The sequence below is a fragment of the Actinomadura rugatobispora genome (genome assembly GCF_042656285.1).
GTDB lineage: Bacteria > Actinomycetota > Actinomycetes > Streptosporangiales > Streptosporangiaceae > Spirillospora > Spirillospora rugatobispora.
The window spans coordinates 56738-112317 of the sequence record NZ_JBHSON010000007.1 but is presented as its reverse complement, the minus strand read 5'-3'; the positions used below and the strand labels follow the sequence as shown (position 1 = coordinate 112317).

Here is a 55580-nt window from a genome sequence, read left to right as displayed (position 1 = left end):
CTCCCCGCGCCGCTGTTCCCCGTGTCAAGAGCCAGCAGGCGGACAGTGCCGGTTGGCCGTTGCGGGAACTGCCCCCTCCGGGCCGCTCACCCCGCGGAAGACACTGCGTGCACGTCGAACCGTTCGCTCATGGACTGTCGATTGTCACGCCGACACTGATCCGGCGTGCAAGGGCGTCGGGATCAGGAGCGTCGCCGTCTACGCGGACCCGGACCGCGACGCCCTGCACGTGCGGCCGGCCGACGAGGTTCGCTCGCTCGGCGGCGCCACCCCGGCGGACTCCTACCTCGATATCGCCAAGATCATCTGGGTCACCGAGAAGCCCGGCGCCGACTCGGTCCACCCCGGCTACGGATTCCTCGCCGAGAACGCCGAGTTCGCCCGGGCAGGCATCCACGCCGGGCTGACCCGGGTCGGTCCCCCGCCGGCCGCCATCCAGGCGAACGCGCCGCTGGCCCCGGCACCAGGGACCGGTCAAGGACGCCGACGAGGTCGTCGAGTTCGCGAAGGCGAACGGCCTGCCGTTCGTCATCAAGGCGGTCTTCGGCGGCGGTGGCCGCGGTCTCAAGGTCGCCCGCACGTTCGGGGAGATCCCTGACGCCTACGAGTCCGCGAGGCCTTCACGGCGTTCGGCCGTGGCGAGTGCCTGGTCGAGAAGTCCCTCGCCGGCCGCGCCACGGCGAGACCCGGTGGCCGGCCGACCACTACGGCAACGTGGTCGTGGTCTCCACGCGCGACTGCTCGCTGCGACTTCATGCCCGCTCCGAGCACCCTGTCGGCGTGGAGCCCGCCAAGCGGCCCCTCCGTCCGGGTCGACGGCATGCCGACCGCGATCCCGTTCCACCGCGCGGTCGTGTCCGACCCGGCGTACGTCGGTGCATCCAACCCGTCCGGCGACGGCTCGCTCGAGCCTGCACCCAGTGGATCGAGACAGAGTTCGACAACCGGATCGAGCCCTACGCCGGCGAGCACGCTGAGGCCGGCTCCGCTGATTTGGGCCAGGCGAGCGGCAGTCCGTCGTCGTCGAGCGCGGCGACCGAGCGTGGTCGTCGAGGTCGCGCCCGAGCGGCTCGAGGTCGTGCTCCCCGGCAGGCTCGCCGCAGCCCCGCCAGCGGCGCGAAGAGGCTGAGGCGTGCGGGCCGCAAGAAGGCCGGCGCCGCCGCCGGCGGCGATGCAGGCACCATCGTCAAGATCGTCGAGGAGGGCCAGGACGTCGCCGAGGACGACGCTGTGGTCGTCATCGAGGCCATGAAGACGGAGCAGCCGCTCAAGGTCCACGAGACCGGCACCGTCACCGACCTCCAGGCCGAGGTCGGCCGGACCGTCGCCAACCGCGCGGACATCTGCGAACTCGAGGAGGCGACGCGATGAGCAAATGGCTCGTGACCGCAGGACGACTCGACATCCGAAGCTCGTCCGCCTGGGAGCCACAGGGAACACGACACGCTCGCCGAGCGGCGACCCTCGTCCTGCCTGGGGCTGCACCTTTGACGGGCACCTACCGTTCGGCGGCACCTCGGCGCAACAATGTCGCGTCACTCTCGAAGGGCCGTCAGCCCAGCTCATCGTCACCACCTCGCCGTCCTGAGCGAGAAGCGTCACGAATCAGGCCTCCGCCAGGCGTGCGATGAGGGGGCAGGCGGCAGCGAGAAGCTCGGTCTCCTCGCTGCTCAGGCGCGAGTCGATGGCCTCGGACAACCATGCGGCCCGGTGCCTCAGGACGCTCTCCACCAACTCCCGACCGCTGTCTGTGATGGTGAGCAGCATCCGGCGGCGATCCCTCACGTCGGGAACGGCCTCGACCAGCCCGGCGACGCGTAGCGCGGCCACGGTCTCCGCCATCGACTGCTGCCTCACGTGCTCCAGTGCGGCCAGCTCGGTGGTCGTCACCGGACCGACGTCGGCCAGACGTCCGAGCGCGGACAGCTGCGACATCGACTGACCAGAAGTCAACGAGGTTTGCTCGGCGCGAAGTCGCGCTCGCAGCCGGATGGTCGCCAGCAGCAGCTCCGCCGCCAGTCCCGACCCGGCGTGTTCGGCGAGTCCGCTCATGCGGCCGACCACCCCCCGTCCGCCGAGACCACCGCGCCGTTGACGAACGAGGCCTCGTCGCTCCCGAGCCACGAGATCAGCGCTGCGATCTCGTCCGGCTCGCCCTTGGGTGGCATGGTGGCCTTCGCCAGACTCGCCCGCTCGAACGCCCATCCGGTGCGGTCCGAGCTCTTGTGCATCTCCGAACGCACCGTGCCCGGCAGCGCGGCGTTGGAGCGGATCCCCTGCGGCCCGTAGTAGTAGGCGATGCTTTTCACGAGACCTAGGACACCATGTTTGGTCGTCGCATAGGCGACTCCGGCCGGCCCCGCACCGAGCGACGCCCGTGAGCCGACAGAGACGATGGCGCCTCCACCCTGCTCGATCATTCCCGGGAGGACCGCACGGCACATGCGCATCAGCCCGGTGAGGTTGACCTCCAGGACCCGGTGCCAGGTGTGGTCGGCAAGGTCGCCGAGCGCGGTGTAGCCATCCATCACTCCGGCCACGTTCGCGAGCAGGTCGATCCTTGGTCCGGCTGTGGCCACGAGCCGATTGACGTCCTCCTGTACGGCGATGTCCGCCTTGACCAGCTCGATGTCGAGTTCGAGCCCGGCGAATCGCTCCTCCGCACGCGCCCGCGCTTCGTCGCTGATGTTGCACCCGACCACGCGGGCGCCCTCCCGCGCGAGACGCTCGGCGGTGGCGCGGCCGATGCCGTTGGCTGCGCCGGTGACGAGTGCGACCTTGCCCGCATGCCTCTGGGTATCCACGGATGCCTCCTTCGGGTGGTGACCCCGAGGCGTCCCCGGAGTGAAGTGATGGCAGCGGGGCGAGGCAGACCACCCTATGCACAGGTTACCTGTGCATAGGGTGTTCCGATACCTCGACTGGGTGCGTGTCGTCAGCTCGTGGGGACGAACTTCTTCTGGGAGAGGTCCCACGGGTCGTCGTTCGACAGCACGAGCACGCCATTCTCGACCACGCCGAAGTACACGAGCGGCTGGACCATGCCCGGCGGCACCCTCTTGGGCGACTTGGCGGTCGGCGTCCACGGCGGGAGAATGCCCTGCAGGCCGACGTCCTTAGCAGACTTCAGCGCATCGGTGAACGACCTCCGATTCACGTCTCCGTCGACGCCCTTCGCGATCTCCGCGACCGCGTAGACCGCGAGCCAGCAGTGCATGGCGAGCGCGGACCGGTCGGCGGCGTTCTTGTCGCCGGCCTCCTCGGCGGCCTTCATGTCGGCGACGAACTTCTTGACACCAGGGATCTTGTCGGCGGCGCTCACGGGCGGAACGGCGAGGCCCAGCCGCGCGCCCTCGATGAAGTCACCGAGCTTGGCGATGTTGGCCGGCGGCACCTGGTTGTCGTTGGTGATAAGCGTCGGCTGGAAGTCGATCTGTCGCAAAGCCTGCAGCAGCGAGTACGCACCCTGCGCGGTCACCATCGGCAGGAGCCCCTCGTGGCCGATCTCCTTTACCTTCTGCGCGTAGCTCGACAAGTCCGACGTCGTCGGCGGCACATAAATGACGTCCGCAACAGTAATCCCGGCCGCTTCCATCTGCCGCTTCGTGGCCTCTTGGACCTCATGCGAAACCGGAACGTCAAAGGTCACTATCGTGGCACTCTTCACGCCCGCCTGACTCGCAAGGTCTGCCGCACTCATGAATGCACCCATCGAGAACGAGTCGAAGGTGTAGCACGTCGGGCAGGCGATCTCGGCCGGAGTGAGCGCGAACGGCGCGATGTTCGGAAGCGTCTTGAACTGCGGGAGGACGCTTTGCATGTTGGTGCTGAACAGGCCCACCGTGGCGATCTGGTCCCCCGACTCGGCCTTGCGAGCGCAAGCAGCAGCGGCGTTCGGATCCGTCTTCTCGTTGCAGAAGTCGAGCTCGAGTTTCTTGCCGTTCACGCCTCCTGCCGTGTTGATCGCGGCAACGGCGGCCCGAGTTCCCGAGACGGCGTCGTCGTAGCTGTTGCTGCTCGTGTCGACCGGCGTGATCAGGCCGATCTGAATGGCATCGGAACTACCGCGCGTGCTGGAGGCATCACCACAGGCCGTCACCCCGAACAGACTGGTGAGCAACAGGGTGGCGACGGCAGCAGCCTTAGGGCGTGCGTGCATGAGGTGGCTTCCTTCTGTGATGGGGTGGTGTGATGGTGCTGATGGCTACATCCGCGATTCAGAGGGTCGGACTCGGCTCTGGATCCGTCTGTTCGTCCGCGGCGACGTCTGCTTCGGACCGGCCCAAGTAGGCGGCCAGGACCGCAGGTTCCTCAGCGACCTCCGAAGGCGTGCCTTCGAAGATCGGTTCGCCGAAGTCCAGGACGAGAATGCGGTCGCAGGTCTCCATCAGCATGCGGACGTCGTGCTCGACCAGAAGCACGGACATCCCCCAGCGATCAGCCAGCCCGCGAACAAGCCGACCGAGCTCGGCGCTCTCTGTCTCGTCCAGGCCGGCGCCGGGCTCGTCCAGCAGCAAGATCGACGGGCTCGACGCCACGGCACGAGCGATCGCCACCAGGCGCCGAGTTCCATACGGGATCTCACTCGGCATCCGGTCGAGAACCTCTGCGAGGCCGAACTCACGGACCGCTGCCGCGGCGGCCGCGGAGAACGGTGGCTTGCGAGGCCAGATCATGTCCGTCAGGTAGTGCCGGCCGTTCTGCTCCTCGGCCGCGGCCAGCAGATTCTCCCGAACGGTGATGTCGTCAATGAGCTCGAGCGACTGGAACGAGCGGGACATTCCCAAGCGCGACCGGCGCCACGCGGCCCGGCGCGTCACCTCCGCTCCACCGATGTGGATCGTTCCCGTCACGGGTCGCACGAAGCCGGTCACGGCATCGATGAAGGTGGTCTTGCCCGCACCGTTCGGACCCATGAGACCGATGACGCTTCCGGGCTCGATCTGAAGGTCGACGCCGTCGAGCGCGACAACGCCGCCGTACCGGACACCGAGTCCCCGCACACTGAGCGTCTCGGGTTCGACCGGATCGACGTGTCCCAGCCGCTCGTCCCGCTCGCGGTCGGCCGCCGCCGCATCCGAAGCGCCGGCCTTCGGTCCCCTTGCCCAGAGCTTCGCGATCCGCTTCCCACCATGGGCGATCACGCTTGCCTGCCCATCGGGGTGGGTGATGAGGATCAGCAGGAGGGCGACACCACCGACGAGCGGGATGTAGGACTCGATGGCAACGACGTGCTCCGAGATCACACGTCCGATACCGCCGGGGTGGAGGCCCGACCCAAGCGCCGGACCGAACACCCAACCGAGTCCACCGGCAACGGTGAGTCCGACGGCGTTGATCGAGTCCATCGGCTGGAAGCCCGTGCCGAGAACGACGTTCGGGTACTGGTAGGCCCACAGCACGCCTCCGAAGCCGGCGATGCCGGAGCTGATGGCGAAGCCAACGATCTTCGCCCGGACGACGTCGATCCCGAGCGCCGACGCGGCGCGCTCGTTGGTCCGCACAGCGATCAGTCGGCGTCCCGAGGCTCCTCTACGCATGTTGGCGACGAGGACCATGACGACGATCAGGCAGATCAGCGTGAAAACCGTGTAGTCGGTCGGCGACAGGATTGGATCGATGTTGTGCCCGAAAACGGTCGGCGGGTCGAGCCTCACCCCGGCGGTGCCACCGGTGAGCTGGTTGTTGTTGAAGATGAGCGACTGGACGGCCAGACCCATGCCGAGCGTGATCACCGCCAAGTTCACCCCACGCGTCCGGAGCGCCGGCAGTGCGAGGATGACGCCGCACACTGCGGCACCGATCGTGCCGACGACCAGCGCCACGCTGAACGGCAGGTGCCACGCACCACCGGCGATGCGCGCCCCGAAGAGGCCTCCGAAGCCCGCCAGGGCGTACTGCGCCAGTGAAAGCTGCCCGGTGAATCCGGTCAGGACGACGACCGAGACCATGATGATCGACACCATGGCCATCACGCCGATAGTGATGTTCCAGTCGTCACTGAACACGAACATGACGAGGACCAGCGTCACGACGGCCGCCGGGATGGCGAGGCCTAGCCGAATTCGGCCCGACCCCAGTGACGGCAGCCGGTCTGCGACGGCCCCTCGCATCGGAATACCGCGGCCGCGGATGATCATCATGATCAGGATCAGGAAGAAGGGCACGGCGTCTTCGGAGCCTGTCGGTACGTACTGCTCCAGCGGTCCTGCGATGAGGCTCCGGACGATGCCTATGGAGAGACCGCCGACGAGGACCAGCCAGTAGTTCGAGAAGTCACCGACGAGCGCGGCGGCGAGGGCTGCGATGACGATGAAGGTCAGGACAGTGATGTTCAGACCGGAGTAGGGAGTGACCAGGATGCCCGCGACCGCGGCCAAGCCTCCGCCCGCCGCCCAGCTCGTGGTGGACAGACGATCTGGCGACCAGCCGAGCGCCGAGATCGAGCGCTGGTTCTCGGCACCGGCTCTAGCCGCGATCCCGGACAGAGCGCGCTGGCCGTAGAGGTAGAGCGCAGCGGTGACCAGGACCGCGATCGCCGTGAGCCACAGGCGATCGGCGGGCAGCACGAGGTCATTGCCGAGGTGAATCGATCCTGAAGGAAGGACCGGCTGCGCCGAGACCAGAGCGGTCCCCCAGCGCAGGGATGCGATCGCCTGGAGAACGATGAGGATGCCCAGGGTCGCGATCACCTGCGTCAGGGCTGCCGACCGCCGCAGCGGCCTCATCACCAACGGATGGATGAGGCCTGCGAGGAGTGTGACCGCCAGCACGGCGACGATGAACGACGGGACTTCGCTCCAGCCAAGAGTGGTGCGGAACTCGACGTGGTACAGGTAGGCGCCGGCCATGGCCAGGCCTCCATGCGCGAAGTTCACGACTCCGGAGGCTCGGTAGATCGACACGATGCCTTGGGCGAGCAGGACGTAGGCGCTGCCCATGCCCAGGCCAAGGAGCACGTACTGGATCCAGGTCATCGTGAGACCTCCACGGACTCGTCGTCGTGGTGGTCCGACCGTCCGCCGCCCTGCAGGTACGAGGCCTCGATCTCGTGGAACCGCTCGCGGAGCTCGGCCGCGGGTGCGGCCATCTCGACCGTGCCCCGTCGGAGCACGATGGCGGTGTCGGCGAGCTTCAGAACCTTGTCGACATGCTGCTCGACGAGGAGGACGCCCAGGCCGTCATCTGCTGCGCGACGCACCGCGGTCAGCAGGCGGTCGACAGCGAGGGGAGCCAGACCGAGCGAGAGTTCGTCGACGAAAAGAAGACGTGGTGACCGACTGAGGGCCCGAGCGAGCGTCAGCATCTGCTGTTCCCCTCCGGAAAGCAGTCCGGCGGTCATGCGTAGCTTCGACTTCAGCTCTGGGAACAGGTCCAAGGCGTAGTCGATGTCACAGCGACCGACTCGAAGGTTCTCCATCGTGGTGAGGCGCATGAAGACCGAGCGCTCCTCGGTGACGAGCCCGAGCCCGCGGCTCGCGCGCTGGTGCAGCCGCTGGGGGCGGCTGTCGCCGAAGAACGAGATCTCGCCGGCCAGCGGCGACAGCTCGCCCGCCAGGGTCAGCAGCGTCGTCGTCTTCCCGGCACCGTTAGGGCCCACGAGGGCGACGACTTCACCGGACACGACGGTCAGGTCGAGGTCACGGACGACCGCGCCGGCGCCGTAGCCCGCTCGCAGTCCGCGCACCTCGAGCAACGTTTCACCGGCCGGTGTCCGCTCTTGTCGCTTCAACACGTCGTCTCCCGTTCCCTGGGACGCTCAGGTCTCAACATGCGGCCAATTGACAGTCACAGATTTACGTTCATGTGTCAAGCATCACACCAAGCCTTCGTCGACCAGACGGCCTCTCTCGGCCAATGCGCCTCGATTTAGCCTCTGACATGCATAGATGCGATCTACGACATGCACCACCTCACGTCGGTCACGCTGGCGCACTACCTCGTCACGTACACCACTTCTCGTGCCGAGTAGGGTCTGTCGACCATGTTCCGGTGGCACTGGAGGATCTTCTCCGCCGCTTACTGGGGCCACTGACACACTTTTCGTGACTCTGTGTATCCCTCGCCGGTTTGCCGAGGGGCTACCGGGCGCACAAACCGTCGTCGTCGCGCTGCGCCACTCCCCGAGACATCATGTAGCCAGGCGTAGGGGCCTGGACGTCGGTGCGCCGAGGCCACGTCGTCAGAAGTCCGTCATCCCGCCTCCGACGGAGACAGCCGTGCCGCTCAGTCACGCACCTGCCGCCGAGGACGACACCACCGCCATCGCAGCGACCTCTTCGGGCAGCGAGAAGCGGCCGATGTTCGACTTCTCCATGCCGCCGGCCGACGCCATCCGGCTCTGTGGCGTCGATCCCCCACGCATCCGCTCGAGCGCGTGGGGGCCGACCATCACACCCGGACGAACGGCAACGGTGGACACCCCCGTGCCCTGCGAGTCGAATGCCAGGTTCCGGGCGAATCCGATTGACCCCCAGACTTGGTGCTGTTGTGGACCACCAGGCCGGGCACTGTGGTCTTGCCACCCTCTGACGCGATGTTCACGATTCGGCCCGACCCACGCGGGATCATCACCTCCAGAGCCGCACGGCTCGCTACATGGTGCCCAGGTAGTTGAGATTGACCAGCCGCGCAATCGTCTCCGGAAGCCGGTCCATGAATCGGCCGTGTGAACGCATGGCTCCACCGGCATCGTCGACCAGGACGTCGCGCGGGCCGAGCTCGCGGTCCACGGTGCGCATCGCCCGATGAATGTCTTCCCACTCTGTGACGTCGGCCCGCAGTGGCCGCGTGGGCACACCCCACCGTTCGGTAGCGCGCCGCCACCTCCTCAGCCTGGGCGAACTCGATGTCCAGGACGGCAACGGCCGCTCCGGCAGATGCGTATCGATCGACCAGTGCCCGGCCGAGCGCACCTCCACCTCCTCCTGTGACCGCGACGACACGGCCCGTCAGGTCAACGAGTTCGCCGACCGATCGCTCGCGGTCTTCGAAGGGCAAGCGGTCGAGTGCGACGAGCGCGATGATCTCTGGCGCGATGCCATCCGGCTCCGACTGATGGGTCGCTCGGTCGTGTCCACTCACGGACGCTGCTCCCAGGTCTTGGCCGCGCGGTCGTGGGCGGCTGAGGGCTCCCGTCCGCTCCCCGGACAGGGTCGGCTCAGTTCGCGAAATCTGCCGACGAGTATCGACTGTCACAAAATCCCGCGATAGTGTCACCACTTGGGACGCACCTTCTCCGAAGAACGCTCGGGGTCCTGACCGGGCGGTTCGGCGTGCTTCCGAAGCTCGACCCCCGCTGAAAGGAACGACTCGTCATGTCCTCAACACCCGTTAAGGAGCAGAGTCCTCGCGTCTGGAGCGCTGCTCTGACTTCCCTTGAGCTCGGCGGCCTGACGGTCACATTCCTGCCGGACGGCGTGCACCACGTGGAGGCACCGACCCACTATCCCGATGCCCCCGAAGGAGTCTGGGACAGGCATCCTGAGGTCATCGACGACGACGGTCTGCTGGTCATGAGCGTCGGTGCGTTCCTCATCCGTACCCGCGAGCACAACGTGCTGGTGGATCTGGGCTTCGGACCCAACAAGGTCGACGTCACAGCACTGACCAACGGCCAGTTCCGCGGGGACCTGATCGGAGGCGCTCTGCTCGAGAGCCTGTCCACCGTCGGTTTGGAGCCCGCGGACGTCCACGGCATCGTGTTCAGCCACCTGCACCTGGACCACGTCGGCTGGGTCATCGATCCCGAACGACCCGACGAGCCGACTTTCCCGAACGCTCGCTACTTCATGGCTACCGCCGAGCTCGACTACTGGTCGACCGAGACCGACCCGGCCGAGCGAGTCAAGGGCGCCACGGACGAGCAGATCGCGATGATGCGCCGCTCAGTCGAGCTCGTGGACTCGCAGACCGAGATCTTCCCGGGCGTCGTCGTCGTGCCGACCCCGGGTCACACCTGGGGCCACGTTTCGGTGCTCGCCAACGGGACGGACGGCAAGGCCCTGGTCATCGGTGATGCGTTCCACTGTCCCGTCGAGCTCCAGCACGACGGCATGAGCTTCGTCTTCGACCAGGACTCCGCGAAGGCCCACGAGAGCCGGGCGAAGATCAACGAGATTCTCCAAGAGGAGAACGTCTACTTCGCCGGCGGACACTTCCCTGACCGCGTCTTCGGGAAGCTCACCGCGGGCGACGACTCGCATGTGCACGGCCTGGAATACCTTGAGCACTGAGCCGCACACACGCACGAGGGCCCGGCAATCTGCCGGGCCCTCGTGTCGCGACAGGCGAGGTCTGGGACGAGCGGCTACCCGGCGGTTTCCCGTTCACGATGTGCCGGCCGGTCGGGCTCGCGCGCCCCGGACCCCTCGCCGACCGGCCAAGCCTCGACCCAGTACTCGCTGCCGAGGTAGACATAGAAGTCGTCCGCGTGCTCCTCATGTGTCTCCTGGTGCCGCCAGGTGCCGTCCGCAAGGTGCCAACCGTCGCGCTCGGCCTCGCGGCGCCAGTCGAAGAAGTATCCCGTGATGTTCTGGCCGGTGCTCATGGGTGCTTCGCCTCCCCTCCATCATTGCGCGCGGCCCAGCGCGCTCATTGTTGAATGGCGCTGACTTCAAGGAACTCCTCAATGCCGAACCGGCCGAGCTCGCGCCCGATGCCGGACCGACCGAAGCCACCGAACGGAGCTCGCGGGTTGAACCGCGCGCCATTGATGTCGATCTGCCCGGTGCGAATGCGCTTGGCGATGGCCACCGCCCGCTCTTCGTCGGCGGACCATACTCCACCGGCGAGACCGTAGTCGGAGTCGTTGGCGATCGCGACCGCGTCGTCGATGCCGTCGTGTCCAACGATCACCAAGACCGGGCCGAAGATCTCCTCCTGCGCCAGACGCGAGCCGCGTGGCACGTCGGAGTAGGCGACGGGTGCGACGTAGTAGCCGCCCTCGTGGCCGAGGTCGTCCACGCTGCCTCGGGCGATCTCACGCAAGCCCTCCGCACGAGCGACCTCGAGATAGTCCTCGACGGTTCGCTTCTGGGCAGCGGATGCCAGCGGGCCCAGCCGCGCGCCCTCAGCGAGAGGGTGCGTCACCGGCATCTTGGCCATCTCAGCGGCCACGAGTTCGTCGACCTCGACCAGCCGGGATCGCGGAACGATCATGCGGGTCCACGCCGTGCAGGTCTGTCCCGAGTTCGTGAACGCGTGGCGAACCGACGCCTTCACCGCCGTGGTGAGATCGGCGTCCTCGGCGATGATGCTGGCGGACTTGCCGCCAAGCTCGAGGGCGACCTTCGTGATGTTGGCCGCCGCGACCGCGGCGACGCGAGCGCCGGCCCGCGTCGATCCCGTGAAGGAGACGATGCCCACGTCCCGGTGCCCCGCGATCGCCTCGCCCACCCCCGGACCTTCACCCGTGACGACATTGAGCAGGCCGGCCGGCACGCCGGCCGCATCCGCCGCCTCGGCAAGGATGAACGCGCTCAGCGGAGCGACGTTGGCGGGCTTGAGCACCGTCCCGCAGCCCGCCGCGATGGCGGCACCGAGCTTCGCGGCGATCTGGTGCAGCGGGTAGTTCCACGGGGTGATCGCACCGACCACGCCGACCGGCGTCCGATGGACCAGAGAGTTGCCGATCGTCTGCTCCAGTTCCAGCTCTCGCACGTCGGCGGCATAGCCGCGCAGCACGCTGAGAGGCAGCCCGACCTGGAGCAGCCGCGACATCCGCAGCGGCGTGCCGACCTCGAGCGCCACGGTGCAAGCGATCTCGTCGGCCCGCGCCTCGATCTCATCGGCGAGTCGCTCCAGCAGCGCCGCCCGCTCGGCCACCGAGGAGGACGACCACCTTTCCGTGGCCAGCCTCGCGGCCTGAACCGCGCGATCGACGTCGGCCATCGATGCCTGAGCGACCTTGGCGAGCACCTCGCCGGACCCCGAGTTCGTCACCGCCACCAGATCCTGCTCGCCCGTCGGCTCGACCCACTTGCCGTCGAGATAGATGTGAGCGCGGTCGTCGACGGTGATCTCGCGAGCGTCTTCCGTCGTGGCGGTCATCGAAGTCTCCAAGAATCGTCGGCTCACAGCTCGAGGGTGAGCTTGTCGGAGAGCGCCCGCGACACGCAGATCATCATCACGTCGCCCTCGGCTCGCTCTTCGTCGGTCAGGTAGGAGTCACGGTGCTCAGGTCGTCCGGCCAGCACCCGCGTCTCGCACGTCCCGCAGATGCCTTCACGACAGGACGACATCGCGAAGACGCCGGCCTTCTCGACCGCTTCGAGCAGCGTCTCGTCAGGCGCGACGACGATCGTGACCTCGCTGTCGACGAGCTCGAGCTCGACCGCCCGGTTCTCGCCATCGTCCACCTGACCGGCGACGAACCGCTCGAGACGGAGAGTCCAGTCCGCGCCCGCCGCCCGCTGCTCGAGTGCGGCCAGCAGCCCGTCGGGCCCGCAGGCGAAGACCGCCGTCCCGAGACCGGCTTCTTTGAGCACGACGTCCAAGTCGAGCAGACCGCGTTCGTTCTGCGGCCAGAGCTCGACGGCGCCCGGATGGCGACGCTCGAGCTCCTCGCCGTAGGCCATCGACGCGGGACTGCGGCCGCCATAAGTCAGCCGCCAGCTCGCTCCGCGTCGGTCAGCCTCGGCGATCATCGGGATCAACGGGGTGATGCCGATCCCCCCCGCCACGAACTCGTAATGATCGGCATCGACGAGGGGGAAGCGGTTGCGCGGTCCTCGCACGATCACCTCGGCGCCCGGTCGCAGGTTCTCGTGGACGGCCCGCGAGCCGCCGCGGCTCGTCTCGGGCTGCAGCACCGCGATCCGCCAGCGACCACCGTCGCCCGTGTCGCCGCACAACGAGTAGTGACGAAGCAGGTCCGGGGCGAGCTGGAGCTCCACGTGCGCCCCTGGCTCCCACGCCGGCAGGGCGGTGCCGGGTCGCGGACCCAGCTCCAGTTCGACCACGCGGTCCGCGACCTCGCGACGACCGAAGACCACGAGGGACAGCTCGACCTCAGGCGAGCGCTCAGCCATCGCCGTCCTCTAGCAGGATCTGCACGCTCTTGGTGTAGGTCATCTCTTCGTAGCCCTCGATCCCGCTGACCCGGCCGTAACCACTCTCGGCGATCCCGCCCATCGCGTACGCCGGGTCGCCGCGCCGGTATTGGTTGACCCACACAGTGCCGGCGGACAGCTTGTTACTCACCCGATGCGCACGGTCCAGGTTCTTCGTCCACACGGCCAGCGACAGCCCGTACGCGGTGTCGTTGGCGAGCTCGACAGCATCCCGCTCGGACTTGAATCGCGAGATCGCCAAGACCGGACCGAAGACCTCCTCCTGGAAGACGCGCATGGAGCGGGACACCTCGGTGAAGATCGCCGGCCGGATCAGCTGGGGGTGGTCGAGCTGCTCCCCGCCGTAGACCAGACGGGCGCCGTCCTCGCGACCCGCCGCGACGTAAGACCTGATCCGCTCGAGCTGACCGACGGTGGCGGTCGGACCCATGTCGGTGGCCTCGTCGGACGGGTCGCCGATCACCAGGCCGTCGACGTACTCGAGGACCCGCTCGAGGACTCGGTCGTGGATGGAGTCCTCGATGATGGCCCGGCCACCGCACATGCAGCTCTGGCCGGCCGCAGCGGTGAAGCCCTGAGCCACGGCGAGGGCCGCCTTCTCGACATCGGCATCGGCGAACACCACATTGGCCGACTTGCCGCCGAGCTCCATGACGACTGGAACCAGCCGGTCCGCCGCGTGCCGGGCAACGATCCTGCCTCCCGCCGGGCTACCGGTGAACGCCAGCTTCGCCACGTCGGGGTGGGAGCACAACCGGGCGCCGACGACGGCGCCCATGCCCGTGACGACGTTGAAGGTTCCCGGCGGGAAGCCGGCCTCGTGGGCGAGCTCAGCGAGTGCGAGGGTCGAGACCGGGGCGACCTCGGAGGGTTTGACCACGATCGTGTTGCCGGCCGCCAGCGCGGAAGAGGCCGACTGGGCCATGATCACGCCCGGCGTGTTCCACGGCGACTGAATGCCGACCACGCCGTACGGCATTCGTCGGGTCATCGCCAGGACCCGCGGGTCGCGACCCGCGGGGACGGTGTCGACATAGGTCTCAGCGACGCTGGCGGCGTAGCGGAAGTACCCGCTGATCGAGCCGTACATCCCGCGCTCCTCGCGGATGACCTTGCCGTTGTCACGCGACTCCAGCCTGGCCAGGCGCTCGACATCCCGGTCGAGCAGGTCGGCGAAGCGGCGCAGGGTCGCGGCGCGGGGATACGCACTCGCAGCCCAGTCCGACTCGACGACTGCCGAGCGAGCGGCCGCTACCGCTCGGTCGACGTCGGTCTCGTCACCCTCGGGGATGCGCGCGAACGCCTCCTGGGACCATGGGTCGACCGACTCAAAGGTCCTGCCGGACCGTGCCGGCACCCACTCACCGTCGATGTACATCAAGTAGACGTCCATGGCCGCCTTTCGGGCTGTGAGCCGGTTCAGGCTCGGCATGTTCGGGGTCAGAGAGCTTCGAGCAGCAACGCGTTGGCCATGCCGCCCGCCTCGCACATCGTGACGAGGGCGCTCTTCGTCGAACCCCCGATGGCGTGCACGGCCGTGGTGGCCAACCGCGCGCCGGAGGCGCCCGTCGGATGCCCTAGTGCGATCGCACCACCGCGCGGGTTGAGTCGATCCGGGTCGGCGTCGAGGCTGCCCGCCCAGGCAAGCGGCACGGGGGCGAAGGCTTCATTGACCTCGACGTGATCGATGTCGTCGAGCTCGCGCCCCAACCGGTCGAGCAGCTTCGTCGTCGCCGGGATCGGCGCCGTGAGCATCTGGATCGGGTCCTCGGCGGTCACGACGCCACCGACGATCCGCGCCATCGGCGTCAGGCCGTTCTTCTCCGCATACCGCTCGCTGACAACGAGCAGAGCCGAAGCCCCATCTGCCAGCGGCGACGAGTTACCCGCCGTGATCGACCAGCCGATCTCGGGGAATCGCTGCTTGTCGACCTCATTCTCGAAGGCGGGCCGAAGGCCGGACAGCGCCTCGACCGTCGAACCCTCGCGAATCGTCTCGTCCTGGTCCAAGACCACCGCTCCGGATGCGCTGCGGATCGGGACGATCTCGGCGTCGAAAGCGCCGGCCGCGCGGGCCTGCGCCGCACGCCGGTGCGAGGTGACCGAGTACTCGTCGAGCAGCTCTCGGCCCAGCCCCCAGCGGGCCGCGACGAGCTCGGCGGCGATGCCCTGGGACACGAGCCCAGGCGGGTAGCGCCGCGCGGCGCCGCCGAACGCATCGGCGCCCTGCCGGTTGGAACCCATCGGCACCCGGCTCATCGACTCCACACCCGCCGCGACGACCACGTCCTGGCTGCCACCGGCGATGGCCTGGTAAGCGAACTGCAGCGACTGCAGGCTCGAACCGCAGCGGCGGTCGATGGTCACCGACGGCACGTGCTCGGGCAGGCCGGCCGCCAACCAGGCCCAGCGTCCTGGCGTCGCCGACTGCTCGGCCACTTGCGATACGCAGCCGGTGACCACGTCCTCGACCTCTGCCGGGTCGACCCCGGTCTGCTCGACAAGTGCGGCGAGCACCTGGCTCAGCAGGTCGATCGGATGAATGCCGACCAGCGCGCCCGTCGGCTTTCCCTTGCCGATGGGCGACCGGAGCGCCCCGACCACCACTGCGGCGTTCACCATGATTGCCCCTTCGGCGACGCAGACTTCCTTAGTCACATTGATACATTATCTGCGTCATGGTGTCATGATATGCGACCGACTTCACACACGGAACCCGCGAGGACATGAGATGAGCGCTTCGACTCCCCCGCCCGCCGCGACCGCGCCGGACGCACCCGGCCTGGCTCTCCGCGTCGGCTTCATCGGGCTTGGCAACATGGGGGCAGGGATGGCCCGCAACGTACGCGCCGCGGGCGTCGAGACCGTCGTGTACGACACTCGCGCCGAGGCCGTGGCGGAACTGACTGATCTCGGGGCGACCGCCGCTGCGCATTCCGGCGAGGCGTGCCTTGGCGTCGAGGTGTTGTGCGTGGCCGTCTTCGACGAGACGCAGGTGCGGGCGGCCTTGCTCGGCGACGCCACCGGCCCGGGAGCGCTCACGACCGCCGCACCCGGCACCGTGATCGCCATCCACAGCACGGTCTCCGCTGCCTTCGTGCGAGAGCTCGCGGACATCGCGATGCGCCAGGACGTGCACGTCATCGACGTGGCCATGACCGGGGGCGGCGACGTGGCCGCTCGGGCCGGGACCCTCACCTTCATGGTCGGCGGGCCCACTCGAGCGGTCCAGCGCTGCCGCCCGGTGCTCGACCTCATGGCGAGCAACGTGTTCCACGTCGGCGAGACCGGCGCCGGCGTCAGCGCCAAGATCGTCAACAACTTCCTCGCCACCAGCAACGTCGCGCTGGTGCGGGAGGCCCTGGCCATCGCCCGGGGTTGCGGCTTCGACGAGTCGCTGCTCGAGGTCATCGGCGCCGGTGGAGTGGGCTCGAGCTGGGTCAGCAACAACTGGGACCGGATTCGCGCCCAGGAGGAGACCTACACGACCGGCCGCGAGGGCATGGCACGGATGTGGGCGAAAGACCTTGCACTGGCCGCCGGTCTCGCCGGTCAGCACGACGTGCCGACCCCCATCGCCGACTTCCTCATCGAGCACATCGTTCCCGAGGTCGGTGCTCAGGGCCTCACCGGCTGACCCGACGCCGCGGCGAGGGCTACTGCTCCTTGCCACGCGACCGGCGCGTGCCGGCCTTCGGCGCCTCGACCGCCTGCTCGGCTTCGGGCAGCATCAGCCCCGGCAACGCGAACGTGCGAAGCATGAACTTCACGTGCTCGTCGTCATGGCGACTGATGACCGGGTTGGGCCCGAGCATCGAGAACACCAGATGCGTGACCCACTCGGTCGCGTCGGCGACCGTGATGTCCTTGCGCAACTCTCCGCGCTGCTGCGCGCGGCGGATCAGTGGCGCAAGGAAGCGTTCAACGAGGCGAGTGAACTCCGTGCCGCCGAACAACGCCTCCATCGTCTGGCCGGACTCCTCGACTGCGAAGAGACGGGACAAGGTCGGACTCTCGTTGACTCGCCGGGACATCAACAGCGCGACCTCGATGACGCCCTCGCCGAACGACGCCCTCTCGTAGATGAGCCGGCCCTCGCGGCTCAACTCCTCGAATTCGCGGGAGATGACCGCGACGAATATGTCCTCCTTCGACGCGAAGTAGCGGTAGACCGTCCGACGGGACAGTCGAACCTCACGGGCGATCTCGTCGATCGTCGTCTTGCCGACTCCGTAGCGGTAGAAGCACGCGGCGGCCCCATCGACCAGCCGGGCCCGGGTGGCATCACCCGGAGCCAGGTTCTCGGCGCGGCGTGCCATGTTCGAACTCCCTACAATTGTTCTTCTTGTGACTCTTACCCGCCGGGTCGGACGTCGGCGCGAGACTATCGCATCATCGCGCCACGAGCCCGACTCGGCGCCGTCGTCCGCGCTGGAATTGCCGGTCCCGTGCCGGCGCCGTCGGTCACGACGCCGGCGTGTAGGTGGTCGGCGACTCCGGGAACGGCAGGTCCGCAGGGACCGGCGCCGCCTTCGGGGGCTGCGGCGCGTTGTCCTCGCGGAAGCGGCGGGCCCAGGCGCGGAAGGCGCCGATGGTCTTGCGCTCGTCACCCACGAGCGGAGCGTTCTCGATGTAGATCTGGTTGTCCCAGATGATCCGGTCGTTGCCTCCGGCGTTGAGGGCCTGCTTGCGCTGCTCGTCGATCACGGCCTTCGCGCGCCCCTTGGGCTCGTCGGTGTCGTCGAGCCGACCGACCCAGATCGAGAGGGAGTAGACCGACGTCTCGTGGTCGATCGGCGTGATGGCACTGATCTGAGCAGTGGGGTGAAGTCCGTGGAGTCGGCTGTAGACGACGCCCAGGCCCCACTGGTAGTTCTCAATGCGCACCTTGACGTCCCCCTCGCGGGTCGGGACGTGTCCGGTGAAGTCGGTGAAGAACATGTCGCCGTCGGCACCTCCGCCGTTGAGCAACGGCACGTCCGCCCACTTGTGGACCGTCCGGAGGTGGCTGATGTCCGCAACGTTCTCGAAGGCGAACTGCGGCGGAAAGGTCACGTTCGCCCGCTGAGCGCCGTGCGGATACAGCGGGTAGAAGGCCGGGTCCTCCGACTCTGCCACTCGAGGCGGCAGGTATGTCGGTTCCTCGTCGCCCTTTCGCGAGAACCACATGTAAACAATGCCGTCCTGCTCCTGGGTTCGGTGCGTGCCCAGGCTCTTCTTGATGCACCGGTCGAGGTACGGGATCTTTGTGTTGGCGCCATCGATGCCGCTCCACTCCCAGTTGTGGAAGGGGCACATGATGCTCTCGCCGCGCACCTCGCCGCCGTGTCCGAGGTGAGCTCCCATGTGCTGGCAGTGCGCGTCGAGCAGGTGGACATCACCGCTCTCACCTCGGAAGGCGACCAGGTCGCGCCCGAAGTACCGGAGCGGCATCACCCCGCCGGCTTGGAGCTCCCCGCTCCAGAACGCGTGGTACCAGCCGGTGCCGTACTGGCGGATCATCTCAACCTCGGCCATGGGAACTCCCTTGTCGTGGCACCACGCCGGGCGCCGCTCTCCAGCTCACCCGCTCACATCGCGATCTCGCGAGCCGGACTCACACTCCGACCATGTCACATTGTACCTGAATGTGTGCTGTAATGACATCGAGTCAAACGACCTACCTCACCAGGTCCTCAGACACCCACCGGACGGCACAAACGGAAGGCCCGGCTTTGAGTTCTCCCGCAACGGATGTCACTGACCTGACCGGCAAGGCCGCCATCATCACGGGCAGCGGGACCGGCATCGGCCGAGAGATCGCACTGCTGCTCGCGCGGCGCGGCGCAGACGTGGTCCTGGCGGCACGCAACGAGGAGCGGCTGATCGCGACCGCCGAGCAGATCGCAGCGACAACCGGCCGCAAGGCACAGGTGGTACCGACCGACGTCAGGGACGACGACCAGATGCGCGCCCTCGTCGACGCCGCCGTCGCGTCCCACGGTCGCCTGGACGTGCTCGTCAACAATGCCGGTGGCTCCTACTTGAAGCCGATGGTGGACCTGGACATCGCCGAGTGGGACCGGATCATCTCATTGAACCTGACCAGCGTCTTCTCGGCGACGAAGGCGGCCATCCCCCACTTGGAGGCTGATGGAGGCGGTTCCATCGTGAACATCTCCTCCTCATCCGCGTCGACCGGCACGCTCGGCGGTGCGGCCTACAGCGCCGCGAAGAGCGGCGTGGAGATGCTGACCAAGGTCGCCGCGGCCGAGCTCGGACCACGAGGCATTCGCGTCAACTGCGTGGCGCCCGGATTGACTCGCTCCGAGGGCGCTGAGCGCTCCTGGAGCCGGGGCAATCTTGATGTGTCCGGGAGCGAGGAACGCATGCCGCTGCGTCGAGTGGCCGAGCCGCTCGAGATCGCCAAGCTGGTGCTGTTCCTCGTCTCCGACCATGCCTCGTACCTCACCGGCGAGGTGCTCCACGCCGATGGCGGTCCCAAGATGGACGGAATCCCCGAGATCTGATCCTCGTCGCGGCGGCTTCGGCGGACACACGGGGCGGCGACGCCGGCGAGCCGAACCGGCAACACCGTCAGCGTGTCATTGTGACAGGAGGTCGGGACAGCGTGTCACGCTCTCGTCGCGCAACGACCCCGGGCGAGATGGCGCAGCGCCGTGACCGGCGTACCGCCGACGCTCGGCCCCGCGAGTGGCAGTTCCTGACACCCCTCGCGCTCGGCTCGATGCTCAACCCGGTGAACTCCTCCATGATCGCGACAGCGCTCGTCCCGATCGGCGGCGATCTGGGCATCTCGCCGGGACGAACCGCCGTACTCGTGTCGGTCCTCTATCTTGTGTGCGCGGTGGCGCAACCGACGCTCGGACGCATCGGTGAGGTGTTCGGAGCGCGCCGCGTCTTCCTCATCGGCTCGGCACTGGTGGCCGTTTTCGGCGTCGTCGGCGCACTGGGCACCAGCCTTGGGATGCTGGTGCTCGCGCGCGTGTTCATCGGCGTCGGCACCTCGGCGGCCTTCCCGAACGCGATGCTCATCATCCGTGCCCGTCAGCAACGCGAGGAAGGCTGGGATCCTCGCCCCAGCCTGGGCGTGATGACGGTCGCAGCACAAGTGACGACCGCTGCCGGTCTGCCGATCGGCGGGCTGCTGGTCGAGTTGGCCGGATGGCGCGCCGTCTTCCTGTTCAACGTGCCCGTCGTCGCGCTTTGTCTGACCATGACCATGCTCTGGATTCCCCGCGACGAGCGCGCCCCACTCAGGCCGGGGGCAGCGCTGACGCGCATCGACCCCATTGGCGTCGTGCTCTTCACAGCGACCATCGGCGGCCTCCTCGCCGCCATGCAGACACTGGGCCGCGTCACTTGGACAGCTCTCACCGTCTCCGTCATCGGTCTTGTCGTGCTGCTGTGCTGGGAACGACGCGCGTCGTCACCGTTCATCGACGTACGATCGCTGGCCCGGAACGGCGCGTTGACCCGCACCTACCTGCGGACCGGGCTCACCTACGGCACGACGTACACGATGATGTACGCCTACACCCAGTGGATGCAGGAAGGCCGTGGCCTCGACGCTTGGGTCGCGGGGTTGGTGATGGTTCCGATGACCGGCGTCGCCGCCGCCCTCAGCTGGCTGCTGTCGCGCCGCGGCTTGATCCGCCCCTCGCTGCGTGTCGCCGCCGTGGCCGTGACCGTCACCGCCGCCGGCTTGATCCTGCTCCGGGACGACACGCCAATCCCGTTCCTCCTACTCGCGGCGTTCGGCTTCGGCATCGTCCTGGGCGGCATGAGCACGGGTAACCAGAACGCGCTCTACGCTCAGGCGCCGGCCTGCGACCTCGGCACGTCGTCCGGCCTGTACCGAACAGCGACGTACCTTGGCGCCATCGGCTCGAGCGCCCTCACTGCCGTCGCGTACGCCGACGGCGTCGACGACGGCGGCTTCCGCATCATCTCGATCGCTCTGGTGATCGTTGGACTCGCGGTGTCCGTGCTCACCTTCGCCGATCGCACACTGGCGCGCACGACCCACGACCCTCCCCAGGATGCCGGAGTGCGCAGCTGAGGTCGTGTCGCAGTCAGTGCGTGCTCTCGCCCGCCAGCGCTCGCCGTAGCAGGACACGGGCGAGATGACGCCGGTAGTCCGCCGTCGCCGTGGCGTCCGAGAGTGGATCAGAGCCCGCGTCAGCCAAAGCCGCCACTTCGTCGTAGGGCCGCCCCAGGCGTAGCGCCGACTCCGCTTGCGCCGCACGAAGCGTGGTCCAGCCCATTCCAGCCAGTCCGATCCCGGGCACCTCCCCACCGACGTAGGCGACACCCACGACCGCCCAGAGCATCGCGCGCGGGCGGAACTTCTGGAACGCCCACGGGAGTCGATCATGAGCGGGCACATCGACAGCCGTCACGAGCAGCGGTCGCGCCGCGGCCCTGCGTGCGTTCAGGAAAGTCTCCACGTCGTCGACGTGCTCGCCATCCTGGTCGCGGTAGTGGACCAGGGCTCGCAGCGCCACCAGCGCAGCGGGGAGGTCGGCCGCCGGATCGGCATTGCACAGCGACCCTCCCAGGGTGCCGAGATGACGCACCTGCGGATCGGCCACGGCCGATGCCGCCTGCGCCAGCAAGGGGACGACCCGGCGGATGTGCGGATCCAGCTCGAGTTCCGCATGCCGCGTCATCGCCCCGATCCGCACCCGCTCGCCGGCTACGTCGAAGCCACGCAGCTCCCGTACGCCGGACAGGTCGACCAGACGCTCAGGTCCGGTCTGCGTTGCTTTCATCGCCACCAGGAGGCTCTGTCCGCCGGCCAACGGAATGGCAGGTCGGCTCGGATCGAGCAAGGCAGCCAGCGCCGCATGCAGATCGGTTGGCAGATCAAGCGCGAAGTCGTGGTCGATCACGACGGTCTCTTCTGAGCATCGGCGGTCGCGAGCAGCGCAGCCACGATGTTGTGGTACCCGGTACAGCGGCACAGATTGCCCTTCAAGGCCCGCCGCGCACTCTCCTCGTCGCAGACGCGACCCTCCTCGAGCGCGCTCACGGCGGCCATCACCATGCCCGGCGTGCAGAAGCCGCACTGCAGGGCATGACAGTTCCTGAAGCTCTCCTGCACCGGGTGAAGGTCGGTCTCGCCGGCGAGCGCCTCGATCGTGGTGACGGTACGGTCCCGCGCCTGAGCGACAAGGACCGTGCACGACTTCACAGAGCGCCCGTCGAGCAGCACGGTGCAGGCGCCGCACGTCGTCGTCTCGCAGCCGGTGCGGGTGCCGCGCAACCCGAGATGATCGCGCAGTGCCTCGAGGAGCAACGTGCGCGGCTCTACCTCGAGCTCGGCCTGCGCGCCATTCACCGTCAAGAAGATGCGCAAGCGCTCGGACATGCTCAGTGTCCCTTCCAGTGGGGCGTGCGCTTCTCCTTGAACGCCAGGGCGCCTTCGCGGGCGTTCTCGGAGGAGCGCACCGGCTCAATGACGCCGACCGCAAGGGCAGGATCGTTGTCGAGTTCGTCGAGCGCCTCGGCGATCGCCACCGAGGCCGCGGCGTTGATCGCGTTGCGGACCTCGGGTCGGTTGACCACGATCGACGGCACTCCGCCGATCCGCTCGGTCAGGACTTCACCGCTCATCGAGCGGGCATCCGGATCGCCCCGTCGAGGCGGATCGTCTCGCCGTTCAACATCGGGTTGTCGATGATGTGCATCGCCAACCCGGCGTACTCCTCCGGCCGGCCGAGCCGGGCAGGGTGGGGTACCGCGGCGGCCAGGTTGGCCCGGATCTCGTCGGAGAATCGGGACAGGATCGGGGTGTCGAAGGTGCCGGGGGCGATTGTGCATACCCGAACCAGCCGCGATGCCAGGTCACGCGCGGCCACCAGCGTCATGCCGACCACGCCGGCCTTGGCCGAGGCGTACGGCGTCTGGCCGGTCTGCCCCTCCCACGCGGCAACCGAGGCGGTCATGATGCAAACGCCGCGCTCACCCTCGACGGGCTCGTTGCCGACCATCGCGGCCGCGGCCAGCCGCAGGGCGTTGAAACTGCCGACCAGGTTGGTTTCGATCAGCGATCGGTAGGTGTCGAGGGCGCCCGGCACACCGTGTCGGTCAACCACCCGGACGGTGCCCCCGCGACCGGCGCAGTGCACCAGCGCACGCAGCGGCGCCACCGTTGCAGCGGCCTCGACCGCGGCTGACATGGCCTCGGCGTCGGCGACGTCCGCGGGGGCGAAGGTGCACAGGTCGCCGAGACCGTCGGCGATCTCGGCGCCCTGGGAGGAAGGCAGGTCGACGACGACGGTGTGGACCCCGCGCTCGACAAGCGAGCGGACCGTCGCCAGGCCGAGGCCCGACGCACCACCGGTCACCAGCGCGGACGCGTTCTCAAGCCTCATCCGGCAGCCACCGGCCACGTGATCGTCTTGTGCTGTAGGTACTCCTCGAGGCCCCACCGCCCCCACTCCCGGCCAAGGCCGCTGTGCTTGTAGCCGCCGAAAGGACCGTGGGGGGTGACCCGGCCACCGCCGCCATTGACGGCGACCGACCCGGTCCGGATGCGCTGCGCAACGGAGTAGGCGCGGCTGACGTCGCGCGACCAGACTCCCCCGGCCAACCCGTAGCGGCTGTCGTTGGCGATCTTGATCGCCTCCTCGTCGTCATCGAAGGGGATCACCACCATGACCGGGCCGAAGAACTCGTCCTGAGCGACGCTCATTGAGTTCTCGACGTCGACCATCACAGTCGGCTCAAGGAAGTAGCCCGTGTCCAGGCCCTCCGGCCGCTTGCCGCCGACAGCGATCCGGGCGCCCTCTTCCACGCCACGCGCGATCATCGACTCGACACGTTCGCGTTGGCCGGCGCTGATGATCGGCCCGACCGTCACGGTGGGGTCGGTGGCCGGGTCGCCGATCTTGACCCCGCTCGCAAGGGCCGTGACCCGCTCGACCAGCTCGTCGTGGAGGGATCGGTGCACCAGGGTGCGGGTGAGCATGCCGCACCCCTGACCGCAGTTCGCAGTGAAGTTGCGGAGAACGTCGGTGGCGACCCGGTCGAGGTCGGCGTCCTCGAGCACGATGTTGGCGGACTTGCCACCGAGCTCGAGAACCACCTTCTTCAGGGTCGGGGCGGCCTGCGCCATGATGCGGCGTCCAGTCGCGTCGGAGCCCGTGAAGCTCACCAAGTCGACGGCCTCGTGCGTAGTGATCACCTCGCCGACCTCGGGCGACCCGGTGACGAGGTTGAGCACTCCTGCCGGCAGGCCGGCCTCGTCCGCGATCTCGGCCAGCACGAACGCGGAAAGTGGCGCCAGCGGCGAAGGCATCAGCACCGTGGTACACCCTGCGACCATTGCCGGGCCGAGCTTGAACAGGCTCAGCATCCACGGCGCGTTGAACGGGCTGATCGCGCTGACCACACCGAACGGCTCACGGTGCACCACGCCCTGGCCGACCAGGGAGCCGACGATGTTGGGCAGCATCGGCTCGACGAACTCGAACCCCGGGACGACCCGCTCCATCAAGTCGATCCAGCGCTCGATCGGGACGTCGACGAACGAGGTCGTCGCCGCGCGGGTGCGGCCGACCTCGACGGAGTCGATACCGGCCAGCTCGTCCCGTCGCTTCACCATGATGCCGCTCATCTTGAGCAGCACCTCAGCGCGCTCACGGTAGGTGAGCCGCGGCCACGGTCCTTCCTCGAAGGCCACCCGGGCCGCGAGCACCGCGTCCTCCGCGTCCTTCGCGGTGGCGACAGGCACACGGCCGATGACACGTTCGGTCGCGGGGCCGATGACATCGGCCTGGGTCGGCTCATGCGGTGGCCTCCAGGCCCCGTCGATGTAGAGCCGGTCCCACTCGTACTGCTTCATGAACTTCCTTCGGGCTTACTCAGAGGCCGTTCGGGCCGTCGCTCGGGTCGCGTGGGTCGTCGGTCAGGGTGTGCGGTGCGGCTCGCTGAGCCAACCGTCGACCTCGATACCGATGGAGTTGAGCATCCATCCCGTCATCGAGTAGAAGCCGATGAGCATGAGGAGCTCGATGAGCTGCTGCTCGTCGTACTCCTCGGCGATCCTCCGCCAGGTCTCCGCCGAGACCCTCTGGTCGTCGTAGACGTCGTCGACGGCCTGGAGCTTGGCGGCGGTCGTGGTGTCCCACGCGTCGTCGCCCGGACCTGCGATCACCGCGCTGATCTCCGCGTCGGTGACGCCGGACAGCTTCGCCGAGCGGGTGTGATGGGCCCATTCGTACGGGCTGCCCACCCGGTGCGCGACCCGGAGCGTGATCAGCTCGCGGTCGTGCGGCGGAAGCACACCGGTACGGAACCGAGTGCCGAGTTGCGACCACGGCTCGAAGAAGTGCGGGTGCTTGACCAGCGTGCAGGGGAGGTTGCGATCCGGCGTCGCGGCCGAGAAGGACGTTCCCGCGGGCAGCAGCGTATTGAGCCGCTCACGAACCTCGCCGACCCGATCCGCCGCCGGCACCGGCTCGATGAACGGCTGGGACTTGGGTGCGGTCACCGGATCGCCTCCTTCTCGATGAGGTCGCGCAGGTCGGCCGGGACGCGGGCGTCGACGTCCTCGGCCTCGGGGTCCCCCTCGACTCGCACGATGTCGGCGGTTCGCGGGCCGAGGTGACGAGCAAGCCACCGGGCTCCGATCTCCATCACATCGGCCAGTCGTGCCCCGTGGACGTCAGTGTGGCCGGCGCCCTTGAGGATCACGAGACGTTTGGGGGGTCCTGCGGCGCCGTAGAGCTGTTCTGCCTGACTCGTGGGCGTCGTACGGTCGAGCTCGGCGGCGATCAGCAGAAGCGGCCGAGGGGCCAGCCGGTCGACGTAGTCGACCGGTTTGTAGGCCATCGTCGAGTCGGCCGTCTCCGACAAGGGGTAGCGCAGCGCCGCGAGCTCGGGGTGCTTCTCGGCGTGCTTCGCCGCTCGCACGTGCGAAGCGGGCTCGAAGTTCATGATCTCCTCGGGCGCGACTGCTTCGCCCCCGCCGAGGACGCGAGCACGGCGGTCGGCGTCGACGCGCGCGAGGAAGTCCTGCCACTCCCACGGTGTGCGGGTGTCGCGCAGGAGAGCCTCGCCGTCGGCGAAGGGTGTGGTGGCAGCGACGCACCGAACCCTCTGGTCGAGGGCGCCGGCCATCACAGCATGTGCTCCGCCGTAGCTGGCGTCACCCCACAGGGCGACACGGTCGGCGTCGACCTCCGCCCGGGTGGTCACGTAGGTGATCGCGTTGCGGACATCCTCGAGCTGCTCCTGCGCGATGTGGCGCCAGCGCGGGCCTTCACTTTCCCCGAATCCTCGGTACTCGAAGGTGAGGACGACGTAACCCATCTCGGCGAAGCCGCGTGCGTACTTCGGGGCGAACATCCCGAACACCGGTCTGTAGCCGAGACACAGGATGATCGCCGGCGCCCCGGCGGCTGGGCGCCGGGCCTGGTCGGGCAGGTAGATGACGCCATGGAGCGACAGTCCAGGGCCGCTGATGAAGCTGATCGTCTCGGACGTCACCGCCATCTGGGCACTCCTCATCTCGGACTATTTCCAATCTGGCCTCATCAGGACCAGGCAGGGGCCTGACGACGGACTCCTCATGACCGAGGTCACGCTGCACTATGTCACACCGATAGAGCATCTGTGACGTAAGCACATCACGAGGACATTCCGTCACACAAGTGCTCCGGGAAAAATGTACAGGCAACCTGTACAGAGATCCGCATCACACGCTACGATGACACACATATCGGCGCAGTGTGCAACGCCATGTCCGCCCTCTTCTGTCACGTCTCCAGGAAGGCCCGCGCCCGTGACCACCGACACCGACACCGACACCGTCAGCGACTACCCGATGGCTCGCACGTGCCCGTTCGACCCGCCGCCCGAGGTGCTCAGCATCCAAGAGCGCGAGCGGATCACTCGGGTCCGGCTCTGGGACGGCTCCCAGCCGTGGCTGGTGACCGGTTACCGGGAAGTTCGGGACATCCTGTCCGACCCCCGGGTCAGCGCAGACACGGACCGGGCCGGGTACCCCTGGAACAGCGCCGGGCAGAAGGGCCGCCGCGGCGTCATGAAGACCTTCATCAACATGGACAACCCCGAGCACGATCGACTGCGCCGGATGCTCACGCGGGAGTTCATGGTGAAGCGAATGCGCGCTCTACGCCCGGAGATCGAGAAGATCGTCAACGGCCTGATCGACGACATCCTCGCCGGCCCCAACCCGGCCGACCTCGTCGAAGCCCTCGCGCTGCCCGTCCCGTCTCTGGTGATCTGCGAGATGATGGGCGTCTCGTACGAGGAGCGGCACCTCTTCCACGAGCTGAGCCGGACGATGATCTCGCGGCTGTCCACTGCCGAAGAGGCCGTCGCGGCGATGCAGGGCATGATGGAGCTGCTCGCGCGGGTCGTGGACGAGAAGGACAAAGCTCCCGCAGACGACCTGGTGAGTCGGCTGGTGACCGAGCAGATGCGCACCGGCCGGCTGAGCCGCGACGAGGTCGTCAACATGTGCCAGCTGCTGTTGGTCGCCGGTCACGAGACCACGGCCAACATGATCGCGCTCGGCACGCTCACCTTCCTCCGGAACCCTCAGGCCCTGAAGGAACTGCGGACCACCGACGACGCGAAGGTGCACGCGAACTCGGTCGAGGAGATGCTGCGCTACCTGACGATCCTCCACGTCGGGCGACGGCGCGTGGCCACCGAGGACTTCGAGTTCCACGGCCACCAGATCAAGTCCGGCGACGGCATCGTCGCCGCCCACGACGCGGCCGACCGAGACGCCGGAACCTTCGAGAACCCCGACGTCCTCGACATCCACCGTCCCTCGGCGCGCCATCATCTCGCCTTCGGATACGGCCCGCACCAGTGCCTGGGCCAGCCGCTGGCCCGGGTCGAGCTGGAGGTCGTCTACTCGACGCTCTACCGCCGGATCCCGACGCTCGAGCTCGCGGTACCGATGGACCACATCGTGTTCAAGACCGACAACGTCGTGTACGGCATCGACGCACTGCCCGTGAAGTGGTGAGAGGACGACCATGAAGGTGACCATCGACGAGGAGAAGTGCGTCGGCGCGGGCCAGTGCGTGTTCAGCGCGCCCGACGTCTTCGACCAGCGCGACGAGGACGGCATCGTGGTGCTCCTCGACGCCGACCCGCCCGAGCGGCTGCACGACGAGACCCGCGAGGCCGCCCACGTGTGCCCGGCCCTGGCCATCATGATCGATGAGTGAACGGCACCCCCGGCCCGCCCGGGTCGTCGTGGTCGGCGCTTCGGCGGCGGGCCTCACCGTGGCCGAGGCACTGCGCCGCGAGGGCTTCGCCGGCGAACTGGTGATGGTGGGCGACGAAACCGAGCCGCCGTACGACCGTCCCCCGCTGTCCAAGCAGGTCCTCAAGGGCGACTGGCCGCTGCGGAAGACCCACCTCCGGAACGAGGAGACCCTCCAGGCACTCGAGGCCGAATGGGTGCTCGGCGCACCCGCCGACTCCGTGGACCTCGGCCGCCGCGTGGTGACCGTTGGCGATCGCGAGATCCCGTACGACGCGTTGGTGATCGCGACCGGGGTGCGCCCGCGAACGCTCCCCAGCGCCCGACAGGTCGGCGTGCACACACTGCGAACCCTTGAGGACGCGACCCGCCTGCGGCGAGACCTGCGCACCACCGCTCGGCTGGCCGTGATCGGCTCAGGGTTCCTGGGCATCGAGGCCGCGGCCGTGGCACGACAGATGGACCTGGACGTCACGGTGATCGACGTGCTGACCGCACCTCTGGTGCGCCAACTCGGACCCGAGATCGCCGCCCATGTGCTCGACCTGCACCTCGGACACGGCGTGGAGTTCCGGCTCGGGACCTCCGTGCCGGCCATCGAGACCGGTTCGGACGGGCGGTCGCACATCCACCTCGACCAAGGTGACCCGGTCGTGGCCGACGCGGTGCTGGTGGGCATCGGCTCGCTGCCCAACACGGAGTGGCTGGCGGACTCCGGGCTGACCATCGAGAACGGCGTGGTATGCGACCAGCACAACCAGGCCCATCCGCACGTATGGGCGGCCGGCGACGTCGCCCGCTGGTACCACCCCGGCATCGGCCGGCACCTGCGCATCGAGCACCGCATGAACGCCACCGAGCAGGGCATGAACGTCGCCAAGGCGATCATGGGAAACCCGGTGCCGTTCGCGCCGGTCCCCTATTTCTGGACCGACCAGTACGACGTGAAGATCCAGGCCTACGGCCACCTGGGTGGCGACTGCGAGGTCGAAGTCGTCGCCGGGTCGTACACAGGAGGCAGGTTCGCCGCGGTCTACCGCGTCGAAGGCGAGATCGTCGGCGCACTGAGCTGGAACATGCCGCGTGAGGTTCGAGCCCTGCGCCGGCAGCTCGTGGAGCGGATGAAGGCAGCCACCGGCTGAGACATGCCCTGCTCCCAGTCCAGGCTTCCCCACGTGCACGAGAACGAACGAAGGAGGCTCCGATGGGTGAGCTCAGTGGCAAGGTCGCGGCGATCACGGGAGCCGGAGCGGGCCTCGGCAGGCGCTACGCGCTCGACTTCGCCCGCGAGGGTGCCGCGGTGGTCGTCAACGACCTCAACGTCACTGTCGAGGGTGACGCGCTGGGATCGGACAACGCCGCCGACGTCGTGGCCGAGATCGTCGCGGCCGGCGGGCACGCGGTGGTCAACCACGCGGACGTGTCCGACCCCGAGGGCGCCGCCAGCATCACGAGAACGGCGGTCGAGTCATTCGGGACCATCGACATCCTCGTCAACAACGCCGGAGTGGTCATCGACGCCCCTGTCCCGCGGATGAGCGACGCGGCGTTCCGCAAGGTCATCGACGTGCACCTCACGGGCACGTTCCTCGTTTCCCGCGAGGCATTCGCGCACATGGCCGACCACGGCGGCGGTGCCATCGTCAACACCACCTCGCGCAGCGGTGTCCGGGGCAAGTCGACGCAGGCGAACTACAGCGCGGCCAAGGGCGGCATCGTCGCCATGACCAGCACGCTGGCCATCGAGGGCGACGCCTTCGGGATCCGCGCGAACACCATCTCCCCGCGCTTCGCGAGCCGCGCCTGGGGCGACGGCCGGGTGACCTCCAGCGGCGTCCTGACTCCCGAGATGCGGCAGTTCTACACCAGCGATGCCGCAGCCCGGGTCGTTCTCTACCTGGCCAGCGACCGCTCGGCCGCGCTCTCGGGCCGTGTTCTCTTCGCGAGCGCCGACGCGATCCAGGAGATGCGCTGGACCGGGGCGGAGACCTGGGTGCCCGGCGGCAACGACTGGGACCTCGACGACCTGGAGAAGGCGATCGCCGACGGCCACGTGCTCTTCACCGAGGATTCCAACCTCGGCCGCCCGATCTGAGGACGGCGATGACCACCAGCACCACCACCTCGGTTCCGGGCACCGGCGGGGACCGATCGCGTCCTGCGGTCGGCGATCCCCGCACCCGCCACGAGGACGATGGACTGCTCCGCGGGGCCACGGCGTTCACCGGCGACCTCGAGGTTCCAGGCATGCGATATGTCAGTCTCGTCCGTTCCCGCACCGCACACGGCCGGATCCGGGCCGTCGACACGGCCGCGGCCCGCGCCCTGCCGGGGGTGGTCGCCGTGCTCACGGCGACGGACCTGAACCTGCCCAAGCTCGCCGCGTCCCCCGCCACCCTCCCCATGGATCCGCGACTGCACCGCCCGCTGCTGGTGGGCGACAGGGTCCGCTTCGTCGGTGAGACGATCGCCGTCGTCGTGGCCACCTCCGCGTCCACCGCGCGTGCCGGCGCGGCCCGAGTGGAAGTCGACGTGGAGGAACTCGAAGCGGTTGCGTCGGCCGAAGACGCGCTGGCCCCGGGCAGCCCGCGGCTCTTCGAGGACTTCGACGGCAACGTCTGCCTCGAGACGCTGCTCGAGACCGGCGACCCCGACATCGCCGGGCCGGTCGAAGTCGCCGTCCGCGTCGAGCAGCCCCGCATGGGTGTCATGCCGATGGAGCCCGCAGCGGTCCTGGTCGTACTCGATGCAGACGGCGGCCTGGACGTCATCGCCTCCACCCAGATGCCACACCGGTCACGTCTGATGATCTCGGCGCTGCTCGGCATCCCCCTTGACCGGCTGCGGGTTCGCTGTCCCGCCGTCGGAGGCGGGTTCGGCGGCAAGACCCCGTTCGACGCCGACTACCTGTTGGTGATCGCAGTCGCCCGCCACCTGGGCGTTCCGCTCCGGTGGACGCAGACCCGGCACGAGAACCTGCTCACCATGCAAGGCCGTGGATACGCCTTCGACGTGCGCCTGGTCGCGGAGGAGGACGGCAAGGTGCTCGGCCTGCGGGTGGAGGCTCTCGGCGATGCGGGCGCCTACCCAGGAGTGGGCGTCAGCCCCATCCACACCGCACGGGGCCTGCTCACCGGCACCTACGACATTCCCAACCTGCGCGCGCGCATTCGTTGCGTGATGACCAACACCGCACCGACGGGCGCTCTGCGGGGCGCGGGACGACCGGAGGGGATTCACGTCATCGAACGCGCCATGGACGAGCTCGCGGCGCGGCTCGGGATGGATCCGGCCGAGGTCCGCAGACGCAACTTCGTGGTGCCCGGACAGTTCCCCTACACGAACGCGGGCGGGGAGACGTACGACAGCGGCGACTATCACCGCGCGCTCGAGACCGCTCTGTCCGCGGCCGACTACACGGCGCTTCGCCGCGAGCAGGCCGCGCAGGACCCTGCGGGACGCAGCATCCTCGGGATCGGGATCAGCTCGTACGTGGAGGTATCGGCCAGCCCCAAGATCGGCCTCGCCGCCGAAGGCGCCCGCGTCATCCTCGGGTCCAGCGGTGACATCGAACTCCGGGTCGGCACATCCGCACACGGGCAGGGTCACTGGACGATGTACAGCCAGATCGCCTCCGCTGTCCTTGGCATCGCACCGGAGCGTTTCACCCTCGCGCCCGCGGACACGGACCTCACCTCTTTCGGTCAGGGCACGGGCGGCTCAAGGTCCGCGCAGATCGGCGGGTCCGCCGTACACCTCGCCTCGGTCCACCTGCTCCAGCAGGCGCACGCCCTCATCGCCGAGCAGGTCACGTGCGGTACCGATGAGATTCGGCTCGTAGACGGGGAGTTCATCGCGGGCGGCTCACGCTACGACTGGTCCCAGGTGGCCGCCCTCGCCGAGCACACTGGTCTCGCCGGTGAGCATCATTTCGACCAAGGTGCGGGCACTGCGCCGTACGGTTGCCACATCGCCATCGTCGAGATCGACACCGGCACCGGCAAGGTGCGCATCCGACGCTTCCTGGCCGTCGACGACTGCGGCACGGTCATCAATCCGTTGATCGTCAATGGACAGGTTCATGGCGGGATCGGCACCGGCATCGCCGAGGCGCTCTTCGAGCAGATCACCTTCGATCCGGGCGGTCTTCCGACAACGGCCAGCCTGGCCGAGTACCTCATGCCCAGTGCCGCCGATCTCCCGTCGATCGCAGTCATGCACACGGTCACGCCGACGCCCCTCAACCCCCTGGGCGCCAAGGGCGTCGGCGAGTCCGGCGCTACGGGGTCCCTGGCCGCCGTGCACAACGCCGTGATCGACGCGTTGCGCGCCGTCGGCGCCGGGCAGGTGTCCATCCCGGCGACACCTGAGCGCGTGTGGCGGGCGTTGCACGCTCGGGAAGCCGGCCGGGACCGGAGCGGGACCGGAGTCTGAAAGGGCAGCGGCAAGCCGCTGCCCTTCCGGCTCTGTCGGCACCTTCGGTCAGCGCAGAACGAAACCGCCGTCGACGATGATCTGCTGCCCCACGAGGTAGGACGCCTGGTCCGACAAGGCCCACACCACGGCCTCACCTACCTCGGTGGGAGTTGCCATGCGGCCCCAGGGCACGATCGACTTCATGACGTCGGCGAGGTCGCCACCGCTGCCGACCATCGGGGTGTCGGTGACACCGGGCGAGACCACGTTGATCCGGATGTTGCGGGTGACGTAGTCCAGCTGCGCGCTCTGGCTGATCCCGACGATGCCGTGCTTGCTCGCGGTGTAGGCGCCGTGCTGTGTCAGCGGCTTGGTGGCGTTCACGGACGCGATGTTGACGATGCTGCCGCCGCCGGCGGCGAGCATGTGCGGGATCTGGTATCTCATCCCGTAGAACGCGCCGCTGAGGTTGATCCCGATCGTGCGCGCCCAGTCCGCGACGTCGATCTCGTGCAGATCGGCCTCCTGGCCCGGCACCGCGGCGTTGTTGACCGCGTGGTGAAGCCCGCCGAACTCGTCGACGATGCGGGTAACGGCGGCCTCCACCTGCGTGGGGTCGGCGACGTCCGTCGGAACGGCGATCGCGGATCCGTCGGCAGCCCCGTTCAACTCTTCGGCGACACCCGCGAGCAGGTCTTCCTGCAGCCCGACGAGACCCACCTTGGCACCGCGTTCGGCGAGCAGCCGGGCGGTCGCTGCCCCGATCCCGGTCGCCGCACCGGTCACCATCGCGACCTTGCGGTCGAAGTCCTGCGCCATTCAATCCACATCCTTGGGTCGTGCGTCCGAACCACCCCAAGGCAGTTCTGGCACAGAGTTACGAGATATGCGACATCATGTCGCCGTGACCGCCATCACGTCAACGCTCCGGGCGGGCGAAGAGCCGCTCCGCCGATCCGAAGGCCACCTGCGACGGCCGGCACGCCAACGGGCGCTGCCGTCATCTCAAACCCATCGACTTGGCGATGATCACCTTCATGATCTCGCTCGAGCCCGCGTACAGCCGGGCGGCGCGGGCGTCGACGTACGCCCGCGCGATGGGGTACTCCTCCATGAAGCCATAGCCGCCGAAGAGTTGCAGGCATCGGTCGAGCACCCGACCCTGCAGTTCGGTGGTGAACAGCTTCACCTTGGCCGCGTCGGCCGGGTCGAGATCACCGGTCTCGTTGGCCACGAGCGCTCGGTCGACCAGCGCCTGGCCGGCCTCGACCTCGGTGGCGCAGGCGGCCAGCTCGAACTTCGTGTTCTGGAACGCCGAGAGCGTGGTGCCGAAGACGCCGCGGGTGTTGACGTACTCGACGGTGGCCTCGACCGCCGCGGCCGCCGCCGCCTGGCTGTTGATGCCGATGGACAACCGCTCCTGAGCAAGGTTGCGCGTGAGGTAGGAGAAGCCCTGCCCCTCCTCGCCGAGCAGGTTCTCGACCGGGACCTCGACGTCGTCGAAGACGAGCTCTGCGAGATCCTGACCCTTCAGGCCGATCTTGTGCAGCTGCTTGCCGCTCTCGAATCCCTTCATGCCGCGCTCGACGACCAGCAGGCTGAGCCTGCCGCGGTCACCGGCGTCGCCCGTGCGAGCCGCGACGATGATCAGGTCGGCATTGCCACCGTTGGAGATGAAGGTCTTCGCGCCGTTGAGGACGAAGCCGTCACCGACCCGGCGAGCACCTGTCGTGATGCCACGGAGGTCGGAGCCCGCGCCCGGCTCGGTCATCGCCAGAGCCGCGACCGCCTCACCCGAAGCCAATCGGGGCAGCCACCGAGCCTTCTGGTCGTCCGTGGCGAGGTGCAGGTAGTAGGGCATGCAGATGTCGGTGTGCACGCGCAGACCACCGAGTGCCAATCCGGCCCGCTGCGCCTCCTCCGTGAGGATGGCGTTGAACAGGAAGCTGTCGATCCCACCCCCGCCGTACTCCTCGGGGATCTGGATTCCGAGCAGACCGAGTTTGCCCGCGTCGAGCCAGAACGACCGAGGAGGAACGCCCGCCGAGCGCCACTCGTCCTGCTCGAGCGTGAGGTCGGCGTAGAACCGGCGCACCGTCGATCGAAAAGCCTCGTGCTCGTCGTCGTAGAGGTCGCGCTTCATGTTGCTGGTCCTTCGTCTTGCGGTCGATTCCGCGCATGAGGCAGCCTGCCGCCGCCCGATGTCGGCCGGCGGCAGGGCGCGCACGGCGCCCTGGGGTGGGAACAGAGGGTGGTCAGACCGGTTTCGCTTCGACGAAGTCCTTCGCCGTGGCGTCCCACGTCGAGGTCGTCAGGCCTTGGGACTTGATGCGATACTTCTCCACCTTGGCGATCGGGTTACGCGGGAGGCTGGCGACTATCTCGTAGTAGCGAGGGACCATGAAGAACGGGAGCTTCTGCGCGCAGAACTCCTGGAGTTCGGCGTAGTCGACCGTGGCGTCCTCGACGAGCTCGACGACGGCGAAGATGTCGTCCTCCATGACCTCGCTCGGCACGCCGACAGCAGCCGCATCGTTCACTGCCGGGTGTTGACGCAGCACGTCCTCGAGCTCGGCGGCCGAGACGTTCTCTCCCCGGCGCCGCAGTGCGTCCTTCTTGCGGCCCTCGTAGTAGAACCAGCCGTCCTCATCGATACGGCCCAGGTCACCGGTGTGGAACCACAGGTTGTCCATGGCCTCTTGTGTCGCCGCCGGATTGCGCCAGTAGCCGCTGAACATCACCTGCGACTTCTTGGGCCGGACGACGATCTCACCGGTGGTGTCGAGGGGAACGTCGACGTCGCCGTCCTCGACCAGCCGCACCTCGAACAACTCATCGTTCACTCGACCGGCCGAATTGGGCGGATACGGGACGTCCAGCCCGCCCTTGGTGATCTGGCACGCCTCGCTCAGGGCGTAGCACGTCACGATCTTGCAGTCGAACCGCTCCTCGAACTGCTGCTGGATGGTACCGGGCACGGGCGCAGCGAAGATCGCCCGCATCGGCAGTTCGGCGTCCTCCGGAGTCTCGGGCTGGTTGTAGAGCATGACGATCATGGACCCGAGAAGGTGCACCACGGTGGCTTCCGTCTCCCGGACCCGCTGCCAGGTTCGGCTCACGGAGAACTTGGGGTCGAGAACCGTGTGCTGTCCCGTGAGGAGCGAGCCGACCACGCCACACGCCTTCGCCGCGAGGTGGAACATCGGCATCGAGCCGAAGTAGGTGTCGTCCTCGGTGGACTGGTAGAGCCCCAGCATCTGCCTTGCGGCCGAGAGCAGGTAGTTGTGGCTGAAGGTGACCCCCTTGGAGGCACCCGTGGTGCCGGAGGTGTAAATCACCGACGACATGTCACGGTAGGAGATCTCGCCGGGCAGGTTGAGGCGGGACGCCTCGCCTTCCTCGAGATGCTCCCACGGCACAGCGTCCAGCCCGGCGGCGCGCAATCGCGCCAGCCCGCTCGAGTCTCCGCCCCGCAGCACCACGATCTCGACGCCCCCGTCACGGGCCGTGTCGCGCACCGTGTCCAGGTACTCGTCGTCGCACAGCAGGACGCGGCTGTTCGCGTTCTGCAAGGTACGGCGCAGGAAGTCGCCCGTGTACGCCGTGTTGATCGGGATGTCGACCGCGCCCAGGCGAGACGCACCGAGCCAGCCGAGGACGTGGTCGGTCGAGTTGGCCATGAGCATGCTGACCGGCTCGCCGCGCCCCACCCCGAGCCGGAGGAGGCCGTTCGCGTAGCGGATCGAGCGAGTGGCCATGTCCGCGTAGCTGATGTCGACGCCATTGATCGTCACCGCGACACGATCACCCGACATCTCGGCGCGACGGTCGAGGACGACGGGCAGCGAGACCGCGTCGTCGGGCTGCCAGGCCGCGGTCACCGTCGTCCCCTCGCGATCGGTCGACCCGCCTCAGTGACTGAGAAGCTCATCGTTCTCATCCTCACTCCACGACTTGTGCTCGTCCATCGCGGGGCCACCGCGACAAACCACTGTTCGACACAATGACACAAACCTCGTAATGCGTGCCACCTATGCGGTGAACGCATCCCAGACCGCCGACTCGCCGCCCTCTCGAGCCGCGCGGCCGACCAGTTCGGACCATCTCCGGGCGCCACCATCGGCGTCTCGCCAAGACCACAGCCGCCTCGTGTAGGCACCCAGTCCGTACTCCTCAGTGATTCCCATGGCGCCGTGCAGCTGATGTCCCCGCGCCGCGACATCGGTCGCGACCTCGTCGGCGATGGTGCGGCAGATGGCTGCGGCCTCGAGGAAGCCGCCGGCGGCGTCCCGCTCGGCGAGCAGGGCGGCGCGCTCCACGACGCTCTCGAGCTGGATGAGTCCGGTCCGCATGTGCGCCACAGACGCGGCGACCGCCGGGATCCGCACCAGTGGCTTGCCGAACTGTTCCCGGGTCATGACGTGTGCCCGCGCCAGGGCATGGACCCCGCGCGCGGCTCCCAGGACCTGGGCGCTCCACAGGATTCCCGCGCGAGCCCGCGCTGTCGTCCGCTGCCCGGCCCACCGACCGACCTCGACGACCCCACCGAGGGCGACGGTGTCCACAGGTCCGCCCGCCAGGTCCTCACCGGTCGTCACCACGTTGACCTCGCGAGCAACCGACACGGTGCCGTCGGCTGCGATCAAGACCACTTCGTCGAGCCATCTGCCCCACGGCACGACCAGGCGACCGTCGTCGAAGCCATCGTCGACGATCAGTCCACGCGTCACGGGGGTGACGGCTTGATCGCCGTGGCCGAGCACCCAGGACGCGACCAGGTTCGTGGGAAGCGGGAGGTCGAGCCCTCGCAGCGCGGCCTGCTCGCAGAGGACGACCTCGTCGAGGAACGTGCCGCCCGAGCCACCGGCGTCCTCCGCCACCGAGATCGCGGTGAGCCCGAGTTCCACGAGCCGCGGCCACGCCGCCGGCGGCTCCTGGCCGAACGCGGATGGCGAGTCCTTCGCGATGTCCTGCACCAGCCCCGCGAGGTCGCGGTGGCGCTCGGCGAGGACGGCGGTCCCTTCAGCGGTACGTCGGCTCATGCGACTGACTCCTGTCGAGCGATGAGGGACAGCATCACATCCGCCGCTCCGCCGCGGATGGTGAAGCCGGGCATCGACATCAGTGCCTGCCCGACCAGGCTGTCGGCCGTCAGCGGTCCATCGTGGGCCTGCCGGGCGAGGTCGACGAGGTCCTGCTCGAACGTGTTGCCCAGCAGCTTGAGCGTCGCCGCCTCCTGTACCGGTGCTGCTCCGTTGTCCATCAGCCGCGCCACGCGATAGGCGAGTCGCCTCAGCATCGCGAGACGCGCGACCGCCTGCCCGATCTGCACATCGAGGGAGCCGTCGGCAGCGCGCGGGCCGGCGAGTATGCCGGCGAGCAAGATGTAGGACGAAAGGGCCCGCTCTGGTCCCCCGCGCTCGAAGCTCAACTGCTCTACGACCTGCGACCAGCCACGGCCGCGCTCACCGACGATGCGACGCGCGGGCACGACGGCGTCGTCGATGAGCACCTCGTTGAAGTGGTGCTCCCCTGCGATGTCCGGGATCGGCGAGACCGTGATGCCCGGAGTGTCCATGTCGATGATGAACTCGCTCAGGCCCTCATGCTTGCGCTCGCCGGGATCGGTCCGGGCGAGCACGTACATGTGGGTGGCCCGATGGGCGTTGGTCGTCCAGACCTTACGGCCGCGCAGCACGAACGTACCGTCCGGTCGCTCGGTCGCCGTGGTCCGGACCGACGCCAGGTCCGAGCCGGCCTCCGGCTCGCTCATCCCCAGGCAGTAGACGGCTCGCCCTGCGACCATGTCGGGCAGCAGCTCCCGGCGCAGCTCCTCGCTACCGTGCCGCAGCACCGCCGGGCCGATCTGGCGATCCGCCATCCAGTGGGCGGCGACCGGAGCCCCCGCCCGCAGGAGTTCCTCCGTTACGGCCAACCGGTCCACGTTACGCAGGGCGGCACCACCGTACTCGACCGGCCACGTCAGGCCGATCAGTCCGGCGGCCGCGAGAGCAGCCGAGAACTCTGGGTCGAACCCGCGCATCCAGTTGTCAGGCCGCGGCTCGTAGCGTCCGGTGTCACGCCACCGCGCTGTCAGCGCGCGCACTCGCTCACGCAGCTCTGCCGTGCCGGCGGCGGGCCCTTCGTCGAAGTCCAGCATCTCAGCGCCCCGAGTAGACGGGCTGACGCTTCTCGCGGAACGCCTGCATGGCTTCCCGCGAGTCGTCGGTGGACGTCACCACCGCTTGGTGCGACGAGATGAGATCGAGTGCTGCGCGCAGCTCGTGACGCTGCGCGTCACGCACCGAGCGCTTGATCATCGAGACGGCGATGGGTGGCATCGCCGCCAGGCGCTCAACGTACTCGCGTGCGGCTGCGGGAAGCTCCTCGTCGGCGTGGACGGCGCTGACGAGGCCCATCTCCAGCGCCTCGGCGGCGTTGACGAAGCGGCCGGTCCACAACAGGTCGAGAGCCTTCGCCGTTCCTACGATCCGCGGCAGGTAGTAGCACCCACCGTCACCGGGCACAAGGCCGACGCGGACGTAGCCCTCGGAGAAGCGCGCCGAGGACCCGGCTAGGCGGATGTCACACATGAGGGACATGTCCATCCCGGCACCGACGGCCACGCCGCCCACCGCGGCGACGTACGGCTTCGACAGCGCTTCGGCCGCGAAGGCGACCTGGTGCACGCGCTCGTCGAGCAGACGCTTCTCCGCCAGTGGCGTCCGTTCGCGCTCGGCGAAGGCGTCAAGGTCGACGCCTGCGCAGAACGCGTCCCCGGCACCGGTCAACAGGACGGCGCGTACGACCGGGTCGGCCTGGGCCTCGCGGAGCCGGGCCGCCCACTCGTCGACCATCTCAAGCGTGAAGGCGTTCTTCCGCCCCGGCCGATTGAGGGTGATCGTCGCGACATGGCCGCTGACGTCGTAGAGGAGATCGGTCATCGAGGTCCCTCGCGCTCAGGCCTTGTTCGTGTTGCCGGACATCAACGGCGACACCGTCTTGAGGTAGGTGTGCTCCTTGTCCAGGGCGACCTCCACATCGATGACGTAGGGCTTGTTGGACGCCAGCGCTTCTTCCATCGCCTTCGCGAACTGCTCGGAGTTCGACACGCGCGCCCCCTCGGCACCCATGGCACGAGCGACGGCGCCGAAGTCGTACTCGCCGAGCTCGGCGGTGATGTGGCGCTTGCCGAGGCCGTTGTAGACCCAGCCCAGCACGTTGTTGTTCATGACCACGACGATGATCGGGATGTCCTGCTCCAGGGCGGTCATGATGCCGTTGAGGCTCATACCGAACCCGCCGTCTCCGCAGACCGCCACGGCAGGACGCGACGGGTCGACCAGCTTGGCCGCGAGCGCGGCAGGGATGGCGTACCCCATGCCGCCCACGCCGGCCGACTGGAGGTAGTCGCCCCGACCGGCGCACTGGAAGTAGCGCATCATGAACAGGCGGTTCTCGCCGGCGTCGCAGGTGATCATCGCGTCGTCGGGCAGCGCTTCGTTCAGGACCTTCACCACGCGCTCCGGCAGCATCGGCTCGCGGTCGTCCGTGCTCGATTCGTCATCGAACCAGCCGAACTCCCGGCGGGCCGACTCCACCGCGGCCACCCGCTCGGCCACGACCTCGGCGGACGGCCGCGTGTCGACATCGAGCTCGGCGAGCCGGTCGAGAGTGGCGGCCAGGTCGCCGACGAGGCTCTGGTCCACCGGGTAGGTCCAAGCGGCGTTCTGCGGCTCGATGTCGATCTGGACCATGTCCTGGCGAGTCGGGTCCATCAGGTCGGGCGACTCGTTGGCGGTGTCGGTCGGAGCGAGCTTGGAGCCGAGCACGACCACCAGGTCGGCCGCGGCGATGGTCGCGTTCGCGAGCGGGGTGCCGAACTGGCCCGACACGCCCAGCCCGAGCTCGTGCTTCTCGTTGAAGACCCCCTTGCCGTTGCTCGAGGTGGCCACCGGGGCGCCGTACCGTGCGGCCAGATCGGCCAGCTGGTCGTATGCCTGGCTGATCCGGACACCGTTGCCGGCGACGATGACCGGCTTCGACGCCGCCGCGAACCGTTGTGCGAGCTCAGCGATGCCGGCGTCCGGAGCCGCGGGCTTGTGCTGCTCGACGTAGCGCTGGGTCGGGTAGATCGTCGGCACCGTGGAGGGACCGACCTTGCTCTTCAGGGCCCGGCTGGAGAAGAGGACGGCGACCGGCCCGCGCTCACCGCTGGTGGCGTGCTTGATGGCCAGCTGCACCGTCTGCACGGCCATCGGCCCCTCGGTGACGACCGTCGTCCTCTTCGTGACGCCGTCGAGCGTCGTCTTGGCGTCGAACCCGCCGTACGCGCCGGCACCGGTCTGGTAGTAGCCGTGGTGTGCGAACGGGTGCCCGTCCGAGAGGTCGGCGAGCAGCAGCATCGGCGAACTGGAGAGCTTGGCCTCCAGCGTGCCGAGCAGCGCGTTCGAGATGACCCACGCGCCCTGGCCGTAGACGACACCGGGGCGGCCGGTCAGACGTCCGTACACCTCCGCCATGACGCCGGCCAGCGACTCCTCACGCACCGTCACCGCGCGGATCGTGTCCTTGTGCTCGTTGAGCGCATCGAACAGCATCCAGCTGTCACCGCCGATGATCCCGAAGACCATGTCGACGCCCGCCTCCTCGAGTACGCGGGCGACGGCCTCTCCGACGCGGATGTCGGTGTCGGTGAATCGTTCGGTTGCCATGCTTCCTACTTTCGGTGCAGTCGGTGCCGACGGGCGTCGGAGCGCTGTCGTACCGGTCGGAGGTCGGTCAGGAGTCGGGTCGTGCCCAGCGCTCCAGGGCGGGGCGGGAAGCGACGTCGACGATCTCGATCCAGATCCCGCTGTGCCGGTTGAAGTGGTAGGAGAACTCGCACACCGAGCCGTCGTCGCCGGCGCCGGCGGCCTCCGACGGAAAACCCAGCGCGTCGAGCGCCGCCATCGAGGCCTCGAGGTCGTCGACCCAGAAGCCCACGTGATGGGCCGGTCCCCCACGCATGAAGGTGTAGGCGGTGTCGTCGATGTACTCCACCAACTCGATGTGGTTGCCGACGCCCTTCGAGTACGTGATGACCATGTCTCGGAACTGCGGTCCCGCCGGTGTGTGGATGATCCCGGTGCGCCGAACGACGGGTGCCCACTTCAGAACCATCGCGGTTCCCAGGTCGGCCATCGCCGCATCCAGGTCGTCGACGATGAGGCCGGTGTGGAACGGCTCACCGAGGATGCTCGGCAGAGTGGGGGCTGTCATGTCCTGCATGATGTCACAGTATCTGCGACTTTGTAACGCATCGATTCTCGTTACCGTGTCAGCAGGAGGCATCCGGCGAGTGGTCCTCCGCCTGCCGCCACCACGCCGACTTCGGCGCCGGTGACCTGGCGATCGCCCGCATCGCCGCGCAGTTGCGTGACGACCTCATACAGGTGGCCGAAGGCGTGGAGTCGGCCTCCAGAGAGCTGGCCACCTCCGGTGTTCAGTGGAAGGTCGCCCTCGATGGCGATTCGCTCGCCGCCCTCGATATAGCCGCCGACCTCACCCTTGGGTGCGAACCCGAGGGCCTCGAGCCAGAGCACGGTGAGAATGCTGAAACCGTCATAGAGACCGGCGACGTCGACATCCCCCGGCCGGAGGTCGGTGCGACCCCACAGGTGACGGGCCGCATCGTGCGCGGCCATCGTGGTCAGGTCCGCGCGCTGGTCCCACGAAGGCCGGCCGGTCAGGGCCGTCCCGGCGGCGGCGAACCTGACCGGGTCACGAGGCAGGTCGTCGCGCGTGTCGGCCGCGGAGACGATGATCGCGGTGGAGCCGTCGGCGGGCACATCGCAGTCGTAGAGGCACAGCGGGGTCGCGATGACCGGGGCGTTGAAGTAGTCGTCCATCGTGAGCGGGTCGCGGAACACCGCCCGAGGGTTGAGCCGCGCGTGACGCCGGCCGTTCAGGGCGATCTGCGCCAGCTGCTCCCGTGTCATCCCGTTGTCGTGCATGTAGCGAGTGGCATACGGCGACATCCAGGTCACCGACGAAATCGACCCGTACGGCAGCATCCACTGCTGGTATGCCGGCGCGGTGGACGTGTCCGAAGGCAATGCACTGGCCCTCGAGGCGCCCATCTGCGCACTGGACTCGGTCACCGTGCGGTAGACCAACACGTGCTTGCAGAGCCCCGCATGGACGGCGAGCATCGCCTTGACCACCGCGCCGAGTTGACCGGGGCCCTCAAGCCCAGCGTCGAACCACCGCAACTGCAAGCGCAGCGCATCCTGCACCTGGGGAACGCCAGGGCCGCTGAATCCGTCGGAGACGTAGACCGCGCCGGGCCACGAGCACAGTCCGTCGATGTCGGAGGTCCGCAGGCCGGCGTCGGCGATCGCCCGCAGTAGCGCCTCCAGGGTCAGGTCGAGCTCGCTCCGACCGAGTCGACGCCCTACCTGCGACTGGCCGATGCCCGAGATCACTGAGCTCGACTCGAACGTGGACTGGTGCCGAGTCATGGATCCTCCCGCGTGGTCGATCGCGCGGCCACTGGGGGCACGCTGGTTACACGATGACACAGTTAACATGTCTTTGTAACCTAGCGGTGCACTCGGGCGACCGCCCAGCGCACTCCGAGGCACATGGACGAGAGGCGACCGATCGTGAACGCAGGAACACCCGCCGGTGCCGGATCCCCTCCCCTCCGGCCCCTACCCGCACTGACCCCGGAGACCCGGCCGTTCTTCACCGCCGGCCTGTCGGGCGAGTTGGTGATCACCACCTGTTCCGATTGCGGCCACCTCAGCCACCCACCGCTACCGGTGTGCTCCTCGTGTTCATCACGAGCCGTCGCACCGCGCCCCGTCTCGGGACGCGCCCGGGTGGAGGCGTTCACGATCAACCACTATCCGTGGCATCCCGCGTTTCCCCCGCCCTATGTCGTCGCGATCGTTTCACTCGTCGAGCAGGACGATGTGCGTCTCACGACCAACATCGTCGACTGCGACCCCGCCGCGGTGCACATCGGAATGCGGGTAGCCGTACGGTTCGCGGTCGAGACAGACGATGCGGGCGAGCAGGTCGCGCTTCCCGAGTTCGCCCCCGCCCCGGAGGTCACCGATGTTTGAGCAGCTGGCGTCCGCCGACCTCTTCGTGCACGACTCCCAGAGGGCGTACGACGTCCTGCGCGGACCGCTCGGACTCTTCGAGCCTCGCGGGATCTGGCGCCAGGTCTGGCCGGACTGGGGTTTCGACGCCAGATGGTGCCGGACCAACCTCGACCTGGCCGTGTCGCCGACCCACGTCGAGATCATCGCGCCGCTCGACTCACCCGACCCGTCGATCGGACATCCGCAGATGCGCGCGATGTACGACGCTCAGGGAGGTCGCCTCTACAAGACCCACTCCACGCCGATCGCGGTCGACGACGTCGAGGAGCTGGCGCGCCGGCTCAGCCGAGCCGGCGCGATCTTCCGGCTCGACGAGCCCGAGGGGGAGCTCCCGTTCCCCCGACTGTGGCTCGGGCGTGCCGCTGACCGACCCGGCGACTACGATCCGACCTCCGACGGAGGCCTCTACTTGGAGTTCGTGCCGGCGCTCAACTTCCCGACCAAGGCCGACGACACGAAGCAGCCGCCGGCCGGCCACCCGGTGAAGCGCGTGTCGGCGCGGACGATGATCGTCGACGACATCGACTCGACCTTGACCACGCTCGATCACAATCTCGGCTGGAGTCCCTCCGCCGCGGTCGCCCGGCGCCGTGACGATCGGGTCGCGGTCTTCACCTTCGACCACCCGGGGTCCGCGGCGCTCGAGGTGGTCGAGCCCGGCGAGCGCGGCCCGGCGCGGGAGTATCACCAGGCCTGGGGGTTCGGGCCATATGCCCTGGCCCTCGAGGTCACCGACCGGGCGAGCGCCGTGGCGGCCCTCGTCGAGGGGGGCCTGCTCGAGGATGACCCGGGCACAGACGTGATTCGGCCCGACTACCGACGGACCTTCGGAGTGCAACTCGAGTTTCACGACGGCGAGAGGAGCTCGACATGAGCATCAGCCCGGTGGCCCACCATTGGACCGGTCCCGACGGCAACACTCTCGTCGGCGACGTGTGGGGCCCAGAACACCCGCAGGTCGTGCTGCTGCACGGCGGCGGCCAGACCCGGCGCGCTTGGGGACGCACCGGTGAGCACTTCGCCGAGCGCGGCCTGACCACAGCCGCCATCGACCTACGCGGGCATGGCGAGAGCTCGTGGGACCCGCGGGGTCGATACGCGTTTCCCGACCACGCTCGCGACCTGACCACATTGCGACAGAACGTCTTCGCCCGGCCGGTCATATTGGTCGGCGCCTCTCTAGGTGGCGTGACGAGCCTGAAGTCTGCTCAGGTGGACCCGGACGGCATCGCGGCGGTAGTGCTGGTGGACATCACCCCGACCATGCAGCTGACAGGCGTCGACAAGATCGTCGGCTTCATGCGTTCCAACCCGGACGGGTTCGCCACGCTCGAGGAAGCCGCCTACGCCATCGCGCGCTACCAGCCCCACCGCAAGCGCCACGCGACCCCGGCGGGCCTCCGGCGAAACCTGCGCCACGATCCCGAGACCGACCGGTGGGTCTGGCACTGGGACCCGCGGACCCTCAACTTCGCCAACCCGCCGTGGTACGCCAAGCAGACGCGGGACATGGTCGCCGGCACCCGAGCCCTGGACGCCGCAGGCCGTCCCGTGCAGGTGGTGCGGGGCGAGCTCAGCGACGTGATCCTGCCGTCCGATGTGGACGATTTCCTGGCGCTCGGCGCCCACACCCGCCACGTCACCGTGGTTGGAGCCCGGCACATGGTGGCGGGTGACGCCAACGAGGTGTTCCTCCAGATGATCTTCAAAGCACTGGGCGAGGTCGACCCGCGTCTGGTCGCCTGAGGCAAGGTGGTCGTACGGCATCGCCCGACGTCGTGCCGGGCGGCGCCGTACGACGGCGCCTACAGTCGCGGAGTCGCGCCGCCGTCGATGACCAAGGTCTGGCCGGTGAGCCAAGAGGCGGCGTCGCTGCACAGGAACAGGAGCGGCCCGACCAGGTCCTCGGTCGTCCCGGGTCGCTTGATGAACTGGGCGTCCAGGAGCTGCCGGCGCCGCGCCTCGGTCACCGTGTCCAACATGGCCTCGGTCGCGATCGCGCCGGGCGCGATGCCGTTCACTGTGATGCCGTACTCGCCGAGCTCCTTGGCGAAGCCGCGGATCAGCGACAGCATGGCCAACTTGGTGGTCCCGTAGACGCCGCTTGCCTGGTAGGCCGCAGTCGAGGTCTGCACCACCACTCGACCCCAGCCCGCCTTCCGCATCATCGGCGCGAACGCCTGCGTAGCCAAGAGAGCACCGTCGAGATTGACGCTGAACACCTTGCGCCAGTATGCGACGGACACTGTCAGCTGCGGGTCCTTCCGCAGGTTGTGGAAGATCGCGGCGTTGTTGACGAGGATGTGCGTGGTTCCGTATCGCTGCTCCACCTGCTCTGCCAGTGCGAGGGTGCTCTCCTCACTGCTGACGTCGACCGGAAGTGCGACCGCCTCGCCGCCCTCGGCTGCGATCAGCTCCACGGTGCCGGCGGCACCGTCGGGGTCGATGTCGGCCACGACCACCTGGGCCCCCTCACGCGCAAGACCTCGCGCGTAGTCGCGACCGATGCCTGCCGCAGATCCGGTGACAACCGCAACGCGACCCACGAGCGACTTCGCCACTGCGTTCTCCTCTACTGTTCGTTCGAGACTGGGCTGCCGGGGTCGAACGGCTCAGCGCATGATGAGGCCACCGTCGATCGACAGTGCCTGGCCGTTGACCCATTCGCCGTCGTCCGAGAAGAGGAAGGCGACCGCCGCGGCGATGTCCTCCGGCTTGCCGAGGCGCGTCGAGGGAATCTCCTCCAGCTGCCGTCGCTGGATCTCCTCAGGAAGGGTCCGCAACAGCGCCTCGGTCAGGACGGTGCCAGGCGCGACCGCGTTGCATCGGACGCCCTGGCGGCCACCGACACGAGCGACGTGCCGGGTCAGCGCCTCGACACCGGACTTCGCAGCGCTGTACGACGCCCGCACGGGCTCCGCCATCCACACCGCCGCCGACATCGTGTTGACGATCGACCCGCCACCGCGCTCGATCATCAGCGGCATGGCGTGGCGGATGGTGTACATGTATCCGGTCAGCGTAACGTCGATCGTTCGCGACCAGACCTCGATCGGAAGATCGAGCACGTTGTGCGAGCTGTCCGCCCCGATCGTCGCCGGTGAGAGGTCGGCAGCAACGTTGAACAGGTGGTCCACGCCACCGAACGAGTCGACCGCGAACTTCATCATCCCGACGACGGACTGCTCAGAAGAGAGGTCGACCTGGATCGCCACCGCATCACCTCCTTCCGCAACGATCTGCTCCGCAAGCGCCCGGGCCGCGTCCTCATTGATGTCCGACACGACCACGCGAGCGCCCTCCGAGCTGAGTCGGTGGGCAGTGGCACCACCGATGTTGCCCGGCGCCGCGCCCGCGATGAGCGACACCTTTCCGTCGAGACCTCTCATGGCTCCTACTTTCCTGTTCGTGGCCCCGGGAACGGATCTGCCGGGGCGAGTGGCTGAGTGCGGTTCGTCCCGCCCGAGCCGCTTCCGCGGCGAGGTGACGTGTGCAACACTGACACAAGATTCGCATATAGTGCCAGTGTGACACCGGGTTGAACCGCGAGGAGCATGAGGTGACATCAGAGGAGCCGGGCGACGGATACGACTACGTCGTGGTCGGAGCGGGGTCGGCGGGCAGCGTGGTCGCCGCCCGACTTACGGAGGATCCGTCGGCCAGCGTGCTGCTGGTGGAAGCGGGCGGCGCCGACGACGCCGCAGGGCTCGATGTGCCGATCAATTCGCCCACGTTCCTGGGCACGGACTACGACTGGAACGACATCTCAGAGCCCGAGCCCGGACTCGACGGCCGGCGGATGACGCTGCACCACGGGCGCGTACTCGGAGGCTCCTCGACGATCAACTCGATGATCTTCCTGCGCGGCGCGGCGCTCGACTACGACGAGTGGGCCCGGCAGGGCGCGACAGGGTGGTCGGCCGCGGACGTCCTGCCGTACTTCGCCACGCTGGAGACGAGCTCGCGCGCTGGGCCCGCGCACGGCACCAACGGCCCGATGGTCATCTCTGAGTGCGGTAACCGCAGCGCCCTGAGCGAACGGTTCATTGCCGCAGCGACCCAGGTCGGACACCGGTACAACGACGACCTCAACGATCTGGACGTCGAAGGCGTGGGCTACCCCCAGGTGAGCATGCAGCGCGGGCACCGTTGGAGCACCGCGAGCGGCTATCTCCGGCCCGCCATGGGGCGCCCGAACCTGACGATCGTCACGGGTGCGGTCACCACGGCGGTTCGGTTCGAGTCCGGCAGGGCCATCGGTGTCGACCTGCTGGTCAGCGGCCGCCCACACTTCGTGCGAGCCACCAGCGAGGTCGTTCTCGCCGCTGGCGCGTACTCCACGCCACACCTGCTCCTTCACTCCGGCGTGGGTCCCGCCGCCGACCTTCGCGCACTCGGCATCGCGGTCCAGGCCGACCTCCCGGTCGGCCAGGCACTACAGGACCACCTGCGCGTGGGCATGGTCTTCGCCTCGTCGCTCCCCTCGCTCCCCTCGCAACTGACCGCGGAGGCGTTCGCCGAGTACGAGCGTTCGGGCACCGGCCCCGTGTCCTCCAATGTCGGAGAGACCGCGGGCTTCATCCGCGCGACGACCGGATCGACAGCACCCGACTTCCAGGTGAGCGGGGTTCCGGCAATGGTCGGAGCGATGATCGGACTGGCCAAGGATGGCTTCTCACTGTGCGGCTGGGTCTGCCGACCGAGCAGCCGAGGCTCGGTGAGCCTGCGGAAGACAGATCCATTGCAGCGTCCTGTCATTCGTCACCACTACCTCACCACCGAAGCCGACGAGCACCTCACCGCCGAAGGCATCCGTCGACTGTGGGAGATCCGCGACGCGCCGGCACTGGCCGAGGTACTGGGCGCCGAGCCGATCAGTGCACCGGCATCGCGCACGGACGAGGACATCCTGTCGTTTGTCCGTCGAACGGCGATGACCGCACACCACCCGTGCGGCACCGCCGGCATCGGACGCGTGGTCGGAACCGACCTCAACGTCCTCGGCGTCGAGGGACTTCGGGTCGTTGACGCTTCCGTCATGCCGGCCATCCCCTCCTCGAACATCAACGCGGCCGTGATCATGGTCGCCGAGAAGGGCGCAGACCTGATCAAGGCCGCCGCGACTCCGGCCGTGAAAGCAGCCTCGGTCAGCGTCTGAGATGGCCACCGCCCCGAGGCATCGCCACTAAAAACGGATCGAGAGCACGCATCGCGTTCCGGCGATCGCGCGGCCGACCGACGATCGCAATAGGAAGGGTGCCGATGACTGACGTTCTGCCTGCTTCCGAGTACATGGACGAGGTGCGCGAGATCAACTCCGCCCTCGCGTCCATGCCGCACCCGGACGTCACCACAGAGGAAGGGCTTGCCGCACTACGCGCGGCGAAGTTCTCCCCGGATCTACGACCGACACTGAAGCCGGTCGAGTCGACGTTCGCCGGTCCAGAAGGCCGGCTGCGTGCCCGCATCATCCGTCCCGACGGCCCTATTCGCGCCGTACTGTTGAACATTCACGGCGGAGGGTTCTGCATCGGAGACCCCGCGGATGATGACCTCATCAACGACCTGATCGCTCGCCATGCCCACGTCGCAGTCGTCAGCACCAGTTACCGGCTGGCTCCCGAGAACCCCTTCCCCGCGTGCCTCGAGGACTGCATCGGCGCTGCGCGCTGGCTCCTTGACACGGCCGAGCGATCGTTCGGAACAGACCGCCTGCTAGTCGCCGGCGCGTCCGCCGGCGGTTACCTCGCGGCGCAGGTATTGAACTGGATGAAAGCCGAGAACCACATCGAACGAGTCGTCGCGGCAAGCTTCATGTTCGGGGTGTACGACGTCGGTAGGACTCCGAGCCAGGCCGCCGCCACGGAGGAAACGCTGGTACTGCCCTCGACATGGCTGGATCAGTTCCACAGGAACGCCTTCCCGGGGCTGACCGAGAGTGAGACTCGGAGCGCACGCTACTCACCCCTATACGCGGCCGACCTCTCTGGCATGCCACCAGCGCTCTTCACCGTCGGCGACCTCGATCCACTCGTTGACGACTCGCTCTTCCTCGCTGCTCGGTGGAGGACGGCCGGAAACGAGACCCAGTTGGACGTCTGGTCCGAATGCGTACATGGATTCCTGAACATGTATCCGAAAGTGGGAGCACAGGCGCGAGAGCGCATCGCGGACTGGATCGCGGCCCGACTCGACACTGCCGGCCTGTAGCTTTCCCGGCGCAGTCTCCGTCCAGAGTGACCACCGACGTTTGTGTCGTTTGCACGCCCACTCACAGTGCTTGCCCACCACCTCCGCGAGGTGGCAGGAATTGATCAATGGAATCACCTTGGGCGATCAACGCTTCAGCAAAGCCTGGGCCATGACGAGGCGTTGCATCTGATTGGTGACGTTCGTAGACCTGGGTGATCTTGGCGTCGCGCATCATGCGGGGCGGCGCGGTCGTGCTGTTGCGTTGTGCCGAGAAGACGGGTCTGGCCAGGGCGTTGTCGGCGGCGCTCGCGCCATTGCGCAAGCCGTTGGCCACGCACGGCCCGGGCAAGATCGTGCTCGATCTGGCGGTATCGGCCACGCTGGGCGGGGACTGCCTGGCCGACATCACGATCCTGCGGGAGCAGCCCGCGGTGTTCGGTCTAGTGGCCTCGGATCCGACGGTGTGAGAAGGGCTCCGCCCCCTCCGGGGAGTTCCACGGCAACCACGGCCCCGTTCCCTGGTAGAGGAGCCGCCCGGCCCGCGCAGCAGTTCGTCGTTGGAGGCGAACGAATTCAATGGGCGAGAGGTAGCCCTACAACAGCCGGACCTATCAAGTTCAGCGGCGGGGTTGGGGCGGTCGAGCACCCATCCAGCACCACGTGCGTGCCACCCCGTGTCACCGCCTGTCATCCGGTGCCGGTGCCCCCGAGCGAACATGGTCGGTGCCAGGCGCCGCAAGTGATTGGACCCAGTCATCGAACTCGCAGTTCCAGGCCGTCAGCCGTTGCTGACGATCGCCACCCTGATCGCCACGTTGTCGTTGAACCTGATCCCGATCGCCTGGCTGCATCGGGCGTCCCGCTCGTAGGTGCTTAAGTCGTGGAGCCCATCGCTGGCAACCAAGAGCCGCGCGGCCGTGGCTGGTGTCAAGGCGCTGCCTTCCCGCCCGAACTTAAATTGCTTGTTCCAGACCTCGTAACCGGTGTAGCGAGGGTTCCCCAAGATGGGCCAAGACCGTGTCCGCCCTCCAGCCAGAAGCAGTCCGATGCCGATTCCGGGCCCGGTCATGCTCCGATGGGCACGGTATGCCTTCACCATCCAGACTCCTGGCAATGCGCCGAGCACCGCATCCCGCCATCCGCATCGCAAAGATCCGCTCCACGACCAGCGGCCAGGTCGCGGTGACGGCTACCGTCAGTCGCCGGTCGGCCACCAGTTCGGCGAGGGCCTGGGGAGGTTGTCGCAGGGGCCCGGGCGGCGGCGACCGTGCCGACCACCTGGGCCCGGATCTGCGCTGGAGGCGCCGGGTGCGGGTCGAACAGAGAGCTGGCCAGTCCACCCGGCTTGATAGCGGGGTGGAGGGCGGCCATGCTCGCCGCGCTCACACCGTCGATGACCAGATCGAGATCACCGATCGTGGCAGGGAAGCCGGGGGCGGCGTAGTCCAGGACCTCGTCGGCGCCCAGCCGGCGCACGAAGTCGTGCTTGGCGGGGAGGCGGTGGCGATCACGTGGGCGCCGCGGTGCTTGGCGAGTTGGACGGCGAGGTGGCCGACACCGCCGGCGGCGCCCTGGATCAGCACACGCCGCCCCGCGTGCACCTGGCCGTCGTCGACCACGGCGGTCCAGGCGGTAATGCCGGAGAAGTCGCTGCCCGCGGTGTAGGGCAGCCGGAGGTGTCCGTCCATGTAGCCTTCGCGGACCCGGCGGTCCACAGCTTTGACCGAGGCGGCTTTGACCTGGAGGAGTACCTGCCCGGGACCGGGTACGGGCGGGTGATCTCCCGCAGCGCGAGCTGCTCGGGACCGCCCCAGCATCGATCACGGGGTGTTCGTCCGGATAGGTCATGTCGGAGAGTCCTTGTCGTCGTCGGCGACACCGCGGCCCGATGGGCGGACATACCGGGCTGGTGGGTTACGCGGTGAAGTAGAAGGCGTGGAAGCGGTCGCAGACCCGCTCACTGACCTCGATGGCCTTGAGGTGGATCGGGTGGGGCTGGTAGGCGCGCAGCGCGTCCATCGACTCGAAGGTGACGATCAGTCCGTAGTCGAAGGTGGTGTCCGGACCTTCCCAGTCGGTGCCGGTGCGCGGCCCGACGCTCACGTCCATGACCCCGTCGATGCCGGCCAGCGCCTGCGCCGCCTCGGTCAGGGCGTGCCGGTGGTCGGTGTTGTCCGGCTCTTTGAGCCACCAGAAGTTGACGTGCTTGATGACGGACGAGGTGCTCATGCCCGGTTCCTCCGGTCGGGTAGAAGGTGCGGGGTGGTGGGCCCGATGCTGGAGGCCGGCAGTCCGGCTCTGCGCCGATCGCACACCCGAAGCCGGCCCCACCTTCAACCGGTGAGCCCGGCTCGGGCCGTTTCGGCCTGACGGGCGTGGCGGCGCTGCGGCGCTCAGCCCCAGGCGGACTCGGAGACGCCGCGCCACCTGGCGTCGGACTCGGCCAGGGCCTGGGCGGCCTGGTCCCAGTACTGCAGGGCGTCGCGGCCCAGCAGGATCTGGGTCGGCGCGTCGTCGCGTCCGGCGAGGTCGACGATGATCTCGGCGACCCGGGCCGGGTCGGCGGAGTCGGCGGCGGCGGCCTCGGGGTCGGCGTTGCGGATCATGTCGGCGAAGGTCCCGACGGTCTGCTGGTAGGGCTCGCTGACCGGCGGGACCTTCATCGAGGACCCGGCCCAGTCGGTGCGCATCCCGCCCGGCTGCAGGACGGTGACCTTGACACCGAACGGCGCGACCTCCTGCGCCAGTCCCAGGGAGAAGCCGCCCACGGCCCATTTGGCGCTCTGGTAGGCGGTCAGGCCGGCCGAGGTGATCCGGCCGCCGAGCGAGGACACCTGGAAGATGTGCCCCGAGCCCTGCTCGCGCAGGATCGGCGTCACGGCCTTGCTGACGTGGACGACGCCGTAGAAGTTGGTGTCGATCTGCGCGCGGAAGTCCTCCAGGGTGACGTCCTCGACCGACGCCAGGTCGGCGTAGCCGGCGTTGTTGACCACCACGTCGTAGCGGCCGAACGCCTTCAACCCCTCCTGCACGGTGCGCTGTACCGCGTCGTCGTCGGTGACGTCCAAGGCGAGGGCGCGGATCCGGTCGCCGTAGCGCTCGACCAGGTCGTCGAGCTGGGCGGGCCTGCGGGCGGTGGCGACCACCCGGTCACCGGCCTGCAGGGCCGCGGTGACGATCGCGCGGCCCAGGCCGCGGGAGCTTCCGGTGACAAACCAGACCTTGGACATGTCTTACCTCGGTTCTTTTCGAATCGGCGGTGCGTGGATCACCCACCTGGGCAGCTACCCGGCCACCACCCCGACAACGGCACAGGGACACGCGTCACGCTCTTAGCGACCGGTGGTCGCTTGAACACCGCCCACGTTAAGAGACCAGCGGTCGCTTGTCAAAAGACCGGTGGTCGCTAAACTGGGGTCATGGCGGATTTCCAGCGGGCGCGCAGCCAAGAGCAGCGGCAGCAGCGGCGGCAGGCGATCCTCGACACCACCGCCAGGATGCTCACCGAACTGCCGATCGCCCGCGTCGGGCTCAACGAGCTCAGCCGCCGGGCGGGCATGGCCAAGTCCAACGTGCTGCGCTACTTCGAATCACGCGAGGCGATCCTGCTGGAACTGCTGGACCGCGCCTGGGCCGAATGGAACACCGATCTGCCCGCCCTCCTGGACGCCGCCCTCGACCCCGCCGCCCCCGTCGGGCGGCGCACCGAGGACTTCGCCGCGGTGTACGCGACCTCCCTGGCCGACCGGCAGGTGCTGTGCGACCTGTTCAGCGCCCAGGCCGGCGTCCTGGAGCACAACGTCTCGGCCGACGTCGCCGCCCGCTACAAGAAGGCCGCCGCCGCCAACCTCAGCGCGCTCACCGAACTCACCCGCACCCGCCTGCCGGAACTCGGCGACGCCGCCCAGCAGGTCTGCGCCCAGGCCATCATGGTCACCGGCGCCATCTGGACCCACTCGCAACCCTCACCCGCCATGCTCCAGGCCTACGCCGCCGACCCCGCCCTGGCCGCCCTGTGCATGGACTTCACCCCCACCCTCCAGCAGACCGTCGCCACCCTCATCGCCGGCACCCTCGCCCGCACCGGCGCCGCCCCACCACGCACCCGCTGACCGCAGGTCACCCCGCCCCCTGCCGCTTCCGGCAACTCCGATCGCTGCTCGGAGGCCGACCAGATCATCGACCACGCCACGTGATCATCAGCGCTCCCGGAACGAGGTCACAACAAGGTGTCGCGCACCCGCAGGGGCCGGTACCCGGTGGGACCGAGCCGGGCGAGCTCGCCCTCGACGTCGATCGAGCCGAAGATGTGGGCCGGCACCTGGTCGTCAATACGGCGCCCGGCCGCGCGCATCGACGCCACCGCCAGCCGTGGTACTCCGTCGTCCAGAGCGTATCCGGGGTTGTGATCTTGGTTGGTGGCGTCTTGCCTGGTGGATTGCTTGCGGTCGCGTCTGTGAGTGAAGCGCTGGCCTATTCGGCGGCTCGTGGGCCGAGGCGGCGTCGCAGTTCGAGGTTCTCGCCATGTGCGGCCTCCAGGGCCTGCTTGAGCGCGGTCACCTCGTCGCGGTGACGGCGTTTGAGGTCGGCGAGTTGGGCGGTGAGGGTGCGGACCACACTGCTGGGCTGGTCAGGGTCGATCTCCTGGGGACGGGCTGCCGGTGGCCTTCCTCGCCGCTGGTCACGCAGTTGCTCGACCCGGCGGCGGAGATCTGTGTTGCGATAGAGGAAGTCGAGGGAGACGCCGGCGGCTTGGGCCAGGCCGCGGAAGGTGATGGGGTCACCTCGCCGGATCATGTCGCGGAGGCCTTGCTCGGCGCGAGCCTTGGCGGCTGCGCTCTTGGCCGCCGCCGCCGCGCGGAGATTGTCGGGGTTGCCTCGGCTCACGATCGCGCCTCCGGCTCGCGGGTGATGGCGTCGGTGCGAGCGGCGACCCCGGCGCCGCGGACGGCCTGGACGGTCCCATCCGCGAGTCGGGTCTGCTCGATCTTGACGATGATTCGGCCGAGCGCATCCTGTTCTTGCAGGCGTCCGGCCAACCACACGTTGTCGCAGCTCATCTCTTGCCCTGTGCGGGCCTTGAACGCCTGGCTGCGTTCGTCGATGAGCTGGCCGGTGCGCTGCTGCTGGAGTTTCAGCTCGGGCGGGAAGCTCGCGTCGGTGGTGAACTTCTCGCAGGTCAAGCAGGCGTTGCCCTTGTCGCAGGTTTGCCGGGGCGGCAGCAGGCACCATCCGTTGGGCAGGATCCGGTCGGTGCGCTTGTCCAGCTCCAGCATGTCGTAGAGATCGCGCGGGTCGACCTGCAGGTCACGGCCGTCGGCGGTGATCTTCCGGTAGCGCAGGAACTCGCGTTCGTGGGTCTCGGCCAGGGTTTCGGCGTACTCCATCGTCATGGCGGGCGTCAGGTGTCCCATGTATCGCTGGACGACATGCAGCGGGACGCCGGCGTTGAGCAGGCTGGTGGCCTTGGTGTGGCGGAAGCGATGGGCG

The 55580-nt window shown here is 68.3% G+C and carries 55 protein-coding genes and 3 pseudogenes (1 of these 58 cut by a window edge); 19 read left to right on the top strand and 39 right to left on the bottom strand.

Annotation, left to right across the window (positions count from 1 at the left end):
* Positions 1–52: 52 nt before the first annotated feature.
* From ACFPZN_RS06945 to ACFPZN_RS06935, 3 genes and pseudogenes are all read left to right on the top strand, one after another.
* A pseudogene (locus ACFPZN_RS06945) lies at positions 53–376 on the top strand (biotin carboxylase N-terminal domain-containing protein); the annotation flags it as partial.
* Between the two features lie 142 nt (positions 377–518).
* Positions 519–575, top strand: a pseudogene (locus ACFPZN_RS06940) (hypothetical protein); the annotation flags it as partial.
* Between the two features lie 205 nt (positions 576–780).
* Positions 781–1371: an acyl-CoA carboxylase biotin carboxyl carrier protein subunit gene (locus ACFPZN_RS06935; RefSeq protein WP_378280957.1), complete on the top strand. Its 591-nt coding sequence runs from the start codon at positions 781–783 to the stop codon at positions 1369–1371.
* Positions 1372–1605: 234 nt separating this feature from the next.
* On the opposite strand, the gene ACFPZN_RS06930 is transcribed toward ACFPZN_RS06935, so the two are convergent.
* From ACFPZN_RS06930 to ACFPZN_RS06900, 7 genes are all read right to left on the bottom strand, one after another.
* A complete protein-coding gene (locus ACFPZN_RS06930; protein ID WP_378280956.1) occupies positions 1606–2052 on the bottom strand; it encodes a MarR family winged helix-turn-helix transcriptional regulator in 447 nt (148 codons plus the stop codon).
* A complete protein-coding gene (locus ACFPZN_RS06925; RefSeq protein WP_378280955.1) occupies positions 2049–2804 on the bottom strand; it encodes an SDR family NAD(P)-dependent oxidoreductase in 756 nt (251 codons plus the stop codon). The genes ACFPZN_RS06930 and ACFPZN_RS06925 overlap by 4 nt, the downstream gene beginning before the upstream one ends.
* Positions 2805–2935: 131 nt before the next feature.
* A complete protein-coding gene (locus tag ACFPZN_RS06920) occupies positions 2936–4159 on the bottom strand; it encodes an ABC transporter substrate-binding protein (RefSeq protein ID WP_378280954.1) in 1224 nt (407 codons plus the stop codon).
* 58 nt (positions 4160–4217) lie between these two features.
* On the bottom strand, positions 4218–6977 hold the full coding sequence (locus ACFPZN_RS06915) for an ABC transporter permease subunit (RefSeq protein ID WP_378280953.1): 2760 nt from the start codon (positions 6975–6977) through the stop codon (positions 4218–4220).
* Positions 6974–7735: an ABC transporter ATP-binding protein gene (locus ACFPZN_RS06910; RefSeq protein ID WP_378280952.1), complete on the bottom strand. Its 762-nt coding sequence runs from the start codon at positions 7733–7735 to the stop codon at positions 6974–6976. The genes ACFPZN_RS06915 and ACFPZN_RS06910 overlap by 4 nt, the downstream gene beginning before the upstream one ends.
* 495 nt (positions 7736–8230) lie before the next feature.
* The gene (locus ACFPZN_RS06905) at positions 8231–8422 is read right to left on the bottom strand and encodes a hypothetical protein (protein ID WP_378280951.1); all 192 of its coding nucleotides are present in this window, start codon (positions 8420–8422) and stop codon (positions 8231–8233) included.
* Between the two features lie 172 nt (positions 8423–8594).
* Positions 8595–8915: an SDR family oxidoreductase gene (locus ACFPZN_RS06900; protein WP_378280950.1), complete on the bottom strand. Its 321-nt coding sequence runs from the start codon at positions 8913–8915 to the stop codon at positions 8595–8597.
* Between the two features lie 402 nt (positions 8916–9317).
* Here ACFPZN_RS06900 and ACFPZN_RS06895 point away from each other — a divergent pair, with 402 nt between their 5' ends.
* Positions 9318–10235 carry an MBL fold metallo-hydrolase gene (locus ACFPZN_RS06895; protein WP_378280949.1) on the top strand — a complete coding sequence of 306 codons (918 nt, stop codon included), beginning with the start codon at positions 9318–9320 and terminating at the stop codon, positions 10233–10235.
* A gap of 74 nt (positions 10236–10309) precedes the next feature.
* Here the strand turns inward: ACFPZN_RS06895 and ACFPZN_RS06890 are convergent, their stop codons facing one another.
* From ACFPZN_RS06890 to ACFPZN_RS06870, 5 genes are read right to left on the bottom strand one after another with little or no spacing between them, the layout of a single operon-like run.
* The gene (locus tag ACFPZN_RS06890; protein WP_378280948.1) at positions 10310–10549 is read right to left on the bottom strand and encodes a hypothetical protein; all 240 of its coding nucleotides are present in this window, start codon (positions 10547–10549) and stop codon (positions 10310–10312) included.
* 44 nt (positions 10550–10593) lie between these two features.
* Complete coding sequence (locus ACFPZN_RS06885; protein WP_378280947.1) at positions 10594–12051, bottom strand: aldehyde dehydrogenase family protein; 1458 nt, start codon at positions 12049–12051, stop codon at positions 10594–10596.
* Between the two features lie 23 nt (positions 12052–12074).
* On the bottom strand, positions 12075–13031 hold the full coding sequence (locus ACFPZN_RS06880) for a PDR/VanB family oxidoreductase (protein WP_378280946.1): 957 nt from the start codon (positions 13029–13031) through the stop codon (positions 12075–12077).
* Positions 13024–14466 carry an aldehyde dehydrogenase family protein gene (locus tag ACFPZN_RS06875; protein ID WP_378280945.1) on the bottom strand — a complete coding sequence of 481 codons (1443 nt, stop codon included), beginning with the start codon at positions 14464–14466 and terminating at the stop codon, positions 13024–13026. Before ACFPZN_RS06875 ends, ACFPZN_RS06880 begins: the two co-directional genes overlap by 8 nt.
* A 47-nt stretch (positions 14467–14513) precedes the next feature.
* The gene (locus tag ACFPZN_RS06870) at positions 14514–15692 is read right to left on the bottom strand and encodes a thiolase family protein (RefSeq protein WP_378281025.1); all 1179 of its coding nucleotides are present in this window, start codon (positions 15690–15692) and stop codon (positions 14514–14516) included.
* 112 nt (positions 15693–15804) lie between these two features.
* Here ACFPZN_RS06870 and ACFPZN_RS06865 point away from each other — a divergent pair, with 112 nt between their 5' ends.
* Positions 15805–16710, top strand: coding sequence for an NAD(P)-dependent oxidoreductase (locus ACFPZN_RS06865; protein WP_378280944.1), 906 nt, complete (start codon positions 15805–15807; stop codon positions 16708–16710).
* A 19-nt stretch (positions 16711–16729) separates the two neighbouring features.
* Here ACFPZN_RS06865 and ACFPZN_RS06860 read toward each other — a convergent pair whose 3' ends face one another.
* Positions 16730–17392, bottom strand: coding sequence for a TetR/AcrR family transcriptional regulator (locus ACFPZN_RS06860; protein WP_378280943.1), 663 nt, complete (start codon positions 17390–17392; stop codon positions 16730–16732).
* 145 nt (positions 17393–17537) lie between these two features.
* Positions 17538–18590, bottom strand: coding sequence for a Rieske 2Fe-2S domain-containing protein (locus ACFPZN_RS06855; RefSeq protein ID WP_378280942.1), 1053 nt, complete (start codon positions 18588–18590; stop codon positions 17538–17540).
* 197 nt (positions 18591–18787) lie between these two features.
* Between ACFPZN_RS06855 and ACFPZN_RS06850 the strand changes: the two genes are divergently transcribed.
* Both ACFPZN_RS06850 and ACFPZN_RS06845 read left to right on the top strand, forming a co-directional pair.
* Complete coding sequence (locus ACFPZN_RS06850; RefSeq protein ID WP_378280941.1) at positions 18788–19582, top strand: SDR family NAD(P)-dependent oxidoreductase; 795 nt, start codon at positions 18788–18790, stop codon at positions 19580–19582.
* A 137-nt stretch (positions 19583–19719) separates the two neighbouring features.
* Positions 19720–21135 carry an MFS transporter gene (locus tag ACFPZN_RS06845; protein ID WP_378280940.1) on the top strand — a complete coding sequence of 472 codons (1416 nt, stop codon included), beginning with the start codon at positions 19720–19722 and terminating at the stop codon, positions 21133–21135.
* Between the two features lie 13 nt (positions 21136–21148).
* On the opposite strand, the gene ACFPZN_RS06840 is transcribed toward ACFPZN_RS06845, so the two are convergent.
* From ACFPZN_RS06840 to ACFPZN_RS06810, 7 genes are all read right to left on the bottom strand, one after another.
* Positions 21149–21967, bottom strand: a complete 819-nt coding sequence (locus ACFPZN_RS06840) for an FAD binding domain-containing protein (RefSeq protein WP_378280939.1) — start codon at positions 21965–21967, stop codon at positions 21149–21151.
* Positions 21964–22446, bottom strand: coding sequence for a (2Fe-2S)-binding protein (locus ACFPZN_RS06835; protein ID WP_378280938.1), 483 nt, complete (start codon positions 22444–22446; stop codon positions 21964–21966). The genes ACFPZN_RS06840 and ACFPZN_RS06835 overlap by 4 nt, the downstream gene beginning before the upstream one ends.
* Before the next feature lie 2 nt (positions 22447–22448).
* Positions 22449–22691 (bottom strand): Clp protease/crotonase-like domain-containing protein, encoded by a 243-nt coding sequence (locus ACFPZN_RS06830; RefSeq protein ID WP_378280937.1) that lies wholly within the window; start codon positions 22689–22691, stop codon positions 22449–22451.
* A complete protein-coding gene (locus ACFPZN_RS06825) occupies positions 22688–23452 on the bottom strand; it encodes an SDR family NAD(P)-dependent oxidoreductase (RefSeq protein WP_378280936.1) in 765 nt (254 codons plus the stop codon). The genes ACFPZN_RS06830 and ACFPZN_RS06825 overlap by 4 nt, the downstream gene beginning before the upstream one ends.
* On the bottom strand, positions 23449–24924 hold the full coding sequence (locus ACFPZN_RS06820) for an aldehyde dehydrogenase family protein (RefSeq protein WP_378280935.1): 1476 nt from the start codon (positions 24922–24924) through the stop codon (positions 23449–23451). The genes ACFPZN_RS06825 and ACFPZN_RS06820 overlap by 4 nt, the downstream gene beginning before the upstream one ends.
* 63 nt (positions 24925–24987) lie before the next feature.
* Positions 24988–25572: a carboxymuconolactone decarboxylase family protein gene (locus tag ACFPZN_RS06815; protein WP_378280934.1), complete on the bottom strand. Its 585-nt coding sequence runs from the start codon at positions 25570–25572 to the stop codon at positions 24988–24990.
* On the bottom strand, positions 25569–26576 hold the full coding sequence (locus ACFPZN_RS06810) for an alpha/beta hydrolase (protein WP_378280933.1): 1008 nt from the start codon (positions 26574–26576) through the stop codon (positions 25569–25571). The genes ACFPZN_RS06815 and ACFPZN_RS06810 overlap by 4 nt, the downstream gene beginning before the upstream one ends.
* A gap of 289 nt (positions 26577–26865) precedes the next feature.
* On the opposite strand from ACFPZN_RS06810, the gene ACFPZN_RS06805 reads away from it, so the two are divergent.
* The 5 genes from ACFPZN_RS06805 (at position 26866) to ACFPZN_RS06785 (ending at position 32763) form a co-directional block, all read left to right on the top strand.
* Positions 26866–28086 carry a cytochrome P450 gene (locus ACFPZN_RS06805; protein WP_378280932.1) on the top strand — a complete coding sequence of 407 codons (1221 nt, stop codon included), beginning with the start codon at positions 26866–26868 and terminating at the stop codon, positions 28084–28086.
* A 10-nt stretch (positions 28087–28096) separates the two neighbouring features.
* A complete protein-coding gene (locus tag ACFPZN_RS06800) occupies positions 28097–28291 on the top strand; it encodes a ferredoxin (protein WP_378280931.1) in 195 nt (64 codons plus the stop codon).
* Positions 28284–29471, top strand: a complete 1188-nt coding sequence (locus ACFPZN_RS06795; RefSeq protein ID WP_378280930.1) for an NAD(P)/FAD-dependent oxidoreductase — start codon at positions 28284–28286, stop codon at positions 29469–29471. The genes ACFPZN_RS06800 and ACFPZN_RS06795 overlap by 8 nt, the downstream gene beginning before the upstream one ends.
* 62 nt (positions 29472–29533) lie before the next feature.
* The gene (locus ACFPZN_RS06790) at positions 29534–30424 is read left to right on the top strand and encodes an SDR family NAD(P)-dependent oxidoreductase (protein ID WP_378280929.1); all 891 of its coding nucleotides are present in this window, start codon (positions 29534–29536) and stop codon (positions 30422–30424) included.
* A gap of 8 nt (positions 30425–30432) precedes the next feature.
* On the top strand, positions 30433–32763 hold the full coding sequence (locus ACFPZN_RS06785; RefSeq protein ID WP_378280928.1) for a xanthine dehydrogenase family protein molybdopterin-binding subunit: 2331 nt from the start codon (positions 30433–30435) through the stop codon (positions 32761–32763).
* Positions 32764–32811: 48 nt separating this feature from the next.
* Here the strand turns inward: ACFPZN_RS06785 and ACFPZN_RS06780 are convergent, their stop codons facing one another.
* The 9 genes from ACFPZN_RS06780 to ACFPZN_RS06740 all read right to left on the bottom strand — a co-directional run bounded on the left by ACFPZN_RS06780 (position 32812) and on the right by ACFPZN_RS06740 (position 43247).
* Positions 32812–33564 (bottom strand): SDR family NAD(P)-dependent oxidoreductase, encoded by a 753-nt coding sequence (locus ACFPZN_RS06780; protein WP_378280927.1) that lies wholly within the window; start codon positions 33562–33564, stop codon positions 32812–32814.
* Between the two features lie 181 nt (positions 33565–33745).
* Complete coding sequence (locus ACFPZN_RS06775; protein ID WP_378280926.1) at positions 33746–34888, bottom strand: acyl-CoA dehydrogenase family protein; 1143 nt, start codon at positions 34886–34888, stop codon at positions 33746–33748.
* Between the two features lie 112 nt (positions 34889–35000).
* The gene (locus ACFPZN_RS06770; RefSeq protein WP_378280925.1) at positions 35001–36626 is read right to left on the bottom strand and encodes an AMP-binding protein; all 1626 of its coding nucleotides are present in this window, start codon (positions 36624–36626) and stop codon (positions 35001–35003) included.
* Positions 36627–36776: 150 nt separating this feature from the next.
* Positions 36777–37787, bottom strand: a complete 1011-nt coding sequence (locus tag ACFPZN_RS06765; protein WP_378280924.1) for an acyl-CoA dehydrogenase family protein — start codon at positions 37785–37787, stop codon at positions 36777–36779.
* Positions 37784–38905: an acyl-CoA dehydrogenase family protein gene (locus tag ACFPZN_RS06760; RefSeq protein ID WP_378280923.1), complete on the bottom strand. Its 1122-nt coding sequence runs from the start codon at positions 38903–38905 to the stop codon at positions 37784–37786. The genes ACFPZN_RS06765 and ACFPZN_RS06760 overlap by 4 nt, the downstream gene beginning before the upstream one ends.
* Position 38906: 1 nt before the next feature.
* The gene (locus ACFPZN_RS06755) at positions 38907–39689 is read right to left on the bottom strand and encodes an enoyl-CoA hydratase/isomerase family protein (protein WP_378280922.1); all 783 of its coding nucleotides are present in this window, start codon (positions 39687–39689) and stop codon (positions 38907–38909) included.
* Between the two features lie 15 nt (positions 39690–39704).
* Entirely contained in the window at positions 39705–41459 is a 1755-nt protein-coding gene (locus ACFPZN_RS06750) for a thiamine pyrophosphate-binding protein (RefSeq protein ID WP_378280921.1), read from the bottom strand.
* 67 nt (positions 41460–41526) lie between these two features.
* Complete coding sequence (locus tag ACFPZN_RS06745; protein ID WP_378280920.1) at positions 41527–42006, bottom strand: VOC family protein; 480 nt, start codon at positions 42004–42006, stop codon at positions 41527–41529.
* A gap of 50 nt (positions 42007–42056) precedes the next feature.
* Complete coding sequence (locus ACFPZN_RS06740) at positions 42057–43247, bottom strand: thiolase family protein (RefSeq protein WP_378280919.1); 1191 nt, start codon at positions 43245–43247, stop codon at positions 42057–42059.
* Positions 43248–43370: 123 nt separating this feature from the next.
* On the opposite strand from ACFPZN_RS06740, the gene ACFPZN_RS06735 reads away from it, so the two are divergent.
* Genes ACFPZN_RS06735 through ACFPZN_RS06725 form a run of 3 tightly spaced genes read left to right on the top strand, consistent with a single transcriptional unit; the run spans position 43371 to position 45644 of the window.
* On the top strand, positions 43371–43856 hold the full coding sequence (locus ACFPZN_RS06735) for a Zn-ribbon domain-containing OB-fold protein (RefSeq protein WP_378280918.1): 486 nt from the start codon (positions 43371–43373) through the stop codon (positions 43854–43856).
* Positions 43849–44772, top strand: coding sequence for a hypothetical protein (locus ACFPZN_RS06730; RefSeq protein ID WP_378280917.1), 924 nt, complete (start codon positions 43849–43851; stop codon positions 44770–44772). The genes ACFPZN_RS06735 and ACFPZN_RS06730 overlap by 8 nt, the downstream gene beginning before the upstream one ends.
* Positions 44769–45644 (top strand): alpha/beta fold hydrolase, encoded by an 876-nt coding sequence (locus ACFPZN_RS06725; protein ID WP_378280916.1) that lies wholly within the window; start codon positions 44769–44771, stop codon positions 45642–45644. Before ACFPZN_RS06730 ends, ACFPZN_RS06725 begins: the two co-directional genes overlap by 4 nt.
* A gap of 59 nt (positions 45645–45703) precedes the next feature.
* Here ACFPZN_RS06725 and ACFPZN_RS06720 read toward each other — a convergent pair whose 3' ends face one another.
* On the bottom strand, positions 45704–46459 hold the full coding sequence (locus tag ACFPZN_RS06720) for an SDR family oxidoreductase (protein WP_378280915.1): 756 nt from the start codon (positions 46457–46459) through the stop codon (positions 45704–45706).
* Between the two features lie 51 nt (positions 46460–46510).
* Complete coding sequence (locus tag ACFPZN_RS06715; protein WP_378280914.1) at positions 46511–47287, bottom strand: SDR family NAD(P)-dependent oxidoreductase; 777 nt, start codon at positions 47285–47287, stop codon at positions 46511–46513.
* A gap of 170 nt (positions 47288–47457) precedes the next feature.
* Here ACFPZN_RS06715 and ACFPZN_RS06710 point away from each other — a divergent pair, with 170 nt between their 5' ends.
* The 3 genes and pseudogenes from ACFPZN_RS06710 to ACFPZN_RS06700 all read left to right on the top strand — a co-directional run.
* Entirely contained in the window at positions 47458–49056 is a 1599-nt protein-coding gene (locus ACFPZN_RS06710) for a GMC family oxidoreductase (RefSeq protein WP_378280913.1), read from the top strand.
* Between the two features lie 104 nt (positions 49057–49160).
* On the top strand, positions 49161–50108 hold the full coding sequence (locus ACFPZN_RS06705) for an alpha/beta hydrolase (RefSeq protein WP_378280912.1): 948 nt from the start codon (positions 49161–49163) through the stop codon (positions 50106–50108).
* Positions 50109–50308: 200 nt separating this feature from the next.
* Positions 50309–50554 (top strand): annotated as a pseudogene (locus tag ACFPZN_RS06700) (transposase); the annotation flags it as partial.
* A gap of 314 nt (positions 50555–50868) precedes the next feature.
* Here the strand turns inward: ACFPZN_RS06700 and ACFPZN_RS06695 are convergent.
* The 4 genes from ACFPZN_RS06695 to ACFPZN_RS06680 form a co-directional block, all read right to left on the bottom strand.
* Positions 50869–51189 (bottom strand): hypothetical protein, encoded by a 321-nt coding sequence (locus ACFPZN_RS06695; protein WP_378280911.1) that lies wholly within the window; start codon positions 51187–51189, stop codon positions 50869–50871.
* A 283-nt stretch (positions 51190–51472) separates the two neighbouring features.
* Positions 51473–51907, bottom strand: a complete 435-nt coding sequence (locus ACFPZN_RS06690) for an alcohol dehydrogenase catalytic domain-containing protein (RefSeq protein WP_378280910.1) — start codon at positions 51905–51907, stop codon at positions 51473–51475.
* A gap of 97 nt (positions 51908–52004) precedes the next feature.
* A complete protein-coding gene (locus tag ACFPZN_RS06685; RefSeq protein WP_378280909.1) occupies positions 52005–52319 on the bottom strand; it encodes a Dabb family protein in 315 nt (104 codons plus the stop codon).
* Positions 52320–52483: 164 nt separating this feature from the next.
* A complete protein-coding gene (locus tag ACFPZN_RS06680) occupies positions 52484–53320 on the bottom strand; it encodes an SDR family NAD(P)-dependent oxidoreductase (RefSeq protein ID WP_378280908.1) in 837 nt (278 codons plus the stop codon).
* Positions 53321–53509: 189 nt separating this feature from the next.
* Between ACFPZN_RS06680 and ACFPZN_RS06675 the strand changes: the two genes are divergently transcribed.
* The gene (locus tag ACFPZN_RS06675; RefSeq protein WP_378280907.1) at positions 53510–54202 is read left to right on the top strand and encodes a TetR/AcrR family transcriptional regulator; all 693 of its coding nucleotides are present in this window, start codon (positions 53510–53512) and stop codon (positions 54200–54202) included.
* Between the two features lie 107 nt (positions 54203–54309).
* Here ACFPZN_RS06675 and ACFPZN_RS06670 read toward each other — a convergent pair whose 3' ends face one another.
* The 3 genes from ACFPZN_RS06670 to ACFPZN_RS06660 all read right to left on the bottom strand — a co-directional run.
* Positions 54310–54453, bottom strand: coding sequence for a hypothetical protein (locus tag ACFPZN_RS06670; protein WP_378280906.1), 144 nt, complete (start codon positions 54451–54453; stop codon positions 54310–54312).
* A 110-nt stretch (positions 54454–54563) separates the two neighbouring features.
* Entirely contained in the window at positions 54564–54977 is a 414-nt protein-coding gene (locus ACFPZN_RS06665; RefSeq protein ID WP_378280905.1) for a DUF6262 family protein, read from the bottom strand.
* Positions 54974–55580 carry the final stretch of a tyrosine-type recombinase/integrase gene (locus ACFPZN_RS06660; RefSeq protein WP_378280904.1) on the bottom strand. 1436 nt of this gene lie beyond the right edge of the window, so only the last 607 of its 2043 coding nucleotides appear in the window; the start codon falls outside the window, past its right edge; its stop codon occupies positions 54974–54976. The genes ACFPZN_RS06665 and ACFPZN_RS06660 overlap by 4 nt, the downstream gene beginning before the upstream one ends.

Bases quoted from the DNA above. Each gene is read 5' to 3' on its own strand.
- ACFPZN_RS06880 (WP_378280946.1), bottom strand. From the start codon at position 13,031: ATGGCTGAGCGCTCGCCTGAGGTCGAGCTGTCCCTCGTGGTCTTCGGT.
- ACFPZN_RS06725 (WP_378280916.1), top strand. From the start codon at position 44,769: ATGAGCATCAGCCCGGTGGCCCACCATTGGACCGGTCCCGACGGCAAC.
- ACFPZN_RS06750 (WP_378280921.1), bottom strand. From the start codon at position 41,459: ATGGCAACCGAACGATTCACCGACACCGACATCCGCGTCGGAGAGGCC.
- ACFPZN_RS06735 (WP_378280918.1), top strand. From the start codon at position 43,371: ATGGACGAGAGGCGACCGATCGTGAACGCAGGAACACCCGCCGGTGCC.
- ACFPZN_RS06855 (WP_378280942.1), bottom strand. From the start codon at position 18,590: ATGGCCGAGGTTGAGATGATCCGCCAGTACGGCACCGGCTGGTACCAC.
- ACFPZN_RS06920 (WP_378280954.1), bottom strand. From the start codon at position 4,159: ATGCACGCACGCCCTAAGGCTGCTGCCGTCGCCACCCTGTTGCTCACC.
- ACFPZN_RS06765 (WP_378280924.1), bottom strand. From the start codon at position 37,787: ATGAGCCGACGTACCGCTGAAGGGACCGCCGTCCTCGCCGAGCGCCAC.
- ACFPZN_RS06780 (WP_378280927.1), bottom strand. From the start codon at position 33,564: ATGGCGCAGGACTTCGACCGCAAGGTCGCGATGGTGACCGGTGCGGCG.
- ACFPZN_RS06775 (WP_378280926.1), bottom strand. From the start codon at position 34,888: ATGAAGCGCGACCTCTACGACGACGAGCACGAGGCTTTTCGATCGACG.
- ACFPZN_RS06690 (WP_378280910.1), bottom strand. From the start codon at position 51,907: ATGCTGGGGCGGTCCCGAGCAGCTCGCGCTGCGGGAGATCACCCGCCC.
- ACFPZN_RS06790 (WP_378280929.1), top strand. From the start codon at position 29,534: ATGGGTGAGCTCAGTGGCAAGGTCGCGGCGATCACGGGAGCCGGAGCG.
- ACFPZN_RS06705 (WP_378280912.1), top strand. From the start codon at position 49,161: ATGACTGACGTTCTGCCTGCTTCCGAGTACATGGACGAGGTGCGCGAG.
- ACFPZN_RS06895 (WP_378280949.1), top strand. From the start codon at position 9,318: ATGTCCTCAACACCCGTTAAGGAGCAGAGTCCTCGCGTCTGGAGCGCT.
- ACFPZN_RS06860 (WP_378280943.1), bottom strand. From the start codon at position 17,392: ATGGCACGCCGCGCCGAGAACCTGGCTCCGGGTGATGCCACCCGGGCC.
- ACFPZN_RS06785 (WP_378280928.1), top strand. From the start codon at position 30,433: ATGACCACCAGCACCACCACCTCGGTTCCGGGCACCGGCGGGGACCGA.
- ACFPZN_RS06810 (WP_378280933.1), bottom strand. From the start codon at position 26,576: ATGGCGGTGACGTCCGAGACGATCAGCTTCATCAGCGGCCCTGGACTG.
- ACFPZN_RS06875 (WP_378280945.1), bottom strand. From the start codon at position 14,466: ATGGACGTCTACTTGATGTACATCGACGGTGAGTGGGTGCCGGCACGG.
- ACFPZN_RS06755 (WP_378280922.1), bottom strand. From the start codon at position 39,689: ATGACCGATCTCCTCTACGACGTCAGCGGCCATGTCGCGACGATCACC.
- ACFPZN_RS06830 (WP_378280937.1), bottom strand. From the start codon at position 22,691: ATGAGCGGTGAAGTCCTGACCGAGCGGATCGGCGGAGTGCCGTCGATC.
- ACFPZN_RS06730 (WP_378280917.1), top strand. From the start codon at position 43,849: ATGTTTGAGCAGCTGGCGTCCGCCGACCTCTTCGTGCACGACTCCCAG.
- ACFPZN_RS06795 (WP_378280930.1), top strand. From the start codon at position 28,284: ATGAGTGAACGGCACCCCCGGCCCGCCCGGGTCGTCGTGGTCGGCGCT.
- ACFPZN_RS06835 (WP_378280938.1), bottom strand. From the start codon at position 22,446: ATGTCCGAGCGCTTGCGCATCTTCTTGACGGTGAATGGCGCGCAGGCC.
- ACFPZN_RS06845 (WP_378280940.1), top strand. From the start codon at position 19,720: ATGGCGCAGCGCCGTGACCGGCGTACCGCCGACGCTCGGCCCCGCGAG.
- ACFPZN_RS06695 (WP_378280911.1), bottom strand. From the start codon at position 51,189: ATGGTGAAGGCATACCGTGCCCATCGGAGCATGACCGGGCCCGGAATC.
- ACFPZN_RS06885 (WP_378280947.1), bottom strand. From the start codon at position 12,051: ATGACCGCCACGACGGAAGACGCTCGCGAGATCACCGTCGACGACCGC.
- ACFPZN_RS06915 (WP_378280953.1), bottom strand. From the start codon at position 6,977: ATGACCTGGATCCAGTACGTGCTCCTTGGCCTGGGCATGGGCAGCGCC.
- ACFPZN_RS06740 (WP_378280919.1), bottom strand. From the start codon at position 43,247: ATGACTCGGCACCAGTCCACGTTCGAGTCGAGCTCAGTGATCTCGGGC.
- ACFPZN_RS06675 (WP_378280907.1), top strand. From the start codon at position 53,510: ATGGCGGATTTCCAGCGGGCGCGCAGCCAAGAGCAGCGGCAGCAGCGG.
- ACFPZN_RS06800 (WP_378280931.1), top strand. From the start codon at position 28,097: ATGAAGGTGACCATCGACGAGGAGAAGTGCGTCGGCGCGGGCCAGTGC.
- ACFPZN_RS06760 (WP_378280923.1), bottom strand. From the start codon at position 38,905: ATGCTGGACTTCGACGAAGGGCCCGCCGCCGGCACGGCAGAGCTGCGT.
- ACFPZN_RS06825 (WP_378280936.1), bottom strand. From the start codon at position 23,452: ATGAGGCTTGAGAACGCGTCCGCGCTGGTGACCGGTGGTGCGTCGGGC.
- ACFPZN_RS06820 (WP_378280935.1), bottom strand. From the start codon at position 24,924: ATGAAGCAGTACGAGTGGGACCGGCTCTACATCGACGGGGCCTGGAGG.
- ACFPZN_RS06715 (WP_378280914.1), bottom strand. From the start codon at position 47,287: ATGAGAGGTCTCGACGGAAAGGTGTCGCTCATCGCGGGCGCGGCGCCG.
- ACFPZN_RS06685 (WP_378280909.1), bottom strand. From the start codon at position 52,319: ATGAGCACCTCGTCCGTCATCAAGCACGTCAACTTCTGGTGGCTCAAA.
- ACFPZN_RS06890 (WP_378280948.1), bottom strand. From the start codon at position 10,549: ATGAGCACCGGCCAGAACATCACGGGATACTTCTTCGACTGGCGCCGC.
- ACFPZN_RS06745 (WP_378280920.1), bottom strand. From the start codon at position 42,006: ATGACAGCCCCCACTCTGCCGAGCATCCTCGGTGAGCCGTTCCACACC.
- ACFPZN_RS06680 (WP_378280908.1), bottom strand. From the start codon at position 53,320: ATGTCCAAGGTCTGGTTTGTCACCGGAAGCTCCCGCGGCCTGGGCCGC.
- ACFPZN_RS06930 (WP_378280956.1), bottom strand. From the start codon at position 2,052: ATGAGCGGACTCGCCGAACACGCCGGGTCGGGACTGGCGGCGGAGCTG.
- ACFPZN_RS06865 (WP_378280944.1), top strand. From the start codon at position 15,805: ATGAGCGCTTCGACTCCCCCGCCCGCCGCGACCGCGCCGGACGCACCC.